This is a genomic window from Micromonospora chalcea, from assembly GCF_028768405.1.
Lineage (GTDB): Bacteria > Actinomycetota > Actinomycetes > Mycobacteriales > Micromonosporaceae > Micromonospora > Micromonospora chalcea.
The window spans coordinates 5,501,754-5,558,056 of record NZ_CP118233.1 but is presented as its reverse complement, the minus strand read 5'-3'; the positions used below and the strand labels follow the sequence as shown (position 1 = coordinate 5,558,056).

General features: G+C 72.2%; 53 protein-coding genes, 1 tRNA gene and 1 pseudogene (2 of these 55 cut by a window edge). 20 read left to right on the top strand and 35 right to left on the bottom strand.

Annotated elements, in window-relative coordinates:
• The 7 genes from PVK74_RS25130 to PVK74_RS25100 all read right to left on the bottom strand — a co-directional run.
• Positions 1–791, bottom strand: the 5' end (the start) of a protein-coding gene (locus PVK74_RS25130) for an ABC transporter ATP-binding protein (RefSeq protein WP_043326773.1). It extends 865 nt beyond the left edge of the window; 791 of the gene's 1,656 nt are visible here — the first part of the coding sequence; the start codon lies at positions 789–791; its stop codon lies off the left edge, out of view.
• Positions 792–913: 122 nt separating this feature from the next.
• Complete coding sequence (locus tag PVK74_RS25125; RefSeq protein WP_274479317.1) at positions 914–1,984, bottom strand: BMP family lipoprotein; 1,071 nt, start codon at positions 1,982–1,984, stop codon at positions 914–916.
• A gap of 277 nt (positions 1,985–2,261) precedes the next feature.
• Positions 2,262–2,603 (bottom strand): hypothetical protein, encoded by a 342-nt coding sequence (locus PVK74_RS25120; RefSeq protein ID WP_030501184.1) that lies wholly within the window; start codon positions 2,601–2,603, stop codon positions 2,262–2,264.
• 162 nt (positions 2,604–2,765) lie between these two features.
• Complete coding sequence (locus tag PVK74_RS25115; RefSeq protein ID WP_274477380.1) at positions 2,766–4,577, bottom strand: glycoside hydrolase family 13 protein; 1,812 nt, start codon at positions 4,575–4,577, stop codon at positions 2,766–2,768.
• Between the two features lie 142 nt (positions 4,578–4,719).
• The gene (locus PVK74_RS25110; protein ID WP_274477379.1) at positions 4,720–5,619 is read right to left on the bottom strand and encodes a sugar ABC transporter permease; all 900 of its coding nucleotides are present in this window, start codon (positions 5,617–5,619) and stop codon (positions 4,720–4,722) included.
• Entirely contained in the window at positions 5,616–7,259 is a 1,644-nt protein-coding gene (locus PVK74_RS25105) for an ABC transporter permease subunit (protein WP_274477378.1), read from the bottom strand. Before PVK74_RS25105 ends, PVK74_RS25110 begins: the two co-directional genes overlap by 4 nt.
• Positions 7,259–8,512 carry a sugar ABC transporter substrate-binding protein gene (locus PVK74_RS25100; RefSeq protein WP_030501180.1) on the bottom strand — a complete coding sequence of 418 codons (1,254 nt, stop codon included), beginning with the start codon at positions 8,510–8,512 and terminating at the stop codon, positions 7,259–7,261. Before PVK74_RS25100 ends, PVK74_RS25105 begins: the two co-directional genes overlap by 1 nt.
• Before the next feature lie 199 nt (positions 8,513–8,711).
• Between PVK74_RS25100 and PVK74_RS25095 the strand changes: the two genes are divergently transcribed.
• The 3 genes from PVK74_RS25095 to PVK74_RS25085 all read left to right on the top strand — a co-directional run bounded on the left by PVK74_RS25095 (position 8,712) and on the right by PVK74_RS25085 (position 12,248).
• A complete protein-coding gene (locus tag PVK74_RS25095) occupies positions 8,712–9,791 on the top strand; it encodes a LacI family DNA-binding transcriptional regulator (RefSeq protein ID WP_274477377.1) in 1,080 nt (359 codons plus the stop codon).
• 297 nt (positions 9,792–10,088) lie between these two features.
• Complete coding sequence (locus tag PVK74_RS25090) at positions 10,089–11,723, top strand: glycoside hydrolase family 13 protein (RefSeq protein WP_064447615.1); 1,635 nt, start codon at positions 10,089–10,091, stop codon at positions 11,721–11,723.
• A gap of 162 nt (positions 11,724–11,885) precedes the next feature.
• Positions 11,886–12,248, top strand: coding sequence for a VOC family protein (locus PVK74_RS25085; RefSeq protein ID WP_043326789.1), 363 nt, complete (start codon positions 11,886–11,888; stop codon positions 12,246–12,248).
• Positions 12,249–12,254: 6 nt separating this feature from the next.
• Here PVK74_RS25085 and PVK74_RS25080 read toward each other — a convergent pair whose 3' ends face one another.
• From PVK74_RS25080 to PVK74_RS25055, 6 genes are all read right to left on the bottom strand, one after another.
• Complete coding sequence (locus PVK74_RS25080) at positions 12,255–12,698, bottom strand: hypothetical protein (RefSeq protein ID WP_043326791.1); 444 nt, start codon at positions 12,696–12,698, stop codon at positions 12,255–12,257.
• A 73-nt stretch (positions 12,699–12,771) separates the two neighbouring features.
• Positions 12,772–13,146, bottom strand: coding sequence for a GntR family transcriptional regulator (locus tag PVK74_RS25075; protein WP_043326793.1), 375 nt, complete (start codon positions 13,144–13,146; stop codon positions 12,772–12,774).
• Positions 13,143–14,084 carry a YhjD/YihY/BrkB family envelope integrity protein gene (locus tag PVK74_RS25070; RefSeq protein ID WP_043326794.1) on the bottom strand — a complete coding sequence of 314 codons (942 nt, stop codon included), beginning with the start codon at positions 14,082–14,084 and terminating at the stop codon, positions 13,143–13,145. Before PVK74_RS25070 ends, PVK74_RS25075 begins: the two co-directional genes overlap by 4 nt.
• Positions 14,085–14,140: 56 nt before the next feature.
• Positions 14,141–14,728 carry a 2'-5' RNA ligase family protein gene (locus tag PVK74_RS25065; protein ID WP_043326796.1) on the bottom strand — a complete coding sequence of 196 codons (588 nt, stop codon included), beginning with the start codon at positions 14,726–14,728 and terminating at the stop codon, positions 14,141–14,143.
• Between the two features lie 17 nt (positions 14,729–14,745).
• Positions 14,746–15,771 carry a tryptophan--tRNA ligase gene (trpS, locus tag PVK74_RS25060; protein ID WP_043326798.1) on the bottom strand — a complete coding sequence of 342 codons (1,026 nt, stop codon included), beginning with the start codon at positions 15,769–15,771 and terminating at the stop codon, positions 14,746–14,748.
• A gap of 33 nt (positions 15,772–15,804) precedes the next feature.
• Positions 15,805–16,821, bottom strand: coding sequence for a hemolysin family protein (locus PVK74_RS25055; RefSeq protein WP_247677257.1), 1,017 nt, complete (start codon positions 16,819–16,821; stop codon positions 15,805–15,807).
• Between the two features lie 177 nt (positions 16,822–16,998).
• Between PVK74_RS25055 and galE the strand changes: the two genes are divergently transcribed.
• Both galE and galK read left to right on the top strand, forming a co-directional pair.
• Complete coding sequence (galE, locus tag PVK74_RS25050) at positions 16,999–17,985, top strand: UDP-glucose 4-epimerase GalE (protein ID WP_187693952.1); 987 nt, start codon at positions 16,999–17,001, stop codon at positions 17,983–17,985.
• Positions 17,982–19,136 carry a galactokinase gene (gene galK, locus PVK74_RS25045; RefSeq protein ID WP_274477372.1) on the top strand — a complete coding sequence of 385 codons (1,155 nt, stop codon included), beginning with the start codon at positions 17,982–17,984 and terminating at the stop codon, positions 19,134–19,136. The genes galE and galK overlap by 4 nt, the downstream gene beginning before the upstream one ends.
• A 100-nt stretch (positions 19,137–19,236) precedes the next feature.
• Here galK and PVK74_RS25040 read toward each other — a convergent pair whose 3' ends face one another.
• From PVK74_RS25040 to PVK74_RS25000, 9 genes and pseudogenes are all read right to left on the bottom strand, one after another.
• The gene (locus tag PVK74_RS25040) at positions 19,237–20,538 is read right to left on the bottom strand and encodes a sulfate adenylyltransferase subunit 1 (protein ID WP_030501168.1); all 1,302 of its coding nucleotides are present in this window, start codon (positions 20,536–20,538) and stop codon (positions 19,237–19,239) included.
• Complete coding sequence (gene cysD, locus PVK74_RS25035; RefSeq protein ID WP_030501167.1) at positions 20,538–21,449, bottom strand: sulfate adenylyltransferase subunit CysD; 912 nt, start codon at positions 21,447–21,449, stop codon at positions 20,538–20,540. Before cysD ends, PVK74_RS25040 begins: the two co-directional genes overlap by 1 nt.
• Before the next feature lie 79 nt (positions 21,450–21,528).
• Entirely contained in the window at positions 21,529–22,362 is an 834-nt protein-coding gene (locus PVK74_RS25030; RefSeq protein ID WP_069087186.1) for an inositol monophosphatase family protein, read from the bottom strand.
• A 39-nt stretch (positions 22,363–22,401) separates the two neighbouring features.
• A complete protein-coding gene (gene pth / locus PVK74_RS25025; RefSeq protein WP_030501165.1) occupies positions 22,402–22,992 on the bottom strand; it encodes an aminoacyl-tRNA hydrolase in 591 nt (196 codons plus the stop codon).
• A 100-nt stretch (positions 22,993–23,092) separates the two neighbouring features.
• Entirely contained in the window at positions 23,093–23,788 is a 696-nt protein-coding gene (locus PVK74_RS25020) for a 50S ribosomal protein L25/general stress protein Ctc (RefSeq protein ID WP_013283957.1), read from the bottom strand.
• Positions 23,789–24,072: 284 nt separating this feature from the next.
• A complete protein-coding gene (locus PVK74_RS25015; protein WP_030501163.1) occupies positions 24,073–25,053 on the bottom strand; it encodes a ribose-phosphate diphosphokinase in 981 nt (326 codons plus the stop codon).
• Between the two features lie 56 nt (positions 25,054–25,109).
• A pseudogene (gene glmU / locus PVK74_RS25010) lies at positions 25,110–26,675 on the bottom strand (bifunctional UDP-N-acetylglucosamine diphosphorylase/glucosamine-1-phosphate N-acetyltransferase GlmU); the annotation flags it as partial.
• 76 nt (positions 26,676–26,751) lie between these two features.
• Positions 26,752–26,823: transfer RNA gene (locus PVK74_RS25005), tRNA-Gln, on the bottom strand.
• A gap of 15 nt (positions 26,824–26,838) precedes the next feature.
• A complete protein-coding gene (locus PVK74_RS25000; RefSeq protein WP_274477370.1) occupies positions 26,839–27,699 on the bottom strand; it encodes a helix-turn-helix domain-containing protein in 861 nt (286 codons plus the stop codon).
• 78 nt (positions 27,700–27,777) lie between these two features.
• On the opposite strand from PVK74_RS25000, the gene PVK74_RS24995 reads away from it, so the two are divergent.
• Positions 27,778–28,446 (top strand): TetR/AcrR family transcriptional regulator, encoded by a 669-nt coding sequence (locus PVK74_RS24995; protein ID WP_043326808.1) that lies wholly within the window; start codon positions 27,778–27,780, stop codon positions 28,444–28,446.
• Between the two features lie 24 nt (positions 28,447–28,470).
• Here the strand turns inward: PVK74_RS24995 and PVK74_RS24990 are convergent, their stop codons facing one another.
• From PVK74_RS24990 to PVK74_RS24965, 6 genes are all read right to left on the bottom strand, one after another.
• Positions 28,471–28,938, bottom strand: a complete 468-nt coding sequence (locus PVK74_RS24990) for a DUF4383 domain-containing protein (protein ID WP_043326810.1) — start codon at positions 28,936–28,938, stop codon at positions 28,471–28,473.
• A 117-nt stretch (positions 28,939–29,055) separates the two neighbouring features.
• Entirely contained in the window at positions 29,056–29,511 is a 456-nt protein-coding gene (locus PVK74_RS24985; protein ID WP_043326811.1) for a DUF4383 domain-containing protein, read from the bottom strand.
• A 97-nt stretch (positions 29,512–29,608) separates the two neighbouring features.
• On the bottom strand, positions 29,609–31,408 hold the full coding sequence (locus PVK74_RS24980; RefSeq protein WP_187693859.1) for an ABC-F family ATP-binding cassette domain-containing protein: 1,800 nt from the start codon (positions 31,406–31,408) through the stop codon (positions 29,609–29,611).
• Positions 31,409–31,471: 63 nt separating this feature from the next.
• Entirely contained in the window at positions 31,472–32,425 is a 954-nt protein-coding gene (locus PVK74_RS24975) for a 4-(cytidine 5'-diphospho)-2-C-methyl-D-erythritol kinase (RefSeq protein ID WP_043326815.1), read from the bottom strand.
• 84 nt (positions 32,426–32,509) lie between these two features.
• A complete protein-coding gene (rsmA, locus tag PVK74_RS24970; RefSeq protein WP_030501155.1) occupies positions 32,510–33,379 on the bottom strand; it encodes a 16S rRNA (adenine(1518)-N(6)/adenine(1519)-N(6))-dimethyltransferase RsmA in 870 nt (289 codons plus the stop codon).
• A 79-nt stretch (positions 33,380–33,458) separates the two neighbouring features.
• Positions 33,459–34,364, bottom strand: coding sequence for a TatD family hydrolase (locus PVK74_RS24965; RefSeq protein WP_274477367.1), 906 nt, complete (start codon positions 34,362–34,364; stop codon positions 33,459–33,461).
• A gap of 81 nt (positions 34,365–34,445) precedes the next feature.
• Here PVK74_RS24965 and PVK74_RS24960 point away from each other — a divergent pair, with 81 nt between their 5' ends.
• Together PVK74_RS24960 and PVK74_RS24955 are read left to right on the top strand one after the other, a co-directional pair.
• Complete coding sequence (locus PVK74_RS24960) at positions 34,446–35,690, top strand: hypothetical protein (protein WP_274477366.1); 1,245 nt, start codon at positions 34,446–34,448, stop codon at positions 35,688–35,690.
• A 61-nt stretch (positions 35,691–35,751) separates the two neighbouring features.
• Entirely contained in the window at positions 35,752–36,603 is an 852-nt protein-coding gene (locus PVK74_RS24955) for an alpha/beta fold hydrolase (protein WP_043326820.1), read from the top strand.
• Positions 36,604–36,660: 57 nt separating this feature from the next.
• Here the strand turns inward: PVK74_RS24955 and metG are convergent, their stop codons facing one another.
• Positions 36,661–38,463: a methionine--tRNA ligase gene (metG, locus tag PVK74_RS24950; protein ID WP_043330658.1), complete on the bottom strand. Its 1,803-nt coding sequence runs from the start codon at positions 38,461–38,463 to the stop codon at positions 36,661–36,663.
• A 127-nt stretch (positions 38,464–38,590) separates the two neighbouring features.
• Between metG and PVK74_RS24945 the strand changes: the two genes are divergently transcribed.
• Complete coding sequence (locus tag PVK74_RS24945; RefSeq protein ID WP_223201245.1) at positions 38,591–39,418, top strand: hypothetical protein; 828 nt, start codon at positions 38,591–38,593, stop codon at positions 39,416–39,418.
• A 60-nt stretch (positions 39,419–39,478) separates the two neighbouring features.
• On the opposite strand, the gene rsmI is transcribed toward PVK74_RS24945, so the two are convergent.
• Positions 39,479–40,318 carry a 16S rRNA (cytidine(1402)-2'-O)-methyltransferase gene (gene rsmI / locus PVK74_RS24940; protein ID WP_420800507.1) on the bottom strand — a complete coding sequence of 280 codons (840 nt, stop codon included), beginning with the start codon at positions 40,316–40,318 and terminating at the stop codon, positions 39,479–39,481.
• 92 nt (positions 40,319–40,410) lie between these two features.
• Here rsmI and PVK74_RS24935 point away from each other — a divergent pair, with 92 nt between their 5' ends.
• The 3 genes from PVK74_RS24935 to PVK74_RS24925 all read left to right on the top strand — a co-directional run bounded on the left by PVK74_RS24935 (position 40,411) and on the right by PVK74_RS24925 (position 44,448).
• Positions 40,411–42,090 carry a dolichyl-phosphate-mannose--protein mannosyltransferase gene (locus tag PVK74_RS24935; RefSeq protein WP_064447606.1) on the top strand — a complete coding sequence of 560 codons (1,680 nt, stop codon included), beginning with the start codon at positions 40,411–40,413 and terminating at the stop codon, positions 42,088–42,090.
• 286 nt (positions 42,091–42,376) lie between these two features.
• Complete coding sequence (locus tag PVK74_RS24930) at positions 42,377–43,672, top strand: VWA domain-containing protein (RefSeq protein ID WP_274477363.1); 1,296 nt, start codon at positions 42,377–42,379, stop codon at positions 43,670–43,672.
• 2 nt (positions 43,673–43,674) lie between these two features.
• A complete protein-coding gene (locus PVK74_RS24925) occupies positions 43,675–44,448 on the top strand; it encodes a hypothetical protein (RefSeq protein WP_043326828.1) in 774 nt (257 codons plus the stop codon).
• Between the two features lie 51 nt (positions 44,449–44,499).
• On the opposite strand, the gene PVK74_RS24920 is transcribed toward PVK74_RS24925, so the two are convergent.
• Positions 44,500–44,769, bottom strand: a complete 270-nt coding sequence (locus tag PVK74_RS24920) for a hypothetical protein (protein ID WP_043326829.1) — start codon at positions 44,767–44,769, stop codon at positions 44,500–44,502.
• A gap of 129 nt (positions 44,770–44,898) precedes the next feature.
• On the opposite strand from PVK74_RS24920, the gene PVK74_RS24915 reads away from it, so the two are divergent.
• From PVK74_RS24915 to PVK74_RS24900, 4 genes are all read left to right on the top strand, one after another.
• Positions 44,899–45,555, top strand: coding sequence for a 4'-phosphopantetheinyl transferase family protein (locus PVK74_RS24915; protein ID WP_274477362.1), 657 nt, complete (start codon positions 44,899–44,901; stop codon positions 45,553–45,555).
• 75 nt (positions 45,556–45,630) lie between these two features.
• The gene (locus tag PVK74_RS24910) at positions 45,631–46,863 is read left to right on the top strand and encodes a DUF4352 domain-containing protein (RefSeq protein WP_274477360.1); all 1,233 of its coding nucleotides are present in this window, start codon (positions 45,631–45,633) and stop codon (positions 46,861–46,863) included.
• Between the two features lie 128 nt (positions 46,864–46,991).
• Positions 46,992–47,711, top strand: coding sequence for a VOC family protein (locus PVK74_RS24905; protein ID WP_187694534.1), 720 nt, complete (start codon positions 46,992–46,994; stop codon positions 47,709–47,711).
• Positions 47,712–47,827: 116 nt separating this feature from the next.
• Positions 47,828–48,019, top strand: a complete 192-nt coding sequence (locus PVK74_RS24900; RefSeq protein WP_187694533.1) for a general stress protein CsbD — start codon at positions 47,828–47,830, stop codon at positions 48,017–48,019.
• 236 nt (positions 48,020–48,255) lie between these two features.
• On the opposite strand, the gene PVK74_RS24895 is transcribed toward PVK74_RS24900, so the two are convergent.
• Positions 48,256–48,633 (bottom strand): hypothetical protein, encoded by a 378-nt coding sequence (locus tag PVK74_RS24895; RefSeq protein ID WP_166455821.1) that lies wholly within the window; start codon positions 48,631–48,633, stop codon positions 48,256–48,258.
• A gap of 181 nt (positions 48,634–48,814) precedes the next feature.
• Between PVK74_RS24895 and PVK74_RS24890 the strand changes: the two genes are divergently transcribed.
• Positions 48,815–49,279 (top strand): hypothetical protein, encoded by a 465-nt coding sequence (locus PVK74_RS24890; RefSeq protein ID WP_187694532.1) that lies wholly within the window; start codon positions 48,815–48,817, stop codon positions 49,277–49,279.
• Positions 49,280–49,285: 6 nt separating this feature from the next.
• Here the strand turns inward: PVK74_RS24890 and PVK74_RS24885 are convergent, their stop codons facing one another.
• Entirely contained in the window at positions 49,286–50,155 is an 870-nt protein-coding gene (locus tag PVK74_RS24885) for an alpha/beta fold hydrolase (RefSeq protein WP_187694531.1), read from the bottom strand.
• Positions 50,156–50,265: 110 nt separating this feature from the next.
• Positions 50,266–52,374, bottom strand: coding sequence for a cellulase family glycosylhydrolase (locus tag PVK74_RS24880; protein WP_274477359.1), 2,109 nt, complete (start codon positions 52,372–52,374; stop codon positions 50,266–50,268).
• A gap of 289 nt (positions 52,375–52,663) precedes the next feature.
• On the opposite strand from PVK74_RS24880, the gene PVK74_RS24875 reads away from it, so the two are divergent.
• Positions 52,664–53,122 carry a lamin tail domain-containing protein gene (locus tag PVK74_RS24875; RefSeq protein WP_051611237.1) on the top strand — a complete coding sequence of 153 codons (459 nt, stop codon included), beginning with the start codon at positions 52,664–52,666 and terminating at the stop codon, positions 53,120–53,122.
• A 54-nt stretch (positions 53,123–53,176) separates the two neighbouring features.
• Here the strand turns inward: PVK74_RS24875 and PVK74_RS24870 are convergent, their stop codons facing one another.
• Positions 53,177–54,184 carry a saccharopine dehydrogenase NADP-binding domain-containing protein gene (locus PVK74_RS24870; protein WP_274477358.1) on the bottom strand — a complete coding sequence of 336 codons (1,008 nt, stop codon included), beginning with the start codon at positions 54,182–54,184 and terminating at the stop codon, positions 53,177–53,179.
• A gap of 94 nt (positions 54,185–54,278) precedes the next feature.
• Here PVK74_RS24870 and PVK74_RS24865 point away from each other — a divergent pair, with 94 nt between their 5' ends.
• Both PVK74_RS24865 and rox read left to right on the top strand, forming a co-directional pair.
• Entirely contained in the window at positions 54,279–55,217 is a 939-nt protein-coding gene (locus tag PVK74_RS24865; RefSeq protein WP_274477357.1) for a helix-turn-helix domain-containing protein, read from the top strand.
• A gap of 72 nt (positions 55,218–55,289) precedes the next feature.
• Positions 55,290–56,303, top strand: partial view of a rifampin monooxygenase gene (rox, locus tag PVK74_RS24860; protein WP_274477356.1) — the 5' portion only. It continues 420 nt past the right edge of the window; 1,014 of the gene's 1,434 nt are visible here — the first part of the coding sequence; it begins with the start codon at positions 55,290–55,292; its stop codon lies beyond the right edge, outside the window.

Genomic DNA, 56,303 nt, shown 5'->3' with positions numbered 1-56,303 from the left:
AGCGCGGCCAGTTCGTCCCGGCTGGCGCTCGGCTCGGCGGTGCCGACCGTCTTCCCGCGCCGGATCACGGTGATCCGGTCGGCGATGGCCTTCACCTCGCCCAGCTTGTGGGTGATGAACACGATCGACTTGCCGGCGGCCTTGAGCGACCGCATGACCGCGAGCAGCTCCTCGGTCTCCTGCGGGGTGAGCACGGCGGTCGGCTCGTCGAGGATCAGCAGGTCGACGTCGCGGGTGAGGGCCTTGACGATCTCCACCCGCTGCTGGATGCCGACCGGCAGGTCCTCGATCACCGCGTCCGGGTCGACCCGCAGGTTGTACCGCTCGGACACCTCGGCGACCTCGCGGCGGGCCCGTCGCCGGTCGAGGATGCCGGCGAACGGCCCCCGGACCTGCTCGGCGCCGAGCATCACGTTCTCCGCCACGGTGAAGACCGGCACCAGCATGAAGTGCTGGTGCACCATGCCGATCCCGGCGGCGATCGCGTCCGACGGGCCCTTCAGCTTCAGCGGCTTGCCGTCGACCAGGATCTCGCCCTCGTCCGGCTGGTAGAGGCCGTAGAGCACGTTCATCAGGGTCGACTTGCCGGCACCGTTCTCGCCGAGCAGGGCGTGGATCTCTCCAGGCTCCACCGTCAGGTCGATGTGGTCGTTGGCGACCAGATCACCGAACCGTTTGGTGATGCCGCGCAGTTCGAGTCTCAGCGCAACCTCCTGGAGTGCGAGCGATGGTGCAGCGTAGCGACCTGCCGCGCCGCCACCACGCCGGGTGGGGATGTCGGGGGGAGTCAAGCTGATCGGCCGCCCCGGCGCTCGGGGTACCTTCCCCGTTGCGCCGGGACGGCCGGATCGTCAAACCTGGTGGCCGCCGGCCCCCGCTGCCGATGATCGCACCGCGGCGGCCGGCGGGACCGTCACTTGGTCGGCTGGGCCTTCGAGGTGACGGTGATGGTGCCGGCGGCGATGTCCGCCTTGATCTTGTCGACCTCGGCCTTCAGGTCCGCCGGGACCTTGCTGTCGAAGTCGTGGTACGGGGCGATCGAGACGCCGTTGTTGGCGAGCGTGCCCACGAAGCCCGGCGTGGCCTGGAGTTTCTCGCCACTGGCGGCCTTCAGCGCGGCCTCCTTGACGGCGTCCGGGATGTTCTTGACGACGGTGGTCAGGATCGCCGAGCAGTCCGGGGTGCTCTCGCAGCCGTCGATGTCCACCCAGACGACCGAGTACTTGCCGCCCGAGGCCTTGGCCGCGGAGGTGGTGCCGAGACCGGCGCCACCGGCGACCGGCATCACGATGTCGGCACCCTGCGCGACGAGCGCGTCGGAGACCTTCTTGCCCTCGTCCTGCTTCTCGAACGAGTTGGCGAAGGAGCCCTTCTGGGTGGCCTTGTCCCAGCCCAGCACCTGGACGTTCTTGCTCTTGGCCTTGTTGAAGTACGCCACGCCGTCGGCGAAGCCGTCCATGAAGATGGTGACCGGCGGGATCGGCAGGCCGCCGTAGGTGCCGACCTTGCCGGACTTGCTCATCCCGGCGGCCAGGTAGCCGGCCTGGAACCCGGCCTGCGCGGTGTCGAACTGCATCGGGTAGACGTTCGACACACCCGGGTTGGCGTCGACGATCGCGAACTGCTGGTTCGGGTTCTTCTCAGCCGCCGCCTTGGTGGCGTCCGACATCAGGCCACCGACGGCCAGGATGAAGTCGCACTTCTGGTTGACGAACCCGGTCAGGTTGACCTCGTAGTCCGCCTCAGCCTTCGACTGGACGTACTTGATGTCGATCTTGTCGTTCTGCTTCTGCGCCTCCTGCAGGCCCTTCCAGGCCGAGGCGTTGAACGACTTGTCGTCGACGCCGCCGACGTCGGTCACCATGCAGGCGCTGAACTTCTTGCCACCGTCGCCGCCGGCATTGTTGTCGTCGTCCGGAGCCTCACCACACGCGGCAGCGCCCAGCACGAGTCCACCCGCCACGATGGCGGAGGCGATCCGCATCCCACGCACAGAGCGCAAGACGTCTCCTTCCCCTTGCACACCGCGTTGTGCGCGGTGTGCAGCCCTTGCGCCGGCCTGCGATGTGCCGCCGGCGTCCCACGTTACGGACGGGAGCGTACGCCCGCGCCCACCCACCGGCCGACAATCGTGCACGACTGTTGAGCGTCCGTTACCCCGGTGTAACCCTTGGGTGGGGCACGTCACTACTTCGGGCGGTAGGGCGTGCGCGGTGGTGTCGCGAACGTCCGTTTCCCGAGCTTCCCCGACTCGCGGCGAACTAACGCCAGAACACCGCGACGGCCGCGTTGACCAGCGTCAACCCGACGATCGCGAGGAAGTGGCCACGGTTGACGGTCTCCCGCTTACGGGAGAAGAAGACCATGACGAAGATGAGCAGCGCGAGCACCAACTTGGTAACAAGTTTCGCCGGGGCCGGCTCGTCCCCGTCCCGCAGCGGGGCGGACAGCCCGATGCCGGTGAGGACCTGGATGATCGCGCCCCAGAGCATGGCCGCGTTGATGCGCAGCTTGCCGGAGACGTACTGGGCGATCCCGCCGCCGAGCAGCAGCGCGAAACCGATCAGATGGACGTAGAGAAGAATCAGTCGAAGAGCTTCCACGCCGCCCATCCTCCCCCATCAACGACGCTTTGTAGTAATGACCTGGCCGACCTGCCGTCATACCGTGACCCCTCCCCCGCGATCTTGCGGTTACCGCCCCGGCACAACGGGACGAAAGGCGCGGCACACGGGCCGAAACCGCAAGATCGCGAGGGTCCAGGGTCAGCGGAGGCGCCAGACCTGGAACGTGGGGCCGTCGGCGGGGAGAGTTACCGTGCCCTCGGCGTCCTGGTGGAGGGCGGGGGCGTCGCCGTAGACGTTGTCGGCGGCGCCCACGCCGGCCAGGCGGACCGGGGTGCCTGCGGCGCGCCTCGCCAGCACCAGCACCGTCGACGTGGGCGCCTCGCGCAGGAAGACGAGCGTGTCCGCGTCCGCGTGCACCCAGCGCAGGCCGCCGTGCCGCAGTGCCGGCTCGTCGCGGCGCAGCGTCAGCAACGACCGGTACGCCTCGAACGTGCGCCGGTCCCAGCTCTCCGGTCGGTGCCACGGCATCGGGGTACGCGAGCCCTCCCCGTTGGTGCCGGTCAGGCCCAGCTCGTCCCCGGCGAACACCACGGGCGTGCCGGGCATGGTAGCGAGCAGTCCGGCCGCCACCTCCTGCCGGGCCGCGTCGCCGACCACGGTGCGGATCCGGGCCGAGTCGTGCGAGCCGAGCAGCTGCCACGAGTGCGTGTACGACCGCCAGGACACCAGCGACCGGTACGTGTTCATGGTGGCGAGCACCGCGTCCGCGTCGCGCCGCCGCACCCCGCCCGGGGTGCCGAGGAAGTTCGGCACCGGGTCGTCGCCGTGCCGCAGCCAGGACCAGACCGGGTCGGTGAAGCCGACATAGTTCATCGTCCCGTGCCAGCCGTCGCGGTCCAGGTCACCGGTGTGGTCGTGGCCGTGCTCGGCGAGCAGCAGCCCGTCCGGCCGGGTTTCGGCGACCACCTCGCGCAGCAGCCGCGCCACCTCGTGGGTGTACGCGTCAGCGCCCCGCCGCCCGGTCATGTTCGCCACGTCGACCCGCCAGCCGTCCAGCCCGTACGGCGGGCGCAGCCAGCGGCGCAACAGCGAGTCCTCGGCGGTGGCGAACCGGCGGCGCAGCTCGGCGCTGCCCCAGTTCAGCTTCGGCAGCGACTTCACCCCGTTCCACGACTCGTAGTCCGAGCCGGGCAGGTCGAAGTAGTACAGCTCGCGTTCCGGGGCGTTGACGTCGGAGACGGCGGCGGTGAACCAGTCGTGGGCGTCGCCGGTGTGGTTGCTGGTGATGTCGCCGAGCAGACGCCAGCCCCGGGCGTGCACCGCGTCGGCGAGCCGGGCCAGCGCCGCGTCGCCGCCGAGCAGCGGGTCGACGGTGTCGAAGCTCGACGCGTCGTACCTGTGGTTGGAGCGCGCCGGGAACACCGGCGTCAGGTAGACGGTGTTGACGCCGAGCCGGTCCAGGTGGTCCAGGTGTTCGGTGACGCCGTCGAGGTCGCCGCCGTAGAACTGGCGGGGCGTCTCCGGGCCGCGGCCGATGACCGGGGTGTCCCAGTCGCACGGAATCGCCCAGTCCGGCGTGGTCCGGCCGTCGGCGGCGGCCGAGCGGGCGAACCGGTCCGGGAAGATCTGGTAGATCACCGCGTCGCGGGCCCAGGCCGGCGGCGGGGCGTAGCTGACCAGCTTGAAGTCGCCGTTGTCCGGCACGTCGTGGCCGGCCAGCCCGGCCGCGTTGAGCCAGCGGGTGCCGCTTTCGCCGTCGAGCAGGAAGCGGTAGTTGCTGACCGGGTTGCGGACCTCGACGTCGGCCCGCCACCACACGTCGCCGTTCTCGGTGCGGTCGATCCGCGCCTCGGCGAAGCGCGGCTCGCCGTCGCCGGTGGTGCGCACGTGCACCTGGGAGACGCCGGTTCCGGCCGGTACCCGGACGAAGACCGGCACGGTCTGCCCGAGCGCGGGCTCCTGCTCCGGGACGTAGGTTGCGGAGCCGTCGTGGTGCGGCTGAAGGGACATGGTGCTGCCTTTCGCGTCGTACCGACAGGGAGAGGGGGCGGGCACCCGCCGCGGTCGGTTCACCCGACCGCGGCGGTCCGCCCGAGAACCGCTCCGGTGTACGCCGACACGACGCCCTTGCCGCAGCGTGAGCCGAGGAGGCTCAGCCCTTGACCGCTCCGGAGGTGAGTCCGGAGACGATGTAGCGCTGGAGCAGCTGGAACACCAGCACCGTCGGGATCGCGGTGAGCAGCGTGCCCGCCGCGAACATCCCGAAGTTGTTGTTGCGCTCGCCCGCGACCAGGCCGAACATGCCGACCGCGAGGGTCTTCGACTCGGGTTCGGTAAGGAACACGTTGGCGATGATGAACTCGTTGATCGACCCGATGAACGCGAGCAGGCCGGTCACCGCCAGGATCGGCGCCACCAGCGGCAGCATGATCCGGAAGAAGACCTGCACGTGCGACGCGCCGTCCATGGTCGCCGACTCGTCCAGCTCCTTCGGCAGCGTGTCGAAGAAGCCCTTCATCAGCCAGGTGTTCGCGCCGAGTGCGCCACCCATGTAGAGCAGGAACAGGCCCCACGGGGTGTTGAACCCGATCGACGGGTAGAGATCGGTGAGCGTGGTGAAGATCAGGAAGATCGCCACGATCGCCAGGAACTGCGGGAACATCTGGATCAGCAGCAGCGCGAGCAGGCCGACCCGGCGTCCGGCGAAGCGCATCCGGGAGAACGCGTACGCCGCGAGCGACGACAGGAAGATCGACGCGAAGCTGGCCACGCCCGCCAGCAGCAGCGAGTTGAGGAACCAGTGGCCGAACGCGGTCCGGTCGAACAGGTTCGTGAAGTTCTCCAGCGACGCGCCGGTCGGCAGCAGCTCGGTGGAGGAGAGCGTGCCGAGCGGGTTGAGCGCCGCCGAGATCACGAACAGGATCGGGAAGAGGCTGAACGCCACCGCCAGCACTCCGACCATGTGCCGCCAGCCCACCTGTGCGAACCAGCGGCCGCGCGAGCGGCGGGCCGGCCGGCGGGTGGTCGTGGGCGTCTCCGCGATGGTGGTCACGAGTACACCTCCTCCTGCTTGCGGGTCCGCCGGAAGCTGATCGCCGACACCGTCGCCACGATCGCGAAGATGAAGATCGAGACGGTGGCGGCCAGGCCGAACTCGGCGCCCTGTGCGCCGAACGCGAGCCGGTACGTGTAGGTGATCAGCAGGTCGGTGGCGCCGTTCGTCGGGTTGTCCGGCGCGAACGGGCCGCCCTCGGTGGTGAACAGGATCGCGTTGACGTTGTTGAAGTTGTACGCGAACGACGCGATCAGCAGCGGCGAGAGCGCCACCAGCAGCAGCGGCAGGGTGACCGACCGGAACGACTGCCAGGGTGACGCGCCGTCGACAGAGGTCGCCTCGGTCAGCTCCCGCGGGATGGCCTGCAACGCGCCGGTGGCCACCAGGAACATGTACGGGTAGCCGAGCCAGAGCTGCACCAGCAGCACCGCGATCCGGGCCGACCAGTTGCCGCCGAACCAATCGACGTCCAGCCCGAACAGGTTGTTGAGCAGGCCGAAGTCGGTGTTGAACATGTCCCGCCAGATCAGCAGCATCGCGAACGACGGCATGGCGTACGGCAGGATCAGCAGCACCCGGTAGAAGTTGGTGCCGCGCATCCGGGGTGAGTGCAGCGCGAGCGCAATGGCCATGCCGAGCAGGAACGTCAGGCCGGTGGACCCGATCGCGAACGCGAAGTTCCAGGCCAGCGTGCCGAAGAACGGACCGGAGATGTTCGGGTCGGTGAGCACGGTGCTGAAGTTCTTCAGCCCGACGTTGACCTTCCAGCCCTGGGCGAGACGCTCGCCGTCGGCGGCGACGAAGGAGCCGGACTCCCCGTCGGCGGTCCACGTCTTGCCGGTCTCGCTGTCCTTGACGCAGTCGCACGCGGCGTCGTACGCCCGGATCGCCTTGCCCTCGTAGGCCCGAGTGAGGCCGTTGGAGCGGATGGCGCCCTCGTCGGTGGGCACGATGAGCGCGGTGACGGCGTCGCTGCGGCTGCTGGCCTGCCCGATGTTCAGCAGGGTGTAGCCGTCCGCGGCGGTGATCTTGCCGCTGAGGCTGCTCACCTCGACGTCGGCGGCGTCCAGCTTGCGCAGCCCGTCCGCGTCGCCGGCGAAGACGTCCTTGGTCTTCGGGTCGCTGAGCAGGAAGACCAGGGAGCCGGTCGCCGGGTCGCCCTTCGTGGCGATGGTGAGGTTGTACTCGGTCGAGCCGGGGACCTGCTTCACCGAGGAGGTCTGCACGGCGACGATCGCGTCGTCCTTGCTGCCGCGGTGGCCGTCGCCGAAGTTCGTGAACGCGGTGCTCGCGGTGTAGAGCACCGGGAAGACCTGGAACGCGATCAGGAAGAGCGTGCCGGGGACCAGGTACTTGGCCGGGATGTGCCGGCGGCTCAGGTAGAGGTAGAACAGGCCGGCGGTGGTGACCGCCAGGACGCCCAGCGCGATCCAGTGTTCGGCCTCGATGAGCGGGAAGGCCGCCCAGATCGCGATCCCGGCCACCAGGCCGAGCAGGACCACCTTGACGACGAGGCCGGTCGCGGTGATCGGCGCGTGTTGCCGCGCGGTACGGGACGTGCGCGGGAGCCCACGGCGTACGGGCTCCCGGCCCGGGGCCTGCGGTGCAGACCCCGGGCCGGACAGCGGCGCGCTCATTACTTGATCTGACCCTGGATGGTCTTGCCGGCGGCCGTGATCGTCTTGGCCGGGTCGGCGCCGCCGATGATGGCGGCCTCCGCCTTGCCGAACGGATCCCAGATCGCGGCCATGGCCGGGATCGCCGGGAGCACCTGGCCGTTCTTGCCGGCCTCGGAGAACTTGGCCAGGTCCGCGTCCTCGCCCTTGACCTGGTCGAAGGCGGCGGTCAGCGCCGGCGGGCGCGGCTCGGCCTTGTACAGCGCGACGGCCAGCTCGGGCTTGGTCACGTAGTTGGTGACGAACTCCTGGGCCAGGGCCTTGTTCTTGCCCTTGGCAGCCACGTAGAACGCCTGGACGCCCACGAACGGCTGGGCCTCCTTGCCACCGGCGAAGCCGGGGACCGCGGAGATGTCGTACTTGATGCCGGCCTTCTTGGCGTCGGCCACGGCCCACGGGCCGGAGACCAGGAAGGCGCACTTCTTGCCGGTGAAGGTGGAGATGGCGTTCTCCGGGGTGATGGAACGCTTCAGCGCGCCGTCGCCCTTCTCACCGAGCTTCGCGATCTTCTGGAAGGCAGCGATCGACTCCGGCTTGCCCACGCCCAGGTCCTTGGGGTCGTAGTCGCCGTTCGCCGCGGTGCCGAACAGGTAGCCGCCGCCCGAGGTGTAGAGCGGGTAGATGTGGTACGCGTCGCCGTTCTGGCCGGACTGGAGGCACAGGATCTCGCTGGCCTTCTTCTCGGCCTTGAGCTTCTTGCCGGCGGCGACCAGGTCCTCGATCGTCTTCGGCGCCTCGGGGGCCAGCTCGGTGTTGCGGATCAGCGCGATGTTCTCGGTGGCGTAGGGCACGCCGTAGAGCTGGCCGTTGAACGTGACGGCCTTGACGGCGGTCTCGTTGAAGCCGGCCTTCTGCTCGGCCGGGAGCTGCACCGGGTCGATGGCGCCGTTCTGGACCAGGTTGCCGATCCAGTCGTGCGCGCCGACCACGACGTCCGGGCCGCTGCCCTGCTGCGAGGCGGTGACGAAGTTGGTCTGCAGGTCCTTGGAGACGGCCTGGACCTCGACGGTCACGCCGTTCTCCTTGCCGAACTCCTCGGCGAACGGCTTGAGGGCGGCCGTGCGCTTGTCGTCGGCCCAGATGACCAGCTTGCCGCCGGTCGCCTTGGCGGACTCGCCGGCGGCCGGCTTGTCGTCGCTGCCGCTGTCACCACAGCCGGAGGCGGCGAGCGCCAGGCCGAGGACGGCGACCACACCCGCGGTACGGATGCGCATCGGTACTCCTGTCGTCATGGCGGCCCGCCGGGGGAAGGGCGGCCCACCAGTGGAAACCTCTGAAATTTCTTGCTGACCGACGCAGGGGTGCTGCGCCGCTGCTCTCGCATGTTGCGGGGACGTTAGCAAGAGGTTGCAGAGAATGGAAGGGCTTGCAGAAGTGTACGCAAGACTTTGCCGTTGGGCTAAAGTGCCGCACATGCGCGCTCGACTGTCCGACATCGCCCAACAGGCCGAAGTCAGCGAGGCCACGGTGTCGCGGGTGCTCAACGACCGCCCCGGCGTGGCCCCCGAGACCCGGCAGGCCGTCCTCACCGCCCTCGATGTGCTCGGCTACGAACGCCCGGCCCGGCTGCGCAAGCGCAGCGCCGGGCTGGTCGGCCTGGTCGTGCCGGAGCTGGACAACCCGATCTTCCCGGCGTTCGCCCAGATCATCGAGTCCGCGCTCGCCCCGACCGGCTACACCCCGGTGCTCTGCACGCAGACCCCGGGCGGCGTCCGCGAGGACGAGTACGTGGAGATGCTGCTGGACCGGCAGGTCTCCGGCATCGTGTTCGTCTCCGGCCTGCACGCCGACACCGCCGCGGACCACGACCGCTACCGCACGCTGCTGGCCCGGCCGCTGCCGATCGTCATGATCAACGGTTACGCGCCGGGCATCCCCGCGCCGTTCGTCTCCTGCGACGACCGGGAGTCGGCCGAACTCGCCGTCGCTCACCTGGTGGCGCTCGGGCACCGCCGGATCGGCCTGATCACCGGCCCGGACCGGTTCGTGCCGGTGCAGCGCAAGGTCGCCGGCTACAAGGCCGCGATGGGGCGCCTCACCGACATCACCACCGACGAGCTGACGGAGCTGACCGAGCTGTCGCTGTTCGGCGTCGAGGGCGGCGAGGCGGCCGCCGGCCGGCTCATCGAACGCGGCGTAACAGGACTGGTCTGCGGCTCGGACCTGATGGCGCTCGGCGCGATCCGGGCCGCCCGCCAGCGCGGCCTGTCGGTGCCCGGCGACGTCTCCGTGGTCGGGTACGACGACTCCCCGCTGATGGCGTTCACCGACCCGCCGCTGACCACCGTGCGCCAGCCGGTGGCCGCCATGGCGGTGGCAGCGGTGCGGGCCCTGGTCGACGAGATCAACGGCCACCCCTCCCCGAACTCCGAGTACCTCTTCCGGCCCGAGCTGGTGGTCCGCGGCTCGACCGCGGTGACCCGCCCCGCCGACCCCCCGAAGCGCCAGCGCCCCGCCAGCCCGTCCTCCCCTTCCCTCCCCATCCCCGCCTGACGCCCCGCACTCCCCTCCCTCCCTCCCCCCTCCCTCCCCCTTCCCTCCAGCCCCGGCTCAGGGCGCGGCGATCATGAAGTTGGCGGGGACAAAGCGGGCAGAGACTGCCGTCAACCTCATGATCGACCGGATCGGCGGCAGTGGGGGTGGTGGGCGTCCCGGGATGCGGGAGACGGGGGCAGGGTCGGCGCGGGTGATGGCTGTCATTTCTTGCGCAAGGAATGCTTGACTCTTGCAGGGCTGTGGCGGCATTCTGCTCTGACACCCTGCGCCACCACAGAACGGGAATCGACAGCGATGACCTCCGCCACCACCCCCACGCCACGGACCGCCGACGACGACTGGTGGCGGTCCGCGGTCGTCTACCAGGTGTACGTCCGCAGCTTCGCCGACGCGAACGCCGACGGGGTCGGTGACCTCCAGGGCATCCGGCAGCGCCTTCCCTACCTGCGCGACCTCGGCGTGGACGCGCTCTGGCTGACGCCGTTCTACACCTCGCCGCAGGTCGACGCCGGCTACGACGTGGCCGACTACCGCGACGTCGACCCGCTGTTCGGCAACCTGACCGACTTCGACGAGATGATCACCGACGCGCACGCGCTCGGCCTGCGGATCATCGTCGACATGGTGCCCAACCACACCTCCAGCGCGCACCCGTGGTTCGCCGCCGCGCTCGCCGCCGGCCCCGGTTCGCCGGAGCGTGAGCGCTACCTGTTCGCCGACGGCAAGGGCGAGCAGGGCGAGCTGCCCCCGAACGACTGGGAGAGCATCTTCGGCGGCCCGGCCTGGACGCGCGTGGTCGACGGCCAGTGGTACCTGCACCTGTTCGACCCGGCCCAGCCCGACCTGAACTGGCGTCACCCCGAGGTACGGGCCGAGTTCGAGGACGTCCTGCGCTTCTGGCTGGACCGGGGCGTGGACGGCTTCCGGATCGACGTGGCCCACGGAATGATCAAGGCCGAGGGCCTGCCGGACGTCGGTTTCAACTCGATGACCACCGGCCGGCGCCAGTCCGAGCTGCTGGGCAAGGGCCGGCTGCCGTACTTCGACCAGGACGAGGTGCACGACATCTACCGCGCCTGGCGGCCGATCCTGGACAGCTACCCGGGCGGCCGGATGGCGGTGGCCGAGGCGTGGGCCGAGACCCCGCAGCGACTGGCCCGTTACATCGGCCCGGACGAGCTGCACCAGGCGTTCAGCTTCGACTTCCTCGACGCCACCTGGTCGGCCGACTCGTTCCGCAAGGTGATCGACACGGCGCTGGCCGAGTCCACGATCGTGGGCGCGCCGACCACCTGGGTGCTGTCCAACCACGACCGGCAGCGGCACGTCACCCGGTACGGCGACGGCGAGGTCGGCCTGCGCCGCGCCCGCGCCGCCGCGCTGCTGATGTTCGCGCTGCCCGGCTGCGCGTACGTCTACCAGGGCGAGGAACTGGGCCTGCCGGAGGTGCTGGACCTCCCCGACGAGCTGCGCCAGGACCCGGCGTTCCGGCGTACCGGGGAGAGCCGCGACGGCTGCCGGGTGCCGATCCCGTGGGGCGGCGACCTGCCCCCGTACGGCTTCGGGCCCGACGGCAGCGAGCTGAGCTGGCTGCCGGCGCCGGCGACCTGGCGGGAGCTGTCGGTGGCCGCCCAGGCCGGTGCGCCCGGCTCGACGCTGGAGCTGTACCGGACCGCGCTGCGGATCCGGCACGAGCACCCGGCGCTCGCCGGGGTCGGCGGCATCACCTGGCTGGAGACCGAGCCCGGCGTACTCGCGTTCCGCCGCGCCGCCGCGGACGTCGAGCTGACCTGTGTGGTCAACATCAGCGGCGCCGACGTGACGGTGAGCGGCCACGGCCGCCCGCTCGTCGCGAGCGCCGACCTCACCGAGCGGGGCGACGGGCACGTCCTGCCGGTGGACGCGGCTGCGTGGTTCGAACGGCGCTGAGCCGGGTAACCCGCCAACGACCTGGCCGTCCGTTGTGCTCCGCGCCGACGGGCGGCTGGGCTGCCGACCCCTTGTGGTGGGGGGTGAGGTGGTCCCGGCCCCTCGGGAGTCCGCTCCCGGGGGGCCGGTGTCCATCCCGGCAGCCCGGGGTACCACCGGGGGATGACCGCACGCGTGGCGCAGTACACCCTCGATGTCAGCGACCTGGACCGGATGGCCCGGTTCTGGTCCGCCGCCCTCGGCTACACCGTCTCGCAGGGCGACGACGGCAACGCGAAGCTCTACCCGCCGCCCGGCCGGCCCGGCCCGACCGTCTGGTTGCAGGGCAGCGGCACCCCGAAGCGCGGCAAGAACCGGCTCCACCTGGACCTGGTCGCCGACGAGGGGCAGACGGCGGAGGTCGAGCGACTGATCGGGCTCGGCGCCCGGCGCGCCGACGTCGGGCAGACCGGCGCGGAGGGCTTCGTGGTGCTCGTCGACCCGGAGGACAACGAGTTCTGCGTGCTCGACGGGCCGCCGCGCTGAGCGTCCTCAGCCGCCCTTGGCGGTGAGCAGCGCGGCGATCCGGGCGAACCCGGCCCGGATCTCCTCCCGGTCGGGCGCCTTCGCCGGCTCGGGCTCCGGCTCGCGCTCGGCGGCCCGTTCCAGCTCCTCGTCGATGACGTCCTCGAAGTCGCCGTACAGGTCAGCCTGGTCGATCTCGGCCGCCTCGTCCTCGGCGGCGATCTGCGCGGCGGCGATCTCACCCCGGATCTCCTCCGGCGTGAGCGCGGGCAGCAGCGGCTCCACCACCGCCATCAACTGCTCCTCGGCCACCACCGCCTCGGCCAGCGCCAGCGCGTGCGCCCGCTCGTACGGGCCGCAGACCACCGGCTCCCACTCGTCGTCCGCGCCGAGCGGGCCGAACGTGATGATCCACGGCAGGCCGAGCATCGGCGAGTCGTCCGGCAGGTCGAGTGTCACGAGTGCGCCCACCGGCCCATCATCGTCGGACGGGATCCGCCCGGGGAACGCATCGGCTCGACTCTCCCCGCTCAGGGGACCACGCTCAGCCACGCGTGCCGGCGTCCAGCGCCGCGCGGACCAGGGCGACCGCCCGCTCCGGCGGGACGCCCAGGCGGCGCGCCTCGGCGGCGTACCCGGCGGCGGCCTGCTGCAACCGGTCGACGGCGTCGTCCCGCCCCGGCGCGACCACCGTGCCGTGCCGGCCGCGCGTCTGGACCAGCCCGGCGGCCTCCAGCTCCCGGTAGGCCCGCGCCACCGTGTTCACCGCCAGCCCCAGGTCCGCCGCGAGCTGCCGGACCGCGGGCAGCCGGGTCCCCACCGGCAGCCGCCCGTCGCCGATCCGCGCCGCGAACTGCGCGCGCACCTGCTCGTACGGCGGCACCGCCGACGCCGCGTCGATCCGGATCCGCGCGCTCATCCCGCCCCTCCCGGCGTTCCCGGTTCGGTTTCCTCGTCGAGCACGTCCGCCTCCACGTCCACCTCCCGGGCGCCGCCCTCGGCCAGGTCCACCACCCGGCCGTACGGGCTGGTGGCGGCGAGCGCCGCGCCGAAGAGCACCAACTGGTTGAGCAGGTAGAGGTAGAGCAGCAGGCCCACGGCGGTGGCGACCACCGTGTACGCCGGGTTCCGCTCGGTGCGTACCACGTAGTAGCGCCCCACCGTGTTGAGCAGGGTGATGCCGATCGCGACGGCGAGCACCGCCGGTCGCAGCCGGCGCCGGCTCATCCGCAGCCGGGGCACTGCGAGCAGCAGCGCGGCGGCCAGCACGGCGTTGACGAGCACGCTCAGCACCGCGCTGACCGTGGTCAGGCCCACCGAGCCGGTGCTGCGCAGCAGGAAACGCAGCAGCGACTCCAGCGCGTCCACGGCGGCGACCGAGACGAACAGCAGCACGAAGACCGCGACCAGCACGCCCAGGTCGACCAGCCGCCGCATCACCAGGTTGCCGGGCTGCTGGTTGAAGCCGTACATCAGCCGCTGCGAGGAGCGGATCGCCTCCACCCAGCCGATGCCGGTGAACACCAGGATGACCAGGCCGACCACGCCGACGGTGTTGCTGCTCTCGGCGATCTGCGCCGGGTCGAGAAAGGGCAGGTTCTCTTCGAGGAAGTGGGCGGCCGCGCGGCTGACCTCCTCGTTGTCGCGCAGCACCGCGCCGAACACCCAGTACGCGACGAGCGCGAGCGCGAACACGGCGAAGAAGCCGTAGTACGCGATGGCGGCGGCGAGCCGCCCGGCGAGCAGGTCGGCGTAGAGCGTCCCGGCCCGCCACACGTGGTCGAAGACCGACGACCGGCCCCGGGCCGCGTCGATGCGGCGCCCGACCGCCGCCTCGATCCGGCCGAAGACGTTCACCCCGTCATCCTCGCTGATCTCCGCCCGTGGCGGAGGAGCCCCGGCCGGTCGAATGTTCAGCTCGCCCCGCCGAGCCGGAAGTCGCGCCGGGGCTGCCACCGGGTAGCCCCGCTGTGCGAGAACAGCGTGAACGCCTCCACCTGGAACAGCGCGGAGAAGTCGGCCAGATCCTCGTACGCCTTGTCGAGCACCTCGGGTGGCACGTCCTGCGCCACTGTGACGTGCGGGTGGTACGGGAAACGCAGCTCGCGGCGCAGCTCGGGAGCGGAGTTGATGGCGGCGGCCAGCAGTTCGCACTCGCTGATCCCGGCCGCCACCGCCACGAAGACCACCTGGGTGACCGGACGGAACGTGCCGGTGCCGCGCAGGTGCAGCGTGAACGGCAGGTGCGCGGCGGCGACCCGGTCCAGGTGCTCCTCGACGGCGGGCAGCGCGCGTACCGGAATCTCGGTGGGCCCGAGCAGGGTGACGTGCGCGGGGACGGCCGCCGGGTCGCCGGCCTCGACCCGGCGGCGGGTGAGCATCCCGCCCCACGGCTCGGGGATGTCGACGGCGATCCCGATCTGGATCGTGTCCGCGCCGCCCGGCGCCGCGTCATTGCCCGCCACGTCGCGCGCCACCCCTCCGGCCTCCGGCTGCGTCACCCGTCCCGCCCGGGCCGCTACTCGAACCGCACCGGCGGGAAGAAACCGACCCGCTCGTACGCCGCACGCAGCGTCGCGTCGGCCACCACGCGGGCCTTCTCCGCGCCCCGCGCGAGCAGCTTGTCCAGTTGGGCCGGGTCGTTCAGGTAGCCGTTCGTGCGTTCCTGGATCGGGGTGACGAACTCGCGCACCACCTCGGCCAGGTCCTTCTTGAGGTCGCCGTAGCCCTTGCCGTCGTACGCGGCCACCAGGTCGTCGATGGACCGGCCGGACAGCGCCGAGTAGATGGTGAGCAGGTTGCTGATGCCCGGCTTGCCCTCGGCGTCGAAGACGATCTCGCGGCCGGTGTCGGTGACCGCCGAGCGGATCTTCTTGGCCGAGCGGGCCGGGTCCTCCAGCAGGTCGATGATGCCGGCCGGGGAGGACGACGACTTCGACATCTTCGCCGTCGGGTCCTGCAGGTCGGTGATCTTCGCGGTGTCCTTCACGATGTGCGGCGCGGGCACCGTGAAGGTGCGCCCGAACAGCGAGTTGAACCGCTGCGCCAGGTCGCGGGACAGCTCCAGGTGCTGCCGCTGGTCCTCGCCGACCGGCACCGCGTTCGCCTGGTAGAGCAGGATGTCGGCGGCCTGCAGGATCGGGTACGTGAACAGGCCGACGCTGGCCCGCTCGCTGCCCTGCTTCTGCGACTTGTCCTTGAACTGGGTCATCCGGCCGGCCTCGCCGAACCCGGTGATGCAGCCGAGCACCCAGGCCAGCTGCGGGTGCTCGGGCACCTGCGACTGGACGAACAGCGTGCTGCGCTCCGGGTCGAGGCCGAGCGCGAACAGCTGCGCGGCGGCCACCCGGCTGCGGTGCTTGAGCACCTTGGGGTCGTGCCCGGCGGTGATCGCGTGCAGGTCGACCACGCAGTAGTAGGCGTCGTGGCTGTCCTGCAACGCCACCCAGTGCCGCAGCGCGCCCAGGTAGTTGCCGAGGTGGAACGAGTCGGCCGTCGGCTGGATGCCGGAGAAGACGCGCGGGCGGGCGGGTACGTCGGACATGGCGGCAATTCTGTCAGCAAGCCCCGGCGTCCGTCATGACGGGCCGGTGGATCGGGCGGGTACGGGCGGAAGCGGACCGTTCACCTCACGCCGGGGCTCGGGCAGCCGCGCGGCGGAGACCGCCAGGCGGGACACCCGCCGGCCGTCGAGCGCCAGCACCCGCAGCAGCCAGCCGGCCGGATCGGCGGGGACCGATCCGCCGTCCGGGTCGAGCGCCACCGGCACCTCGTCCCCGGCCACCGGCAGCCGGCCCAGCGCGGCCATCACGAACCCGCCCACCGTCTCGTACGGGCCGGCGGGCAGCGGCACCCCGGTACGTTCGGCGAAGTCGGTCAGGTTGAGCCGGCCGTCCACGACGGCGGGCAGCCCGGTGGATTCCGGCTCGGGCGGGCCGTGCTCCTCGTCGCGGATCTCCCCGACCAGTTCCTCGACCAGGTCCTCGCAGGTGACGATGCCGGCGGTGCCGCCGTACTCGTCGATGACCACGGCCAGGTGGTGGCCCTCCCGGCGCATCTCGGTCAGCGCCGCGAGCACGCGCTTGCTGTCCGGCAGGCGTTTCACCTCGCGGGTCAGCTCGCCGACCACCAGCGGCCGGTCCGGTTCCGGGCGCAGCAGCACGTCCCGCAGGTGCACCATGCCGACCACGTCGTCGTGGGTGCCGTCGACCACCGGGTAGCGGGTGTGCGGGTCGTCCCGGACCAGTCGCCGCGCCTGGGCCAGCGGCAGCGCCGCGCTGAGGAAGACCACCTCGGTGCGGGGCACCATGACCTCGCGGACGAGCCGGGCGCCGGCCAGCAGCACCTCGTCGATGATCCGGCGCTCGTCGGCGTCGAGCAGCGTGTTCGCCGCGACCAGGTCCCGCAGCTCGGCCTCGCTGATCCGCTCCCGGCCGGCGACCGGGCTGGCGCCGAGCAGGTCGGTCACCAGGCGGGTGGCGCCGTCGGCGGCCCGCACCACGAGGCGGGCCACGGTGCGGGCCAGCGGGCCGGGTTCGCGTCGGAGCCGCCCCGGCGGACGCCGCCGGGGCCCGGGACCACCACCCTCCCGCATGAGAAGGATGGTAGACAGCGGCCACCGTACGCTCGGGTCAATGTTCGGATCTGTTCAGTCATGAAGGATTGTGATGGAATGGAGGCGGGCTCAACTCGACAGCCGCGACACCGCCCCCGGCCGTAGGGTGATCGCGGGAAGGCCGCGGGACGCGGCCCAGGCAGGAGGACGACCGACGTGAAACTGCTCGTCACCGGCGGCGCCGGCTACATCGGCAGCGTGGTGACCCGGATGCTGCTCGACCACGGCCACCAGGTGACCGTGCTGGACGACCTGCGCACCGGTCACCGGGAAGCCCTCGCCCCCGAGGCGACCCACGTCGACCTGCCGGTGCACGAGGCCGCCCGGGTGCTCACCCCCGACGCCGGGTACGACGGCGTGCTGCACTTCGCCGCCCTCATCGCCGCCGGCGAGTCGATGATCCGGCCCGAGCTGTACTGGCACACCAACACCGTCGGCTCGATCGCGCTCATCGACGCGGTCCGCGCCGCCCGGGTGCCCCGGATGGTCTTCTCCTCCACCGCCGCCGTCTACGGCAACCCCACCGAACTGCCCATCCCGGAAACGGCCGTCAAGGCCCCCACCAGCACCTACGGCGCGACCAAGCTGGCCGTCGACATGGCGCTCACCTCCGAGGCGATCGCGCACGACCTGGCCGCCGTCTCGCTGCGCTACTTCAACGTCGCCGGGGCGTACCTGCGCGACGGGCTGGCCATCGGCGAACGGCACGCCCCGGAGACGCACCTCATCCCGATCGCGCTCGACGTGGCCGCCGGGCGGCGGGAGAAGCTCCAGCTCTTCGGCGACGACTACCCCACTGTCGACGGCACCTGCGTACGCGACTACATCCACGTGGAGGACCTGGCCCGCGCCCACCTGCTCGCGCTCGACGCGGCCACCCCGGGCCGGCACCGCATCTACAACCTGGGCAACGGCAACGGCTTCACCAACCGGCAGGTCGTCGACGTGGTCCGCGAGGTCACCGGCCACCCGGTGCCGGTCGAGGTCGCCCCACGCCGCGAGGGCGACCCGGCCGAACTGGTCGCGTCCTCCGCGCTCGCCCGCGACGAGCTGGGCTGGACGCCGGCCAAGCCCACCCTGCACGACATGGTCGGCGACGCCTGGGCGTTCTACCGGGCCCACGTCGCGGGGCAGCCCTCATGACCGTTGCCGACCGCGCCGCCGCCGGCTTCCGGCAGCGGTACGGCACCGAGCCGGCCGGCCGCTGGGCGGCACCCGGACGGGTCAACCTGATCGGCGAGCACACCGACTACAACGACGGCTTCGTGCTGCCCTTCGCGCTGCCACTGCGTACCGTGGTCGCCGCCGCGCCCGCCCCCGACGGACGCTGGACGGTCTGGTCGGAGCTGGACGACGAGCCGGTCGAGTTCGGCGCGGCGGAGGCCGACGAGCCCGGCGGCGTCGACGGCTGGGCCGCCTACGTGGCCGGGGTGGTGTGGGCGCTGCGCGCCGCCGGCCACGACGTGCCGGGCGCGCGGCTCGCCGTCGCCTCCGACGTGCCGGTCGGCTCCGGGCTCTCCTCGTCGGCCGCGATCGAGTCGGCGGTGCTGGCCGCGCTGGTCGACCTCGGCGGCCTCGACCTGCCCGCGCAGGCGTGGCCCCGGCTGGCCCAGCGGGCCGAGAACGACTACGTCGGCGCGCCCACCGGGATCATGGACCAGTCCGCCGTGATCCGCGGCCGGGCCGGGCACGCCCTGTTCCTCGACTGCCGCACCGAGGAGGTCGAGCAGATCCCGTTCGACCTGGACGCCGCCGGGCTGGCCGTGCTGGTGATCGACAGCCGGGCGCCGCACCGGCACGCGGACGGCGAGTACGCCGCCCGGCGCCGCAGTTGCGAGCGGGCCGCCGCGACGCTCGGGGTGACCGCGCTGCGCGACGTCGACGTGGCCGACCTCGACGCCGCGCTGGCCCGCCTCGACGACGACGAGACCCGCCGCCGGGTCCGGCACGTCGTCACCGAGAACCAGCGGGTGCTCGACACCGTCGCGCTGCTGCGCACCGGCCGGGTGCGCGACACCGGTCCGCTGCTGACCGCCTCGCACGCCTCCATGCGCGACGACTTCGAGATCACCGTGCCGGAGATCGACACCGCGGTCGAGGCGGCGCTGTCCGCCGGGGCGTACGGCGCGCGGATGACCGGCGGCGGTTTCGGCGGCTGCGTGCTCGCCCTGATCGACGCCGAGGCCGCCGACCCGGTGGCCGCCGCCGTCACCGAGGCGTACGCGAAGCGCGGCTTCACCGCCCCCGGCACCCTCACGGTGCTCCCGGCCGACGGCGTCACCCGCCTGGGCTGAGGGTGTAAGGAAGGGCCCCTTATTAACGCCTGCGGTAGAGGAAGGGCCCCTTGTTAACAGCGCGCTGTTAACAAGGGGCCCTTCCTTACGAAGCAGGGGGTCAGCCGGCCTCGACGATCATGCCGGCGCCGACCGTACGGTTGGTGGCCTCGTCGATGATCACGAAGCCGCCGGTGGTGCGGTTGCGGCGGTACTCGTCGGCCAGCAGCGGCACCGTGGTGCGCAGCCGGACCCGGCCGATCTCGTTGAGCTTCAACTCGCCCACCGTCTCGTCCCGGTGCAGCGAGTTGATGTCCAGCCGGTAGTGCAGGCCACGCACGATCGCCCGCGCCGAGCGGGTGGTGTGCTTGATCGCGTACCTGCCGCCGACCTGCAACGGGCGGGTCTCGTCCATCCAGCAGACCATCGCCTCAATGTCCTGCACGGCCATCGGGGCGTTGTTCGGCCGGCAGATCATGTCGCCGCGGGAGATGTCCAGCTCGTCGGTCAGCCGGACCGTCACCGACATCGGCGGGAACGCCTCGTCCACCGGGCCGTCGGCGGTCTCCACCGCCGCGATCCGGCTGGTGAAGCCGGACGGCAGCACCATGATCTCGTCGCCCGGCTTGAGCACACCGGAGGCCACCTGCCCGGCGTAGCCCCGGTAGTCGGTGACGGTGGTGGACTGCGGCCGGATCACGTACTGCACCGGGAACCGCACGTCGACCAGGTTGCGGTCGGAGGCGATGTGCACCCGCTCCAGGTGGTGCAGCAGCGACGGGCCCTCGTACCACGGCATGTTCTCCGAGCGGGTGACGATGTTGTCGCCCTTGAGCGCGGAGACCGGCACCACAGTCAGGTCCGGCACGTCGAGCTTCGCCGCGAACGCGGTGAACTCGTCGGCGATCCGCTCGTAGACCTCCTGCGACCAGTCCACCAGGTCCATCTTGTTCACACAGAGAACCAGGTGCGGCACCCGCAGCAGCGAGCAGAGGAACGCGTGCCGGCGGGACTGCTCCACCAGGCCCTTACGCGCGTCCACCAGGATCAGCGCCAGGTCGGCGGTGGAGGCGCCGGTGACCATGTTCCGGGTGTACTGGATGTGCCCGGGGGTGTCGGCGATGATGAACTTGCGCCGCGGCGTGGCGAAGTAGCGGTACGCCACGTCGATGGTGATGCCCTGCTCCCGCTCGGCGCGCAGGCCGTCGGTGAGCAGCGCCAGGTTGGTGTACTCGTCGCCACGCGCCGCGCTGACCGCCTCGACGGCGGCGAGCTGGTCGGTGAACAGCGACTTGGTGTCGTAGAGCAGACGGCCGATGAGCGTCGACTTGCCGTCGTCGACGCTGCCCGCGGTGGCGAACCGCAGCAGGTCCATCGGCCGCGCGGTGTCGCTCTCGGCCGGCGCCAGGGTCTCGACGCTCATCAGAAGTAGCCCTCTCGCTTGCGGTCCTCCATGGCGGCCTCGCTGACCCGGTCGTCACCACGGGTCGCGCCGCGCTCGGTGATCCGCGTGGCGGCCACCTCCTCGATCACCTTCTCCACCGTGTCGGCGTCCGACCGGACCGCCGCGGTGCAGGAGGCGTCACCCACGGTCCGGTACCGCACCTGGGCCTTGAACGGCTGCTCACCGGCGCGGGCCCGGAAGAACTCGTTCACCGCGTAGAGCATGCCGTCGCGCTCGATCACCTCGCGCTCGTGCGCGTAGTAGATCGACGGCAGCGGAATCCGCTCCCGCGCGATGTAGTGCCACACGTCCAGCTCGGTCCAGTTCGACAGCGGGAACACCCGGATCGACTCGCCCGGGTGGTGCCGGCCGTTGTACAGCGCCCACAGCTCCGGACGCTGGTTCTTCGGGTCCCACTGGCCGAACTCGTCGCGGAAGCTGAACACCCGCTCCTTGGCCCGCGCCTTCTCCTCGTCGCGCCGGGCGCCGCCGAACAGCGCGTCGAAGCGGTGCTTCTCCACCGCCTCCAGCAGCACCGGCGTCTGGATCCGGTTGCGCATGCCGTCGGCGGACTCGCGGACCAGGCCCTTGTTCAGCGCCTCCGGCACGCTCGCCACGATCAGCTGCAGGCCCAGCTCGGCCACCCGCTGGTCGCGGTAGTCGAGCACCTCGGGGAAGTTGTGCCCGGTGTCCACGTGCATCACCGGGAAGGGGATGTTGGCCGGCGCGAACGCCTTCTGGGCCAACCGGAGCATCACGATCGAGTCCTTGCCGCCGGAGAAGAGCAGCACCGGCCGCTCCATCTCGGCGACCACCTCGCGCATCACGAAGATGCTCTCCGCCTCAAGGGCGTCGAGGTGCGACACCTGGTACGCGGCGGGGGACGTCATGACACGAACTCGATTCGCACGGATCCGTACATCGGATTCCAGACCTTTCAGGTCGGACTCGTGAAGAAGAACGCTCAGGTTACCCGGAATGCCGCTGCAACGCTGCAAGCAACCGACTCGCGAGATCCTTGCGGCAGACCAGCAGATCCGGTAGACGCGGGTCGGCCCCGTTGTATTTCAGCGCAGAACCGTCGATCCGGGAAGCATGCAGACCGGTGGCCGTCGCCACAGCGACCGGAGCGGCCGAATCCCACTCGTACTGACCGCCCGCGTGGATGTACGCGTCGACCTCACCGGTGACCACGGCGGCGATCTTCGCGCCCGCCGAGCCCATCGGGACCAGATGAGCGCCGACGTCCTCTGCCAGATCGGTCAGGAAAACCGGCGGACGGCTACGACTGGCCGCCAACCGGATGACCCGGCGGCCGCCGCCCACGGCCGCCTCCACTGTCATCGGCGGATACGCCGGCGGATGGTCCGTGCCGAGCACCCGGTGCTGGGCCGGCAGGCCCACCGCGCCCGCCACCAGACCGTGCGGCGTCGACGCGTGACGCGACCAGAGCGCCACGTGCACCGCCCAGTCCGAGCGCCCCTCCTCCGCGTACTCCCGGGTGCCGTCCAGCGGATCGATGATCCAGACCCGGTCCGCGTTCAGGCGCGACAACGCCGCGTCCGTCACCTCCGCCGTCCAGGCCAGCCGCGAACCCTCGTCCTCCTCCGACAGCACCGCGTCCGCCGGCCGCCACTTCGCCAGCTCGGTGCGGATCAGATCGTGCGAGACCTTGTCCCCGGCCGACCGGAGCGCGCCCGCGTCGGCGAACCCCATCTCCGTCCGCAACGCCGTCAGCGCCTGACCGGCCCGCGACGCCAGCCACCGGGCGAAGCCGCCGTCGATCATCGGAGGACTGCCCATGATGCTCCCGTCGCCCGCCCTTCGGTCCCCGGCCACTGCTCAGCCCCCGTGGTACAGGTTCTGCGTCGGCTCCACGCCCTTGAGAACCACCGACTCCACCACGTCCGCCGCGCGGTCCACCAGGAACTCCAACTCCTTGCGCTCCGACGGGGAGAAATCCGAGAGTACGTAGTCAGCCGGGTCCTGCCGCCCCGGCGGCCGGCCGATGCCGAACCGCACCCGCACGTAGTCCTTCGTGCCGAGCGACTTCGACATCGAACGCAGACCGTTGTGGCCGCCCTCGCCGCCGCCGCACTTCACCCGCACCTGCCCGTACGGGATGTCCAGCTCGTCGTGCACCGCGATCACGTGCGCCGGCGGGATCTTGTGGAACTGCGCCAGCCCGGCCACCGGGCCGCCGGAGAGGTTCATGTACGTCAACGGCTTGAGCAGCACCAGCTTCGGCCCGCCGAACCCCAGCCGCCCCTCCGCGGCCTCGGCCATCGCGCGCTTGTGCCGCCCGAACTTCGCGCCCACCCGGGCCGCCAGCAGGTCGGCCACCATGAACCCGACGTTGTGCCGGTTGTTCGCGTACTCCCGGCCGGGGTTGCCCAGGCCGACCACCAGCCACGGCCCCGCCTCGTCCGTCACCCGACGCCCCTTCCCGCTCGCTTCCCCGACCAGCCGTCCCGATACGCCGACAGGCGCCCCCGGGAACCGGGGACGCCTGTCGCACAGCCTTGCGGACCGGTCAGGCCTCGGTCTTCGCCTCGGCCGGGGCCTCCTCGCCCTCGGCGGCCGGAGCGCCCTCGGCACCCTCGGCGGTCTCCTCGCCGACCTCGGCCTCGGCCTCCTCGGTGGCCTCCTCGACCTCGGGGAGGGTGGCCTCGAGCTGCTCGGCGGTCGGAGCGGCGGTCACCGAGGCGACAGCGGTCTCCTCGTCGGTGGCCAGCTCGACGCCGGCCGGCAGCTCGACGTCGGCGGCGGTGATCGTGGTGCCCGGCTCGGCGCCCTCGATCGACGCCTCCAGGTGGTCCGGCACCTTGGTCGCGTCGGCGGTCACCGACAGCGTGTCGTGGTCGTGCACGATCAGCGTGTCCTTGGCGGCCTCACCGGTCAGCTGGACCGGGACCTCGACGGTGACCTTCTCGCCCCGGCGGACCAGCAGCAGGTCCACGTGCTCGAAGGTGTCCTTGATCGGGTCACGCTGGATCGCCTTCGGCAGCGCCAGCACCTGGGTGCCGTCGCTGACCTCGATCGCGAAGAGCTGGTTCGCGCCGCCCTTACGGATCGCGGCGGCGAACTCCCGCGCCGGAAGCGCGATGTGCTTGGGCTTCTCGCCGTGGCCGTACAGCACGGCGGGCACCTTGCCGGCCCGGCGGGTACGACGGGCACCACCCTTGCCGAACTCGGTACGGGGCTCGGCGCTGATCTTTACCTCGGACACGGGGAAACTCCTGATGCTTCGCTGCGGCGGCTTGTCGTCTGGCGGTGCTGGGGCGAGGGGCTCGCTGGGGCTAGGGTCATGAACGACCGCCCGGAGCACCGCGTCGATGACGGCGCCTCCGTGCGGTGCTTGTCAGCAGCCCGCCGGGCACCCTCGCCGTGGCAACCGCACCAGTCTACCCGAGGGAATTCCCGGCTCTCCGGCAGTCCCCCATATCACCGCGCCGCCGGTTCCGCAGGGCATCGGCCCGGCCGCCGGAACACCGGCGACCGGACCGGCACTCCTCAGCTCAGGCCACCGAACAGGGTGGTCACCGAACCGTCGTCGAAGACCTCCCGGATCGCCCGCGCCAGCAGCGGGGCGATCGACAGCACGGTCAGCTTGTCCAACTGCTTCTCCGACGGCAGCGGCAGCGTGTTCGTCACCACGACCTCGCTGATCGGGCTGTTCTTCAGCCGCTCCGTCGCCGGGTCGGACAGCAGCGCGTGGGTCGAGGCGACCACGATCTCCGCCGCGCCCTGCTCCTTGAGGATGTCCGCCGCCTTGGTGATCGTGCCGCCGGTGTCGATCATGTCGTCCACGATCAGGCACACCCGGCCCTCGACCTCACCGACCACCCGGTTCGCCACGACCTGGTTCGGCTTGAGCGGATCGCGGGTCTTGTGGATGAACGCCAGCGGGCAGCCGCCCAGCCGGTCGGTCCAGCGCTCCGCCACACGTACCCGGCCCGAGTCCGGCGCCACCACCGTCATCGGGCGGCCCGCGTACTTGTGCTCCACGTACTCGGCCAGCACGTCCATGGCGAACAGGTGGTCCACCGGGCCGTCGAAGAAGCCCTGGATCTGCGCGGTGTGCAGGTCGACGGTCAGGATGCGGTTCGCGCCCGCCGTCTTGAGCAGGTCGGCGATCAGCCGCGCCGAGATCGGCTCCCGGCCGCGGTGCTTCTTGTCCTGCCGCGCGTACGGGTAGAACGGCAGCACCACGGTGATCCGCTTGGCCGAACCGCGCTTCAGCGCGTCGACCATGATCAGGGTCTCCATGACCCAGGTGTTCACGCCGTGCGTCACGGACTGCACCACGAAGGCGTCCGAACCACGAACCGAGTCCTTGTACCGGACGAAGATCTCGCCGTTGGCGAAGTCGTACGCGTCGGCCGGCGTCGGCGCGACGCCGAGCACCTCACCGATCTCCTTGGCCAGCTCCGGAAAACCCCTCCCGGAGAAGAGCATCAGGCTCTTGCGGTTTTCGGCGACGATGCTGCCCATGGGCCCGTCTGCTCCCGTATGTCGGTGGTGCCCGGCGGCGGTGAGGCCGGGGAGTGTTCGGTTGCAGTATGCCCCCGGTTCAGCGATCCACCCACGGCCCGCCGATCCCCGTGGAGTCAGTCACCTTCCCTTGCGGCTGCGCCCGACTCCGGCGCATCCTCACCGGCCCGCCGCGCCGCCTCCGCGGCCTCCGTGCCGGCCCGCTTGCGCAGCACCCAGCCCTCCACGTTGCGCTGCTGGCCCCGCGCCACCGCCATCGCGCCCGGCGGCACGTCCCCGGTGATCACCGAACCCGCAGCCGTGTACGCGCCGTCGCCGACCCGCACCGGCGCCACGAACATGTTGTCCGCTCCGGTACGCGCGTGGCTGCCGATGGTGGTGTGGTGCTTGCGTACCCCGTCGTAGTTGACGAAGACGGTGGCCGCGCCGATGTTGCTGTGGTCGCCGATCGTCGCGTCCCCCACGTACGACAGGTGCGGCACCTTCGAGCCCTCACCGATCGACGTCTTCTTGGTCTCCACGAACGTGCCGACCTTCGCCTTGCGGCCCAGCCGCGACTCCGGCCGCAGGTACGCGTACGGCCCCACGCTGGCCTCCGGCCCCACCTCGGCGCCGAGCGCGTGGGAGCGCACCACGCTCGCGCCCGCGCCCACCACCGTGTCCACGAGCGTGGTGTCCGGGCCGACGAGCGCGCCCGCGCCGACCACCGTGGCGCCCTGGAGCTGCGTGTTCTGGTCGATCACCGCGTCCCGTTCCACGGTCACCGTCACGTCGATCCACGTCGTGTGCGGGTCGAGGATGCTGACCCCGGTACGCATCCAGCCCTCGTTCACCCGGTCCCGCAGCAGCCGCCGCAGCGCGGACAGCTCCACCCGGTCGTTGCAGCCGAGCGTCTCCACGTGGTCGGCGGCGCAGTGCACCGCCACCGGTTCCCCGGCGTCGCGCAGCAGCGCGAAGACGTCGGTCAGGTACTCCTCGCCCTGGTCGTTGTCGGTGGAGAGCTTGCCCAGCGCCTCCCGCAGGCGGGCCGCGTCGAACGCGTAGATGCCCGCGTTGATCTCCCGCAGCGCGCGCTGCTGGGGCGAGGCGTCCCGCTCCTCCACGATCTGCTCCAGGTGCCCCTGCACGTCCCGCACGATCCGGCCCAGGCCGGTCGGGTCCGGCACCTCGGCCGCCAGCACCGTCGCCGCCGCGGCGGCTTCCTCGTGCGCCTCGACGAGCGCCCGAACCGTCTCCGGCCGCAGCAGCGGCACATCCCCGTTGATCACCACGACGGTGCCGGTCGCGTCCGGCACCGCGTCCAGCGCGATGCGGACCGCGTGCCCGGTGCCGAGCTGGCGCTCCTGGAGCACCGGCGTCGCCGCCGGGGCCACGTCGGTCAGATGCGCCCGGACCTGGTCGGCGCCGTGGCCGACCACCACCACGGTGCGGTCCGCGCGCAGCGGCCCGGCCGCGGCGAGGACGTGACCGAGCAGGGTACGGCCGAGCAGTGGGTGCAGCACCTTGGGCAGGGACGACTTCATCCGCTTGCCCTCACCGGCGGCGAGCACGACAACGGTGCGGAGGTGGGGCTGGGACACGACGTGGCTCTCCCGTCGGGACGGCGACAGTCTCGCGGTCATGCTAACCACGCGGCTCGCCACAATTCGCATCCGGCCACACAAACGTCGTTCGCCCGGGAGCGATCCGACGAATGAGCTGGGGTGCCTGGATTCGAACCAGGAGCTCAAGGCTCCAAAGGCCTGCGGGTTGCCGTTACCCCACACCCCATTGCCATGTCAAGACCTACGGGTCAGCGACTTTTCCTTGCGCCTCGTCCGTGATCCGGAACAGCTCGGCGATCATACCTTCGATCCGCCAGTAGAGCTCGCGACTGCGGGGCACCGTGATCACGAGGCATCCGTGATAGGTCTCGCCTGTGTTCCGCCGCGGCGTGGTCGGGTTGTGCCGCTTGAGCACCGTGCGGCGAAACCGCTCGGCGGGCAGTCGCAGCCGCCGCACCCACCAACGCACAGCCGCCTCCGCGTCCGCTGACTCGTGGATGCTCACCCGGTAGGTCGGCACGGTCCGGTCCACGCCGCACACTTCGAGGAAGCGGAGGAAGAGGGCCAGCAATCCCGGATCGGTGTTGACGAACTGGACCGTCACCGGTCGACGCCAGGGCTTCGACTTGGCGCCCTCGCACCAGTAGATCGCGGCGCCCAACATCAGCAGATCCCGCTCACCGAGCCCGCCGACCACCCCGGCGGACCTGGCGTGTTCCGCGGCCTGCGCGGCGTCCCGCGACTCCCGGTACGCGCTCCAGCGCGCCTCCGTCATCGCTCGTGAATGGGCACGTCGCCGCTCGGCCGTCGCGTCGTCCGGGTTCAACGGCAGGTGCCGCACCCACTGGTACGCGGTCGACTTCGCCACGCCGAGCTGCTCCGCGATCTGGTTGACGGATCGGCCGGCCGCCCGCAGCCGCAGCGCCTCGGCGCGGTCGTCGTCACGGGCACGGGGCCGGCGGGTCCACTCCGGCGGCGGGACGCCGCGCAGCAGCGCGTACACCCGATCGCGGCCGATGCCGAGGCGGGCCCGGATGTCGGCGACGGAGAGCTGCTCCTGGACGCGCAGGCGGCGCGCCTCGGCGGCGAGTGGGTCGACCATGGACAGAACTTAGAACGTACGTACGACAACGAGGCGTCCGGTCGGACCGCGTACGCCTCGCCTGGCAGGATGGGGCGGGTGACCGACGTTCCCGGCAGTGACCGCGCCCGGCGGCGGCCCGCGCCGGCGGCGAAGCCGTCCCGGGTGCGGATGTCCGCGACGCAGCGGCGCGAGCAGTTGATCTCGATCGCCCGGCAGATCTTCGCCGAGCGCGGCTTCGACGCGACCTCGATCGAAGAGGTGGCGGCGCGCGCCAAGGTGTCCAAGCCGGTGGTCTACGAGCACTTCGGCGGCAAGGAAGGGCTCTACGCGGTGGTGGTGGACCGGGAGGTCCGGGCCCTGCTGGACCGGATCACCACGGCGCTGACCGCGGGCAATCCGCGGGAGCTGCTGGAGCAGGCCGCGTTGACGCTGCTGACCTACATCGAGGAGGAGACCAGCGGGTTCCGGGTGCTGGTCCGGGAGTCGCCGCTGATGTCGGCGACCGGCAATTTCAGCAGCGTGATGAACGACGTGGCACACCAGGTGGAGCACATCCTGGCGGGCGAGTTCTCCATCCGGGGGTACGACCCGAAGCTCGCCGAGCTCTACTCCCAGGCGCTCGTCGGCATGGTGGCGTTGACCGGGCGCTGGTGGCTGGAGGTGCGCAAGCCGCGCAAGGAGACGGTGGCGGCGCACCTGGTGAACCTGGCCTGGAACGGGTTGTCGCACCTGGAGTCGAAGCCCGGGCCGATCCCCCGGGGCTGACGCCGCGTCAGCGCAACAGCCGCGTCAGCGCTCGCCGATCGGGTGGTAGCGGCGCTGCCGTTCCTCCTCGGCGTGCTCGGCGGTGCCGACCTTGTCGTACAGGCCGGTGGCGAGCAGGATCAGCCCGAACAGCAGCGACACGATGACCGTGGACATCGAGAAGTTGAGGAAGTTCGCCGAGGTCTGCAGCACCGACATCATCAGGATGCCGGTGACCAGGAAGACCACGCCGGCGGTGAGGTTCATGTAGTGGCCGAGATTGGTGCGGCGGGACGCGCCGACCAGCAGGACCGCGCCGAAGACGACCGAGACCAGCGAGAAGGCCAGGTTGGTGCGCAGGCCCAGCGCCCAGTTGCTGCCCCGGCCGAACAGCCCTTCGCCCCAGGTCAGGAAGACGCCGTAGACGCCGAAGACGAGGATGTAGAGGCCGATGAGCCCGGACAGCACCCGGTAGAGGGGCCGCGCGGGGTGGTTCACCGGGAAGTGCGCCATGGTGCCCTCCAGTCGTGCGACTGATTCGGGGCAATTGTCGCCTGGGTTGTCCGTTCGCGTCCGGAAAACACCGAAGGCCCGGCGCGCGGCGCGCCGGGCCTTCGTACGAGGAGGGGATCAGAGCACCAGGCGGGCCTTCTGCCATGCCTCGTGCTCCTCGTCGGAGCCGACCTTGCTGTACATGCCGGCCATCAGGAGCACCAGCGCCAGGGTCAGGACCACGACGTCGGTCATGATCGAGAAGTTGAAGATGTTGACGTCGGTCTGCAGGAACGCCAGCGAGCCCAGGCCGATCACCATCAGGGTGTAGGCCAGCCACTGGTTGATCGCCACGTCGAGGTTGCGGCCGATCGCGGTGCCGACCAGGATCACGACGCCGACGAGCACCGACACCAGCGAGAACGCCATGTTGGTGCCCTGGCCGAGAACCTTGGTGTCGTCCTGGGCGAAGAAATCGCCACCGGCGCTGGCGATGACGCCGAGGCCGCCGAAGACGACGAAGTACAGACCAACGATCCCGCCGATCGCCCGGTAGATCGGCCGCGCGGGGTGGTTGACGGGGGTGTGGGCCATCTCTGCGTCTCCAAAAGACCGTTCGGACGAGGGTTCCACCGGTGATTGTCCCGTACGCCGGTCAGTGACGCCGCACACCCCCCACCCCGGCGGCAGGTCAGCCGCCCGGCAGCTCCTCGGCCAGGGCCAGCCAGGTCTCCTCGGTGCGGTCCCGCTCGGCCCGTACCTCCTTGAGCTGTGCGTCCAGCTCGGCGACCCGGGTGTAGTCGGTGGCGTTCGCGGCGAGCTGCTCGTGCAGGGCCGCCTCCTTCTGTTCCAGCTTGGCGATCTGCCGTTCCAGCCGGTTGAGTTCCTTCTTCGCGGTGCGTACCTCGGCGGCGGACATGCCCTCGCGGGCCGGCGCCGTGGTGGCCGGGGTGAGGTCGGCGGGCGCCGGGCCGCCGGCCGCGGCGGCGCGCGCCAGGTACTCGTCGACGCCGCCGGGCAAGTGCACCAGCCGGCCGTCGCCGAACATGCCGTACGCGACGTCGGTGACCCGCTCGATCAGGTAGCGGTCGTGGCTGGCCACCACGATCGTGCCGGGCCAGGAGTCGAGCAGGTCCTCCAGCGCGGCGAGCGTGTCGGTGTCCAGGTCGTTGGTGGGCTCGTCGAGCAGGAGCACGTTGGGTTCCCCGGCGAGCAGGCGCAGCATCTGCAGGCGGCGGCGTTCCCCGCCGGACAGGTCGCTCACCGGGGTCCAGAGCCGCCGGTCGTCGAAGCCGAAGATCTCGGCGAGCTGGGCGGCGCTGATCTCCCGGTCGCCGAACTGCACGCGCCGGGCCACCTCTTCGACGGCTTCCAGCACGCGCAGGTGGCCGGGGAGTTCGGCGAGTTCCTGGGAGAGGAACGCGGGCCGGACGGTCTGCCCGGCGGCGAAGCGCCCGCCGTCGGGGCCGGTCACCCCGGCGAGCATCCGCAGCAGGGTGGTCTTGCCGGCGCCGTTGCGCCCGAGGATGGCCACCCGGTCGCCGGGCCCGACCTGCCAGGTGGTGTCGTGCAGGATCTCCTTCGGGCCGGCGTGCAGCCGCACGTGTTCGAGGTCGTACACCTGCTTGCCGAGCCGGGCGGTGGCGAGCCGTTGCAGCGACATGGTGTCGCGGGGTTCCGGGACGTCGGCGATGAGCGCGTTCGCCGCGTCGATGCGGAACTTGGGCTTGGAGGTGCGCGCCGGGGCACCGCGGCGCAGCCAGGCGATCTCCTTGCGGAGCAGGTTCTGCCGGCGGGCCTCGGTGGCGGCGGCCACGCGCTGCCGTTCGACGCGGGCGAGCGTCCACGCGGCGAAGCCGCCCTCGTACGCCCGGACGGTCTGGTCGGCGACCTCCCAGGTGGTGGTGCAGACGGCGTCGAGGAACCAGCGGTCGTGGGTGACCACGACGAGCGCGCCCTTGCGGGTGACGAGGTGGCGGGCCAGCCAGTCGACGCCACCGACGTCGAGGTGGTTGGTGGGCTCGTCGAGGACGAGCAGGTCGGCGTCGCGGACCAGCAGCGCGGCGAGCGCGACCCGGCGGCGTTCCCCGCCGGACATCGGGCCGACCGGCGTGTCCAGGCCGAGGTGGGGCATGCCGAGGCCGTCGAGGATGGCGCGCACGCCCGCGTCGCCGGCCCACTCGTGCTCGGCGCCCATGCTCTCGCCGAGCCAGGCGGTGCCGAGCACGACGTCCCGCACGGTGAGGTCGGGGGCCAGGTCCAGGCGCTGCGGCAGCCAGGCGACGCGCAGGTCGCGGCGGTGGGTGACGCGGCCGTCGTCGGGTTCCTCGGTGCGGGTGAGCAGCCGCAGCAGCGTCGACTTGCCGGCGCCGTTGAGGCCCACCACGCCGACCCGGTCGGCGTCGTCGAGGCCGAGCGAGACGTCGGTGAGCAGCGGCCCGGCGGCGCCGTACCCCTTGGACACCCGGTCCAGGTTGACGATGTTGGCCATTCCCCACCTTTCACGACTCAGGCGTCCCGGGGCCCGGAACGCCTGAGTCAAGGGTACGGGGCGTCAGACCACGCGGGCGCCGGCGACCGGTCCGTGCGCGACGCGGGCCTCCCGGCACACCCCGGCGGCGGTCAGCTCGGCGGCGATCCGCCCCGCGTCGGACTCGCCGGCGGCGAGGAAGACGCAGGTGGGTCCGGAGCCGGAGACGATGCCGGCGAGCGCGCCGGCGGCCTCGCCGGCCTTGAGCGTCTCGGCCAGCGACGGGCGCATGGTCAGCGCGGCGGCCTGGAGGTCGTTGCCGAGCGTGGCGGCGAGGACCCGCGGGTCGCGTTGGCGCAGCGCGGCGAGCAGCGCGTCGGTGCTGCCCAGCGGCGTCCCGGCGGCCCCGGCGTCGCGTAGCCGGTCCAGTTCCCGGTAGGCGGCCGGGGTGGACAGGCCGCCGTCGGCGATCGCCACCACCCAGTGCCAGGAGGTGGGGCGGGCGAGCACCGGGCTGACCGTCTCGCCGCGGCCGGTGCCGAGCGCGGTGCCGCCGTGGATGAGGAACGGCACGTCGGAGCCGAGGTCGGCGGCGATGCCGGCCAGTTCGTCGCGGGACAGCCCGGTGCCCCAGAGCGTGTCGCAGGCGACGAGCGCGGCGGCGGCGTCGGCGCTGCCGCCGGCGAGCCCGCCCGCGAGCGGGATCTGCTTGCGCAGGTGCAGCCGGGCGTGCGGGGCGACGCCCGCGTAGCCGGCGAGCGCGTGCGCGGCGCGCAGCGCCAGGTTGGTGTCGTCCAGCGCCAGCTCCCCGGCGCCCTCGCCCTCCATGGTGAGGGTGAGGGTGTCGCCGCGCCGGGCGGTCAGCTCGTCGTAGATGGAGATCGCGTGGTAGACGGTGTTCAGCTCGTGGTAGCCGTCACGGCGCAGCGGTCCCACCCCGAGATGCAGGTTGACCTTGGCGGGCACCCGCACCTTGACCGGGCCGCTGGCCCCGCGCCGCTGCCCGTCCTCGTCCTCCGGTCGCCATGCCTCGGTCACCGGGTGCGCTCCCCTGGACGCGGGCGGATGTCGAACGGCTTCTGCACGGTCAGCTCCTCGGCGGGGTCGGGCAACGGCGCCAGCCTACTGCTCGGCGGCGGAGCCGTCGGGGGCCGACGCGGCGATGGCGGCGAACTGCTCCACGGTGAGCGATTCGCCGCGTGCGGACGGGTCCACGCCGGCCGCGGCGAGCGCCGCGGCGGCCCGGTCCGCGCCGCCGGCCCAGCCGGCCAGGGCGGCGCGCAGCGTCTTGCGGCGCTGCGCGAACGCGGCGTCGACGACGGCGAAGACGGCCTTCCGGGGTACGTCCGGCCGGGGCGGTTCGCGCCTGGTGAACGCGACCAGACCGGAGTCGACGTTCGGCACCGGCCAGAACACGTTCGGCGGGACCTTGCCGGCGGCCCGGGAGCGGGCGTACCAGGCGAGTTTGACCGACGGGATGCCGTACACCTTGGAGCCGGGACCGGCGACGAGCCGGTCGGCGACCTCCTTCTGCACCATCACCAGGCCGTGCCGCAGTGTGGGCAGCTCGGCGAGCAGGTGCAGCACGACCGGCACGGCGACGTTGTAGGGCAGGTTCGCCACCAGCGCGGTCGGCGCCGGGTCGGCCAGGTCGGCGGCGGTGACCCGCAGCGCGTCGGCCGGGTGGACGGTGAGCCGCCCGGCGGCCTCGCCGGCGAAGCGTGCGGCGGTCTCCGGCAGCGCGGCGGCGAGCGCCGGGTCGAGTTCCACGGCGTGCACGTGCGCGGCGACCGGGAGCAGGGCGAGCGTGAGCGAGCCGAGGCCGGGGCCGACCTCCAGTGCCACGTCGTCCGGGGTCAGCCCGGCGGTGGTGACGATGCGGCGCACCGTGTTCGGGTCGTGCACGAAGTTCTGGCCGAGCTTCTTTGTCGGCGTGACGCCGAGGCGCGCGGCGAGTTCCCGGATCTCCGCCGGGCCGAGGAGTCCGGTCACGCCCCGTAGCGTAAGCGCCCCCGCCCGAGGGGAAGGAAGGGCCCCTTCTTAACGCCTCGCGATATGGAGGGGCCCCTTCTTAACGCCACGGGCCGAACGCGCGCTCACCGTTGGTGGAGATGGCGGCGCAGAGGGTGTCCAGGTCGGCGCCGGTGGTCTCGGCGAGGAAGCGGACGGTCAGCGGGATCAGGTACGAGGCGTTGGGCCGTCCCCGGTGCGGCATCGGGGTGAGGTACGGCGCGTCGGTCTCCACCAGCATCTGCTCGGGCGGGGTGACGGCGGCGGCCTCGCGCAGCGCGGCGGCGCTGCCGAACGTGACGGTGCCGGCGAAGCTGAGCAGGAAGCCGCGCCGGACGCACTCGCGGGCGAAGTCGGCGTCGCCGGAGAAGCAGTGCATGACCACGGTGTCCGGGGCGCCCTCGTCGTCGACGACGCGCAGCACGTCGACGTGCGCGTCGCGGTCGTGGATGACCAGCGCCTTGCCGTGCCGCTTCGCGATGGCGATGTGTGCCCGGAAGCTCTCCTCCTGCGCGGCCCGCCCCTCCTCGCCGGTACGGAAGAAGTCCATCCCGGTCTCGCCGACGCCCCGGACCCGGTCCCGGCCGGCGAGCGTCTCGATCTCGCGCAGCGCCTCGTCCAGGTCGGCCAGCCGGGGCGCCTCGTTCGGGTGCAGCGCGACGGTGGCGAGCACCGCTGCGTACCGGTCGGCGACGTCGGCGCCCCACCGGGACGAGTCGACGTCCACGCCGACCTGCACGAGCCGGTCCACGCCGGCCCGGGCGGCGACGGCGATCGCGGCGGCCACCGGGTCGTCGCCGGAGGCGCCGCCCGGGGGTGTGCCGAACTCGCCGACGGTGATGTCGAGGTGGGTGTGGCTGTCCGGCACGGGTACGGGCAGCGGCTCGGGTGCGGGCGGGAACTCCCCGGCCCGGCGGGCGGCGCGCTGCTTGCGGGTCTCGGTCTGCTCGGTCATCGCGGCCAGCATCACACACCGGCGCGGGCCGGCGTTCCCGGACCGCCACCGGCCGTTCACACGCCCCACATCTGGCGGGCTTAGCGTCCCGGAGTGACAGTCACCGACCATGCCGGTGGGCCCGCCTCCGACCGGGCCGGGTTGCGCGTGACGTACGCCGGCCGGGTGCACCCGGCCGAGGAGATCGCCCGGGGCGCGGCGTACGAGCTGTTCAGCGCCGACGAGGCGCCCGGGTTCGAGTGGTGTCCCCGGCCCGGGGGCGGCTATCCGTGGCGCCGGTTCGTGCACGCGACCGAGGTGGACGCGGTGCACGGGGGCCCCGGGACGGCCGACGAGACGGACGCGCCGCTGCTGATGCCGGTGCACCGGGACCGGGGTTGGGCGTACGTACACCGGCTCAGCCAGCAGCCGGGGGCGGCGGGTGACCCGACGTTGGCCGCGGTGCGGGCCTCGGCGGTGATCCGGCCGGGCACCCGGATGGTGAAGGTGCTCTCCGCCCGGCAGCTCGCCGGCTACGTGCGGGGGTGGCTGCCGCACGGCTTCTGCTACCGGGAGCACGACGTGGCGCACCTGCGGACACCGGCCGGGATGGCGGTGCTGCGGGGCGACTCCGAGGGCGGTGACGTGGCGTACGCGCTGCGCTGGCGGGCCGCCGACCCGGCCGACTACGACGTGCCGGTGGGCGAGGCGCACCGGGGGCTCATGGCGTTGCCGCCCCGGGACCGGCTCGGGCCGCCGGTGCTGGGCACCGGGTTCGTGCCGAGCAGCGCGCAGCTCGTGCCGGAGTTCGTCACCCGGGAGTTCGCCGACCTGCCGATGCCGGCGAACGCCACGCTGCTGGCCTATCCGGCCGAGGGGGTGGAGGTGGTGCTCTACACCTACCAGGCGGAGCAGCGGGGCTGGCTGCGCCTGGCGGGTCCGCAGTGGCGGCACCTGCTCGCCGCGGTGCCCGGCCTGGCCGCCGATCAGGAGTACGTGCCGACCGGCGAGGCGCCGCGCTCGACCCGGCTCGTCGGCACGTACGCGGGTTCGGAGTACGAGGCGGTGGCCGACCAGCCGGGCGGGTTCCGGGTGCTGGCGATGACCCGGGCGGCCCGCTACCCGGTGGACACGGCGGCCCGGCGGCTGCGCACGGCGACCTGGCGCGGGACGCCGTGCCTGGTGCTGCGGGAGGAGGGTGGCTGGCTGCGGTTGCGGCTGCGCCGCCCGGATCCGGACGCGGTGGCCGCGACCGGCGCGCAGTGTCTGGAACGCGGCGTGTACGAGGTCTGGGCGCCGGGCGGCGAGCTGACCGACGACCGGGTGGTGGACCTGCCCTATCCGGCCCGGCACGCATAGACGGGGGCAGGTCGGGAAGCCGTTGGGGTCCGAGAAGCCCGCGCTGAGGGGGAATCCCGACATGCCTTTCGTCACCGTCGGTACGGAGAACTCCGCACCCATCGACCTGTACTACGAGGATCACGGTTCCGGTCAGCCGATCGTGCTGATCCACGGTTTCCCGTTCAACGGGGCGACCTGGGAGAAGATGAGCGGTCCGCTGCTGAACGCCGGGTACCGGGTGATCACGTACGACCGGCGTGGGTTCGGCAACTCCGCGCAGCCGGCCATGGGCTACGACTACGACACGTTCGCCGCCGACCTGGACGTGTTGATGACCGAGCTGGACCTGCGCAACGCGATCCTGGTCGGGCACTCCATGGGCACCGGTGAGGTGACCCGCTACCTGGGCGCGTACGGGTCGGACCGGGTGGACCGGGCGGTCCTGCTGGCCCCGTTGGCGCCGTACCTGCTGAAGACGCCCGACGACCCGGAGGGCGTCGACAAGAGCATGTTCGAGGGGTTCCAGAAGGCGATCATCCAGGACCGGTTCGCCTACCTGACCCAGTTCTGCGACGCGTTCTTCAACGCCAGCGAGAACCGGGGGAAGCTGGTCAGCGACGAGGCGTACCACGCGCACTGGCAGATCGGCGCGCAGGCGTCGGCCAAGGGCACCCACGACTCGGTGGACGCCTGGCAGACCGACTTCCGCGGTGACCTGCCGAACATCGACGTGCCGGTGCTGATCATCCAGGGCGACAAGGACAACGTGCTGCCGTTCCCGGTGACGGGCCAGCGGCTGGTGAACATGCTGTCCGACGCCAAGCTGGTCACGTTGAAGGGTGCGCCGCACGGCACGCCGTGGACCCATCCCACCGAGGTCAACAAGGCCATCATGGAGTTCATCGGCAAGCCGAGCATGGCGACCGCCTGACCCGGCGGACGATCGCGGCCCCGGGGAGATCCCCGGGGCCGCGGTTCGCGCGCGTGCTCAGCCGGCCAGCCGGGCCAGCTCCTCCTCGACGATGGACGGGTCGAGCTTGCGGAACACCGGCTTCGGCGCCGCGAGCGGCCGGCCCACCTCCAGGGGTACGGACTCCCAGCGCGCCCCGACCGTGTAGTCACCGGTCAGCACCGGGTACGACGGCCCGCCGTCGAGGTCGTCGACCTCCTCGATCACCGGCATCGGGGCGTGCGTGCCGGTGCCGCCGAGCAGCTCGTGGATCTTCTGGGCGGAGTGCGGCAGGAACGGGGTGAGCAGCGTGTTGGCGTCGCTGACCACCTGGAGCGCGACGTGCAGGATGGTGCCCATGCGGGGCTTGTCGTCCTCGCCCTTGAGCTTCCAGGGCGCCTGCTCGGAGAGGTACTTGTTGGCCTCGGCGACGACCTTCATGGCCTCGCCGATGGCCTGCTTCTGCCGGTGCCGGGCGATCAGGTCGCCGACGGTGGCGAAGCCCGCCTTCGCGGTGTCCAGCAGCGCCTGGTCGGCCTCGGTGAGCCCGGCCGGGTCGACCGGCGGGACGGCGCCGAAGTTCTTCGCCGCCATCGACACCGACCGGTTGACCAGGTTGCCCCAGCCGGCGACCAGTTCGTCGTTGTTGCGGCGCAGGAACTCGGCCCAGGTGAAGTCGGTGTCGTTGCTCTCCGGGCCGGCCACCGCGATGAAGTAGCGCAGCGCGTCGGCGTCGTAGCGCTCCAGGAAGTCCCGGACGTAGATGACCACCTTGCGGGAGGAGGAGAACTTCCGCCCCTCCATGGTGAGGTATTCGCTGGAGACGACCTCGGTGGGCAGGTTGAGCCGGCCCAGCTCGCCCGGCTCGCCGTCGCGGGCCCCCTCACCGGAGTAGCCGCCGAGCAGCGCCGGCCAGATCACCGAGTGGAAGACGATGTTGTCCTTGCCCATGAAGTAGTAGGAGCGGGCGTCCTTCCCTTCCCCGTCCGCCGACCACCACTTGCGCCAGGCCTCCGGGTCGCCGGTGCGGCGGGCCCACTCGATGGACGCGGACAGGTAGCCGATGACCGCGTCGAACCAGACGTAGATCCGCTTGTCCGGCCGGTCGCGCCAGTCGTCCAGCGGGATCGGCACGCCCCACTCCAGGTCGCGGGTGATGGCCCGGGGCTGGAGGTCGTCGAGCAGGTTGCGGGAGAACCGCAGCACGTTGGGGCGCCAGCCCTCGCGGTTGTCCAGCCACTGCCGCAGCGCGTCGGCCAGGGCGGGCAGGTCGAGGAAGAAGTGCTCGGTCTCGACGAACTCCGGCGTCTCCCCGTTGATCTTCGACTTGGGGTCGATCAGGTCGATCGGGTCGAGCTGGTTGCCGCAGTTGTCGCACTGGTCGCCGCGCGCGCTGTCGTAGCCGCAGATCGGGCAGGTGCCCTCGATGTAGCGGTCGGGCAGCGTCCGGCCGGTGGACGGGGAGATCGCGCCGGTGGTGACCTTCGGGACGATGTAGCCGTTGCGGTACAGGCCGGTGAACAGCTCCTGCACCACAGCGTAGTGGTTGCGCGTGGTGGTGCGGGTGAACAGGTCGTACGACAGGCCCAGCGCCCGCAGGTCCTCGGCGATCACCCGGTTGTAGCGGTCGGCCAGTTCGCGCGGGGTGACTCCCTCGGCGTCGGCCTGCACCTGGATCGGGGTGCCGTGTTCGTCGGTGCCGGAGACCATGAGCACGTCGTGGCCGGCCATCCGCATGTACCGGGCGAAGACGTCGGAGGGAACGCCGAATCCGGATACGTGGCCGATGTGGCGCGGGCCGTTGGCGTAGGGCCAGGCGACCGCGGCGAGAACGTGACTCATGAGCAGCAAGCCTAGTGATTGCGGTGGGCGGGCCGCGAACCAATGGGCGGCAGGCGCCGGCCGTACGTCCGATTTGTCGCCGACACGCGGCGTGAGCTTCACCGCAAGCCGGGCGTACCGGTGTGAAATGAACATCGTGACCAACAGACCAGCGGCGCCGGAGCCGTCGGCGGCCACCACCCGGCGGGCGCGACCCGCCCCGGCGGGCGCGCCCGTCGCGCCGCAGCCCCGGCTCGACCCGGCGGACCCGCCGGTCGAGGTGGAGCCGACCACCGGCGCGCCGGTGGACGCGGTGCCGAGCCGGGTGCCGGTGCGGCAGCCCCGCTGGCAGCGCAGGGCCGCGCAGGCGGGCGGCTGGGCGCCGATCGAGGAGGTGCACTGGGACGGCACGCCGCTGCGCGACGAGCCGCACCCGCTCCCCGCCCGGCCACCGGGCCGGCGGGCGCCGGCCCGCCCGGTCCTCCCGCCGACCCCGCCCGTCGGCCTCGCCGTGCTGCTGGCGTTGAGCCTGCTCGCCGCGTTCTTCGCCTGGGTGAGCGCGGGGCCGTTCTGGCTGGCCGCGGGGCATTCGACAGGCGGCACCGTGATGATCACCGAGTGCGCGGGCGGCGGGCTCACCCAACGTTGCCGGGGGATCTTCCTGGCCGACGGCGACCGGTTCCAGGCCCACGGCGTACGGGTCAGTGGCGTACCGGCCGGGCGGACCGCCACCGGCACCCTGCTGCCGGCCCGGATGACCGGGCCGGACGGGTCGACCGCCTACACGGACACCGGCCCCGGACAGCACCTGCGCTGGCTGCTCGGGCTGGCGCTGGTGGCCGGGTGCGCCGCCGGGATCGCCCGGTGGACCGGCGCGACCCGGCTCGCGGACGAGCGGCAGCGGCGCTGGGCGGTCGGCCTGGGGCTGGCCGGGCCGGCGCTGATCACCGTCGGGTTCCTGGCCGCCGCCTGGTGAGGTGAGGTGTTAAGAGGGGGCCCTTCCTCTACCGCAGGCGTTAAGAAGGGGCCCTTCCTTTCAGCTGTGCACCACCGCGTACACCTCGCGCCGTCGCAGCCCGTACGCGGTGGCGACCTCGGTGATCGCGTCGCGCCGGGACAGCCCGGCCGCCTCGCGCTCGGCCACCGCGGCGCGCAGCGTGTCGTCGTCGGGCCGGACCGCGGGCGTGGCCGGCGCGCCCGCCACGACGAGCGTGATCTCACCCCGGGGATCGCCGTCGGCGGCCCACTCGGCCAGCTCGCCGAGCGGACGGCGGACCACCTCCTCGTACGTCTTGGTCAGCTCGCGGCAGAGCGCGGCGGGCCGGTCGGCGCCGAACGCCTCGGCCAGGTCGGCCAGCGCGCCGGCGATGCGGTGCGGCGCCTCGAAGAACACCAGCGTGCGGTCCTCGGCGGCGAGCGTCCGCAGGCGGGAGCGGCGGGCGCCGGGGGTACGGGGCAGGAAGCCCTCGAAGCAGAACCTGTCGCAGGGCAGCCCGGACAGCGCCAGCGCGGTGGTGACGGCGCTCGGCCCGGGCGCGGCGGTGACCGGCACGCCCGCGTCCAGGGCGGCCCGGACCAGCCGGTATCCGGGGTCGGAGACGCTCGGCATGCCTCCGTCGGTGACCAGCGCGACCGTGTAGCCGGCGACGAGCACCTCGGCCAGCTCCGGGGTGCGCCGCTCCTCGTTGCCCTCGAAGTAGGAGACGATCCGGCCGGGCACCGTCACGTCGAGGTCGCGGGCGAGCCGGGTGAGCCGCCGGGTGTCCTCGGCGGCGACCACGTCGGCGACGGCCAGCACCTCCCGGAACCGGGCGGACGCGTCGGCCGGGTTGCCCAGCGGCGCGCCGAGCAACACCAGCCGTCCGACCTCGGACATTTCCCCCACGGCGCGTGCTCCCTCATCGATGGTCGTACCAATTTCGGAGACGATGGACGCCACCGGGCACCCTCGCAGCCTACGATCGCCGGGTGACGAGTGCGTCGACAGCACAGAGCGCGAACCCGGACCCTTCCACCGCCGAGCGCGGCGACGGCAACGGGGGCGGGCTGCCCGCCGCCGTGCGGCGCCGGCTCGCCACCGTCGACGACCGCATCGGTCGGGGGCAGGCGTGGCTGGCCACAGCCGTGGTGGTGGCGATCGCGGCGATCCTGCGCTTCGTGGGGCTCAGTTTCCCGCCCGGCAAGGTCTTCGACGAGACCTACTACGCCAAGGACGCGTACGGGCTGATCGACCGCGGCGTCGAGTGGAACTACAAGGACAACGGCCCCTCGTACGTGGTGCATCCGCCGCTGGGCAAGTGGATGATCGGGATCGGCGAGTGGGCCTTCGGCTACCAGGACGCGGACAGCGGCGTCTCGGTGCCGGGCCACCTGATCACGACGTCGCCGGAGTTCGGCTGGCGGTTCGGCGCGGCGGTGGCCGGCACACTGTCGGTGCTGCTGCTGGTCCGCATCGGCCGGCGGATGTTCCGGTCCACGGTGCTGGGCTGCGCGGCGGGCCTGCTGCTCGCGCTCGACGGGTTCCACCTGGTGCTGTCCCGCACGGCCATCCTCGACATCTTCCTGCTGCTGTTCGTGCTGGCCGCGTTCGGCGCGCTGGTGCTCGACCGGGACGCCCGGCGACGGCGCTGGACGCGGGCCCTGGAGGCCGGGCTCGACCCGACCCGGCCGGGGCGGGCCGGGCGGCCTCCGTCCGGTTGGCGGAACTGGCCGTGGTGGCGGCTGGCGGCCGGGGTGCTGCTCGGCTGCGCCTGCTCGGTCAAGTGGAGCGCGATCTACTTCGTGCCGGCGTTCGCGCTGCTGGTGCTGTTCTGGGAGGTGGGCGTCCGCCGTTCGGCCGGGGTTCGCCGCCCGTGGCGTGACGCGGTGCTGGACGAGCTGCCCTGGCTGCTCGCGGCCGGCGTGCTGATGGTGGTCACCTACGTCGCGACCTGGTCGGGCTGGCTGCTCAGCGACGAGGGCTACTACCGCCTGGCCGAGCGCTACCCGAACAACCCGGAGCTGAGCGACACCCCGTTCATCGGGGCGCTGAACAACCTGTGGGAATACCACAAGGCCTCGTACGGCTTCCACACCCAGCTCGACGACCCGCACAAGTACCAGTCCTGGCCGTGGCAGTGGCTGCTGCTCGGCCGCCCGGTGGCGTTCCACTGGTCCGGGGACGGCAGTTGTGGCGCGCCGAGCTGCGCGTCGGAGGTGCTGCTGCTGGGCACGCCGCTGCTGTGGTGGTCGTTCCTGCCGGCGATCGCCGCGACCGCCTGGCTCGGCCTGGCCCGGCGGGACTGGCGGGCGGGCGCGATCCTGCTCAGCATCGCCGCCGGCCTGCTGCCGTGGTTCTGGTTCGCGCTCGACGGCCGGACGATGTTCTCCTTCTACGCCGCGCCCGCGGTGCCGTTCCTGGTGCTGGCGGTGGTCTATGTGCTCGGCGCGATCACCACTCCGGCGCCGGTAACCGCGACGACCGCTACGGCCGCGCCACCCGATCCGCAGCAGCTGCGGGATCGGCGGATGGTGGGCGGGATCATCGCGGGCGCCTATGTGTTGCTGGTGGCGCTCTGTTTCGCGTACTTCTACCCGATCTTCGTGGGCCGGGTGCTGCCGTACGCGGAGTGGTCGGCGCGGATGTGGCTGGACGGCCGCTGGATCTAGAGGCGCGGGCGCCGGCACAAAGAAGCGCGCCCCGATCGCCTGCCACGGGGGAAGCGGGCGATTGGGGCGCGCAAGACAGAGCTTAACCACACTCCGGCACGGGCACAACGGGTGCGGGCCGGTCAGATTTGCGACGGGCACGCCACTGCCGAAAGGTTCACCTCCGGCATCTAACAGTGGGTCATCCTGCGGGAACATAACGGGTTCGATCTCCGGCGCCAGGCAGGAGCGGAGGGACGCCGGACCCGGATGATCTTCCAAAGTGGATCTCACTACACTTCGCCCGGTGATCAACAAGAGACGATCGACGATTGTCCTCTTCGGACTGCTGACGGCCGCCGCGCTGATCGGACCGAGCCCCGCCGGGGCCGACGACGAGACCTCCGAGCCCGTCGCCGAGCCACCCAAGGTGGAGCTGGTCCTCGACGTCAGTGGCTCGATGCGGGCCCGGGACATCGACGGGCGCAGCCGGATCTCCGTCGCGCAGCAGGCGTTCAACGAGGTGGTCGACGCCCTGCCGGACGAGACACAGCTCGGCATCCGGGTGCTCGGCGCCACCTACCAGGGCAAGGACAAGAAGCAGGGCTGCCTGGACACCCAGCAGATCGTGCCGGTCGGCCCGGTGGACCGTACCCAGGCCAAGGCCGCCGTCGCCGGGCTGCGACCGACCGGTTTCACACCGGTCGGGCTGGCGCTGCGCTCCGCCGCGCAGGACCTGGGCACCGGCAGCACCGCCCGCCGGATCGTGCTGATCACCGACGGTGAGGACACCTGCGCCCCGCCCGACCCGTGCGAGGTGGCGCGCGAGCTGGCCGCCCAGGGCACCCGGCTCGTCGTGGACACGCTCGGCCTCGCCCCGGACGAGAAGGTACGCAAGCAGTTGCTCTGCATCGCCGGCGCGACCGGCGGCACCTACACGGCGGCGCAGAGCGCCGACGAGCTGACCGGCCGGATCAAGCAGCTCGTCGACCGGGCCCGGGACACGTACACGGCCACCCCGGCGGTGGTCGGCGGCGGCGCGGCGTGCCAGGGCGCGCCGCTGCTCGCTCCCGGCGTCTACAGCGACCGGGAGGCGTTCTCCGAGCACCGTTGGTACCGGGTGCCGGTGCGGCCCGGCCAGGAGCTGCGCGCCTCGGTGAGCGTCGCGCTGGACCGGCCGGTCAACCCGGACTACGGCGTGCTGCTGCGCGCCACCGCGCCGGACGGGCGGGAACTGGTCCGCGGCGTCGACGCCGGAAGCGGGCGCACCGACGTGGTCTCCGCCGGACTGCGCTGGTCGGCCGCCGAGGAGGAGGACGACGACGGCCCGGGCCCGGAGCCGAGTCCCGGCGCGGAGCAGGCCGTGCGAACCGTCTGCCTGGTGGTCAGCAACTCCTTCGCGGCCAAGCCCGGCACGCAGACCCAGCCGGGTATGCCGGTGGAGCTCACGGTCGACGTGGTCGCCGCCTCCCCCGCCCCGGACGGGCCGGACCTCGGCCGCGGCTGGGTGCTGCTGCTCCTGCTCACGCTGGCCGGACTGCTCACCGGGCTGGTCGCCGGACTGCTCACCCGCTGGTGGGTGCACACGTGGAGGGTGAACTGAGCATGCGTACGCTGATCCGCGCCGCGGCGGCGACCACCGCCGTCGGTCTCGCGCTCACCCCGGCGGCGGCCCTGGCCGCGCCCAGTCCGTCACCGGGCGCGACCACTGTGACCAAGGCCGGCACCTCGTTCCTCACCGCCACCACCGTCACCGCCGGGCAGCCGGTGCAGGTGGGCGCGTCGACCGGCGACCACCTGTACTGGTCGTTCCGGGCCGACGCCGGGCAGGTGCACGAGATCACCGCCACCGTCACGTTCCCGAAGCGACGCACCGGCGCGTCCACCTGGACCGTCGACGTCTTCGACGGGCTGCGCCGCCGGCAGGCGTGCACGGCCGGCGCGCAGACGCCGACAGCGGACGCGGCGGCCACGAGCGTGGCGCTCGGCTGCACGCTGCGCCGGGTACGGCCGTGGGCCGAGCCGTGGTCGGGCGACCCGCTGCCCGGCACCTACTACGTCCGGCTCTCCGTCACCGACCTGCCCGAGCCCGACCTCGGCCTGCCGGTCGAGGTGGAGATGCTCGTCGGCGCCACCGACGAGGGCGGCGCGTCCGGCGACGACGGCGAGCTGGCCGCGCCGCTGGTGCCGAACACGAGGGCCGGCACGGTGCTGGCCGCCGAGCCGACCCCCGAGCCGGTGGCCGAGGAGGAGACCGACCTGACCGGCTGGCTCCCCGACGCGGGCTCGCGCTGGGTGTGGACCGGCGTGGGCGGCGTGCTCGCCGCCGTGGCCGGCGTGGTGGGCTTCGCGCTCACCCGGCGGCCCCGCCGCGGCTGAAGGACCACTCCCGGTGGCCGTCGTGAACCCGACACGACGGCCACCGGGAGCTCAGATCGTCCTCGAGCCGCGCGGCACCCAGCCGATGAACCGGTCCTGGAGCGCGGTGACCGGCACGGAGCGCAGATCCTGCGTGGCCGCGGCCAGGCAGGAGCCGAGATAGACGCTCAACGACGCCCGATCCACCTGGTACTCGCTCAGCAGGTGGTGACGTTTCGTGGCGCAGGGCCATTCGTCACCGCACGAGCCGCAGGTCCAGTCGGGGGTCACCGGCACGTGCTCGCCGTCCCGCCTCCCCGGTGCCTCCGCGCCACGCGTCATCCGCCGCTCCTTCCCTGTTCGGAATCGTGGTCGTGATGGGCCGGTTGCCTCCCCGCAACACACCTTCAGCGCCACCGCACGCCCCAGCGTTACGGTACGTTCACCGCGTGCCTCCGTCATCCGTCGCACGTGCGTGATCTGCTGCCGGCCGTGGTCGCCGTGTCGGTGGCCGGCCCGGCCGACTGGTCCGGCGAGCTGCTCCCGGCCGAACGAGCCGCCCTGGGCGAGCGCGCGGTGCTCCACCGCCGCCGCGACTTCACCGCCGGCCGGGTCTGCGCCCGCCGGGCACTCGCCACGCTCGGCCTGACCGGCACGCCGGTGCCGGCCGGCGCGGACCGGGCCCCGGTCTGGCCGCCCGGCGTCGTCGGCGCGATCACCCACACCCGGGACTACTGCGCGGCCGCCGCCGCCCGCGCCGCCGACGTGCGCGCCGTCGGCATCGACGCCGAGCGGCACCGCCCGCTCTCCCCCGGGGTACGGCGGAAGGTGTGCCGCCCCGACGAGGAGGCGGACCTGGCCCGGCTGCCGGCCGGGATGCCCTGGCCGACCGTGTTGTTCAGCGCCAAGGAGACCGTCTACAAGGTCTGGCACCCGCTCGTCGGGACCTGGCTGGGCTTCGCCGACGCGCGCGTCACGCTCGACCCGAAGGCGGGCACGTTCCACGCCGAGATCGAGCCGGCCCGGCTCGCCGCCGCTCCGGTGGCCGATCCGCCGTCGCGCGTGACCGGACGGTTCGCGGTGGACGACGATCTGGTCCGCACCGCCGCCGTCCTGCCACATCGATGACGCCCTGTCGGCCGGGTTGACCCCGGCTTGTACCGTCGTTCCGACTGAAATCCCGAAGGCGCCCCAAGGAGTACGGTGAGCCACCCTCAGCCTCCGTCCGGGTCACCGGACCCGAACCAGCAGCCGCCGGAACCGCCGACGCAGGCGTTCCCCACCGCGCCGATGCCGCCGAGCGACCCCTACGAGCCGCCGCCCGCCCCGGACGCGCCGACGGCCCCGATCTCGGGCGCGCCCTACCCGCCGCCTCCGGGCACGCCGCAGCCGCCGGTGTCGGGAGCGCCGTATCCGCCGGTGTCGGGAGCGCCGTATCCGCCGGCCTCCGGGGCGCCGTACCCGCCGCAGCCGGGGCCGGGTGAGCAGTACCCGCCGCCCGCTCCCACCCAGGCGTTCCCGCCGGCGCCGCCGACCTCGGGCGCGCCGTACCCGCCGCCCGGCAGTGAGTATCAGCCCCCGGGCGCGGCGTATCAGCCCCCGGGCGGTGAGTACCAGCAGCCGGGCGCGGCGTATCAGCCGCCGGGAGGCGAGTACCAGCAGCCGGGCACCGCGTACCCGCCCCCGGGCGGTGAGTACCAGCCGCCGGGCGCGGCGTATCAGCAGCCGGGGGGCTACCCGCCGCCGGGCGGTGGGCAGCCGTACCCGCCCACCGGCGCGCCGTATCAGCCGGGAGCGCCGTTCGGACCGCCGGCCAAGAAGTCGAACAAGAACGTCTGGATCACGATCGGCATCGTCGCGGCGCTCCTGCTGCTGCTCTGCTGCGGTGGCGGCATCTTCGCCGTCTACAGCGGCGTGAACAAGGCCCAGGAGGCGGTTGACTCGCTGCCCACGCCGGGCGTCACCTACGGCGTCCCGGACGAGCAGACCCCGACCGGCGGCCCCACCGGCACGCCGCAGCCGGGCACCACCGACGACAAGACCTTCAACATGCCGGCCGGCGACAAGCTGATCGTCAACGACACCGACGGCACCATCGAGATCACCGTCGGCAACTTCCGGACCCGGAACTCCGCCTGCAACGAGATCATGCCCGGCCCGAAGAAGGGCATGTTCCTGATCGCCGACGTGACCGCCGAGATCACCAAGGGCACCGGTTCGATCAACCCGTTCTACTTCTCCTGGGTGGCCGAGGACGGCACCGAGGAGAACGGCATCGGCGGCGCCTTCTCGGGGTGCGGCAAACTGATGACCTCGGGCAACAACCTGCCCGCCGGCTCCAAGCGCAGCGGTCAGCTCATCTTCGACGTCAAGGACCAGAACGGCGTCGTCGAGTACAAGCACCGCTTCCGTACCGCCGGGTCCTGGAAGCCCTGACCCGCGCCTGACCCCGCACCGGGGCCGGTCCGTCTCGGACCGGCCCCGGTGCCCGTTCGGACAATGCCCGTCGGCCGTTCGGGCCTTTCCATGTGCGCGTGGGCGCTCCCGGTGGCCAGGCTCGGAGCATGGCGAACGAGACGACCATCCCGCTGCTGCCCTGCCGCTCACTTGACGACGTGGCGCCCTTCTACCAGGCGCTCGGCTTCGAGGTGACGCACCGGCAGGAGCGCCCCAACCCGTACCTGGCCCTGCGCCGGGAGGACCTCAACCTGCACTTCTTCGGGATGCCCGGGTTCGACCCCGCCGACTCGTACGGCTCCTGCCTGGTGGTGGTCGACGACCTGACCGTCCTGCACCGCGCCTTCGCCGACGGCATGCGCGCCACGTACGGCAAGGTGCTGGTCGCCGGTGTACCCCGGATGACCCGGCCCCGGCCCCGCCGCAACCAGGACGGGCATTCCGGGTTCAGCATCGTCGACCCGGGCGGCAACTGGATCCGGTTCGTGGCCCGGGCCTCGACGCCGGACGCCGACGACGACCGGGGCGGGCTCGCCCGCACGCTGCGCAACGCCGTGGTGCAGGGCGACTCGCGCGGCGACGCCGGTCAGGCCGCGCGCATCCTCGACGGCGCGCTGGCCCGGCCCGACGCGGCCGACGACCCCGCCGTCCTGGTGGAGGCGCTGGTCTACCGGGCCGAGATGGCGCTGCAACTCGGGGAGCCGGAGGCCGCCCGGGAACGGGTACGGCAGGCCCGGTCGGTCCCACTGGACGACGAGTCGCGCGTCCGGCTGGGCGACACGCTGCGGCACGCCGAGGACATGATCCCGGCCCTGCCGACCGCATGACCGCCGGCCGGATGCGGGCTGACGCCGATCCGGTGGCGGCGGTTTGCCGTGCGGGTCAGCGGGGACGCGACGTGACAGGCGGCGAGGGCCGCCACGCGACGATCCGGGGAGGCGGCATGAGCGTCGAACGGGCGAACAACGACCTGGAGAACCTGGCCGGTCCGGCCCGGGCCCGTCTGGGTGACCTGAACCAGGACGAACACGCCGAGGCCGACCGGGTGCGGGAACTGGACGAGGTCCGCGGCAAGCGCCCCGGCGAGCACATCCAGGAGGACGCCCGCGACGCCGACGACAACTTCACCGCCTAGCTCCCCGTACCGCAGATCTTGGAAGCAAACGGCTGCCATAGGGGCCGAAATCTTCCAAGATCTCTCGGCGTCCGGTCATCCACGATGATCGGCTTGTGTGTCTCGACGGATCGGCGGCACGGGTCGCCGAGCGTCGATGCGAAACGCGCCAGTTGACCAATCGCAATCATTGATGACGCAAGCAGACTGAGTTGCGTGACCAAGCCATCACCGCAGAGATCATGGCCGATACCGAATCAGTCCTGGTGGCGCCGGCTTTCCGGCGGCACGAAAGCCGTGCTCGTGTCCGGCGGCGTGCTGGTGCTGTGCTGCTGCGGCGGCGGGATCGCCGCCGTCGGCGGCGCGACGGACGAGAAGCCCGCGTCGATCAGCGCCGCCTCGACCGCGACCGCGCGCAGCGCCGATCCGCCCCCTGCCGCCCACTCGTCCGGCTCGCCCTCGAACGTCGCCGCACCGACCGACTCGCCGTCCGCTCCGCCGACGACGCGGGCCGCCGAGCCGTCGCCGCAGACCGCGACCGCGCGTCCGGCGCCCCGGCCGAAGCCGAAGCGGACCACGCCCAAGCCGACACCGAAGCGGACCACGAGCGCGCCCCGGACCACCAAGCCGTCCACCGGCACCGTCCAGGGCGCCGTCCACCCTGGCGCTTTCTGCTCGCCGGTCGGCGCGACCGGCCGTACCGCCAAGGGCACGCTGATGCGGTGCACGCGCAAGGCCGGCGAGGACCGGGCCCGGTGGCGCGCCGCGTGATCCGCATCGGCGGGCGGTGTCGGGGGTGGTTCCTATCCTGTGGCGATGGTTCTCACTGACGTCACCGGGTCCTGGGCCGGCACCAGCGGTTTCCGTCTGATGCCCGCCGATCCGCTCGCCGAGTCGCCGGCCACCGCCATTGTCGCGACCGCCGCCGGTGGCCACCTGACCACCGTGTCGTACTCGTGGGCCCATCCGGACGACGGGCCGCAGGACGGTCTGCTGGTGCTCGCCGCCGGCGAGGAGCCGGGCTCGCTCGTCGCCTGGTGGGGCGACTCGTGGCACCAGCAGCCGACGCCGATGACGCTGACCGGCACGGCGGGCGGCGCGGCGGCGGTCGAGCTGAGCGCCGGGTACGGCGGCGGATGGGAGTGGCGGATCACGGTGGACACCGCCGACCCGGCCACCCTGCGGCTGCGGATGGAGAACGTGGTTCCCGCCGACCAGGCGGGGGCCGACATGCCGGCCGGCCCCTACCCGGTCATGGTCACCGACGTGCGCCGCGCCTGAGTCCGGTCAGGCGGCGCCGTCGAGGATCTCCCGCAGCCGGCGCGCGAACGCCTCCGGCTGCCCGGCGTGGCCCATCTCCTCACCCAGGAATCCGCCGTGGTGGCTGGGAAAGACCGCGGCCTTGCCGCCGAGCAGCTCGGCCGCGGCCACCGACGTGCGTCCGGTGAAGGTGTCCGCCGACTCCTCGCCCACCGCGACGACGACCCGGGTACGCGCCGCGCGCAGCGCGTCCACGTCCGGCCGGAAGCGGGTGACCGCCGCGGCGCGGTCGGAGAGCAGCGGGTCGTCCCGGCTGCCGTCGTCCTCGGTCGGCATGCCGAACGCGGCGGGGTCGGGCAGCGGCTGGGCGAAGTACTCGTCGGTGAACTCGCCCCGCCACGACGTCATGGCGATGAACGCCGCCATACCCGCGCCCCAGCCGCTCTTCTGGTACGCCTCCTGGCAGGCGGCCATGGCTCGCCGGGCGGCGTCGGCGTCGGGAAGCACCTGGACCAGCGGCGGCTCGTGCGCCACGAGCGTGGCCACCGCGTCCGGGTACGCGGCCACCAGGGCGAGCGCGGTCACCGCGCCGCCGCTGCTGGCGAACATGTCCACCGGTCCCGTGCCGAGGGCGTCGATGATGTCGCGTACGTCCCGGGCCTGGACCTCGGGCACGTCGTCGCCGCGGCCGTCCTTGCGGACGCTGCGCCCGAGCCCGCGCGGGTCGTACGTGACGACGGTCCGGTCCGGGAAGTACGAGGCCAGCGTGGCGAAGCCGTCGGCGCACATGGGCTGGCCGATCATGAACAGCGGGCGGTGTCCGGCGTCGGCGGCGCTCGGCGTGCGAATGTCGTAGACGAGGTCGACCTCGGGCGTCTGCAGAGTAAGCGTGTTCATGCCTCTGTCGACCGTCGCCGGCCCGGGAACTCATCGGTCCGGCGGGGAACTCCGCCGGGACCGGCTCGCGGCGGTGTCGACGCCCACCGCCGCGAGCCGTGCCGTCGCCGTCAGCTCACCGTGCCGGTGACGGTGCTGCCGGACTTCGTCACGTAGTAGGTCAGCTTCGTGCCGCTCCAGAAGTGGAACGTCAGGGTGACCCGCTGACCGTCGTTGACCTCGGCGAAGAACTCCGGCTTCAGCGCGATCGTGTTGCCGGTGTAGTTCGGCGCGAACGTCACGTCGAACTCCTTGTACGAGGTCCAGTTGTGCGGGCCGGCGTTGCTGCCGTCCGCGTACTTGGCCTCCATGGTGGCGAGCTGGTCGCCGCGGAACTGCGCCGGGAGCGTGAACGCGGCGGTGGTGCCGGTCGCGTTGGAGAGCACCGGCGGGTCGTACGTGATGATGCTGATCCGCCACGGCACGCCCGCGGAGAAGCGTGCCTGGAGGTTGGCGTTCACGCCGTACGCGCGGGAGCCGACCAGCCGGGTGAGCGCCGACGCGGTGAGCGTCAGCGTGCTGCCGGAGACCGTGTAGTCGGTGCCGTTGACCAGGTCGGTGGTGCCCTGGCGCAGCCCCTGGAACGTGGTGCCGTTCAGGTTGAGCGTCAGGCTCTTGGCGGTGATCGTGCCGGTGCGCGGCACGTACACCTGGTCGCTGGACGCGGTGCCGGAGCGGGTGGTCCAGCTCGACTTGATCTGCGCGAACAGCTCGGGGTCCTTCCACACGAACGACGTGCGGTCGAAGTGCTGGCCGTTGTCCCAGAGCTGGGTGGTCAGCTTGCGGCTGCGCGCGTAGTGGCCGAGGAACTCGAAGAACTTCAGCTTCTCGCCCTGCTCGATGGTGCCGGTGTGCCGGTCGAAGCCGAGCAGCCCGTACTCGCCGATGATCACCGGGATGTTGCGGGTGACGAAGGCGTTGTAGACGCGGTCGAACTGGTCGGTCAGGTCCTGCTGGACCGTCGCGTCGAACTTGGTGCCGCCGGCGACGTTCACGCTGAACGGCCAGTACCCGTAGAAGTGCACGGTGGCGATCAGGTTCGGGTCGTTGAGCGTGTTGAACGTGCTGACCAGCTCGTCCACCCGGGCCTGCTCGGCGGAGGTGTGCAGGGTCGGCAGGACGAGCAACCGGGTGGCGTTGTTCCCGCCGGACTGGCGGACGATGCGGTGGAACGACGTGTTCAGCTCGTTGAGCAGCGTGGCGTTCTGCGCGTCGCCGGAGCTGCCGGTGAACTGCGGCTCGTTGACGCTCTCGAAGGTCAGCTTCGGCGAGGAGTCCTTGAACGCGGCGGCGATCTGGGTCCAGAGCGCGTTGTAGCGGTTCAGCACGTTTGTGCGGTCGGTGGGCATCGTGTTGATCCACTGCCACGAGTCGTGGTGGATGTTGAGCACCACGTAGAAGCCGTCGGCGAGCGCCCAGCCGACCACCTCGCGTACGCGGTTGAGCCAGGCGGAGTCGATCGTGTAGTTCGGCGCGGCGCCGTGGTGGTTGCTCCAGGTCACCGGGATGCGGATGCTGTTGAAGCCCTGCGCCCGGACGTTGTCCAGCAACGCCTCGGTGACCCGCGGGTTGCCCCAGGCGGTCTCGTCCGCGCCGACCGCGTCGAAGGAGTTGCCGAGGTTCCAGCCGGGCTGCATGGCGGCGACGGCGGCCATGGCGTTGCCGGCCGGCGGCGGGGTGGTGGGCGGCGGCGTGGTCGGGGGCGGCGTCGTGGTCGGCGGTGGCGTCGTGGTCGGCGGCGGGGTGGTTCCGCCGACGCCGCCGGTGCAGGCCACGCCGTTGAGCGTGAACGCGGTGGGCGCGGTGTTCGCGCCGGTCCAGGAGCCGTTGAAGCCGAACGAGACGGTGCCGTTCGTGGCGATCGCGCCGTTGTAACCGACGTTCGTGGCGGTGACGTCGGCGCCGGAGGAGGTGACCGTGGCGCTCCACGCCTGGGTGACCCGCTGGCCGGACGGGAACGTCCAGCGCAGGTTCCAGCCGTTGACCGGGTCACCCAGGTTCGTCACGTCGACGTTCGCGGTGAAGCCGCCGGGCCACTGGCTGGCGGTCGTGTAGGTGACGCGGCAGCCGGCCGCCGCCTGGGCGTTCGTCGCCAGCAGTGCGGTGCCGGCCACGAGTGTGGCGGCGGTCGCCGCGACCAGGCCGACCCGCAATCGGGCGGTACGGAAAGAGCGGAACATGGTGGTTCCTTCGTGGTGGGGTGGGCGCGTGGACGGGGAGGGCGGGGCGCGCACCCGCCCAGCGCGAGAATAAGTTTGGATTCCAAACATTGTCAATCGGCGCATGTGGATGCGTAACCGTTCCGGCGTCCCGGCCTCACCCCACCGACCGGGCCGGTTCGACGACCGGCCACACCGGACCCGCCAGCCGGTCCGAAACCCGCCGGACACGCCTCGTGGGAACAATTTCGGCCGGGAATCCTCGCTACGCTCTCGCCCGCCAACACCGCTCTGACCTCAAGGGGACATCGTGCGCAGAAGGCTTCTCGGCATCGCGTCGGCGATCACCATCGCCCTCGCCGGCACGTTCGCCGCCGCCGCTCCGGCCCAGGCCGCCACGCCGCCTTTCATGATCACCAAGGTGTACTACGACTCCCCCGGCAAGGACACCCGCTCGAACGCGAGCCTGAACGCCGAGTACGTCCAGCTGACCAACAAGCGCAAGACGGTCCAGAACCTCAAGGGCTACTACGTGCGCGACAAGGCCGGCCACGTCTACTCGTTCACCGGCGACTTCAAGGTGGCCGCCGGGAACAGCATCGTCATCCACACCGGCAAGGGCACCAACAAGGGCACCCACCGCTACTGGGGCCGCGCCGCGTACGTCTGGAACAACGACGGCGACACCGCCTACCTGCGCAACCCCTCCGGCAGCCTGGTCGACAGCTGCAGCTGGGGCAAGGGCGGACGCGGCTACACCAGCTGCTGACCACCCGCGAAACGGCCGGCCCACCCGATCCGGGGGGCCGGCCGTCTCCGTCCGTCACGCCGCGAGCGATCGCACGGTGAGGTGGTCCGACAGCGCGCGCAGGAAGTCCGGCGCGTCGAAGATCCGGCCGGCCGAGGCGACACCCTTGGCCCGGGCACGCCCGGTGAGCAAACGGTGCACCGCCTCGACCGCGAGCGGCGCGCTGATCGCATAGATGTCCCGCCCGTGCGCGACCACCCGCCGCCGGACGTCACCGGCACGCACGACCACGTCGACGGCGAACGTCTGCGCGGACCGGCCCCGCTCGTCCACAGCGGCCGGAGCGTCCCCCGCCGCCAGGTCGCGGGCCGCGTCGGCGGTCATGTACGTGCACACCTCCGGGATGTCCAGGTGGCTCGGCACGGTCACCACGTCGGCCATGGTGAACTCGCCCAGCACCGGCCGGACACCCAGCGGCGCCGGGAACTCCCAGTCCCGCCGGGGCAGGTCGCCGTCGGCGTACACCAGGCGCCCGCCGGTGAAGCGGACCCGCCGGCCGTCGCGGCGCTCGCGCGAGACGACGCCGGAGGCGACCGTCCCGGCCGTCGGGTGCCAGCTGCTCAGCCCGTACGCGACGTGCGCCTCGTCGGCCGCCGTCCAGTCCCCCGTCGCGGCGGTGACCAGCAGGTCGCCGAGTCCGCCGAAGAACGCCATGGCGGGCACCACGGCGACTCCCGCGGCCTCGGCACGCTCCGCGTAGTGGGCGAACGTGTCCCGGTTCGCCTCGATCTCGGCCGCCACGTCGACGTAGGGGACTCCGGCCCGCAACGCGGCCTCGATCAACGGGCCGGCGGTCGAGGCGAACGGCCCGGCGCAGTTGACCACAGCCGCCGCCCCGGCCAGCGCCCGGTCCAGCGAGCCCGGGTCGTCGACCGACGCCACCCGCTGCGCCACCGCCGGGAATGCGGCCGCGAGCCTCCCGGCGTCGCGTCCCACCGGCAGCGGCTCGTAGCCCCGCTCGCGCAGCTCCGCCACCACGAACCGTCCGGTGTGCCCGTACGCCCCGAACACCGCCACCTGCATGACGTTCCCCCTCGAAGATCGATTGGATTGATCCTCGCCGGGATCCGACGACCGGGACAGTGGCGCAAACGCCAATGCCCGTACAGTTTCGGACATGACCCTGATCGCGCTCGCCGCCACCGACGGGATGCTGCACTTCGAGCTGGCGGCGGCCTGCGAGATCTTCGTGCGCGACCCGACCGGCCTGGCCGACCCCTGGTACGACCTGGTGGTCTGCGGTCCCGGCCCGGTCGGCGTCGGCCGGTTCGCGGTCACGCCCGACCACGGGCTGGACCACCTCGCCCGCGCCCACACGGTGATCGTCCCGGCGATCGAGGACACCGACGCCGAGCCGCCGTCCGACCTGGTCGACGCGGTCCGCGCCGCGCACGAGGCAGGCGCCCGGATGGTCTCGTTCTGCACCGGCGCGTTCGTGCTCGCCGCCGCCGGCATCCTCGACGGGCTGCGCGCCACCACCCACTGGGCGCACACCGAGGCGCTCGCTGCCCGCTACCCGCGCGTCCAGGTCGACCCGGACGTGCTCTACGTGGACAACGGCGACGTGCTCGCCTCCGCCGGCAAGGCCGCCGCCATCGACCTGTGCCTGCACCTGATCCGCCGCGACCACGGCTCCACAGTCGCCAACGCCGTCGCCCGCCGCCTGGTGGTGCCGCCGCACCGCGCGGGCGGCCAGGCCCAGTACGTCACCACCCCGGTCCCGGCCCGCGAGGACCACCCGCTCGCCGCACTGCTCCCCTGGGCGCTGGCGCGGCTGGACCGCCCGCTGACGGTCACCGACCTCGCCCGCCAGGCCACCATGAGCACCCGCAACCTGGTCCGGCACTTCACCGCCGCGACCGGCGCCACCCCGTCGCAGTGGCTGGCCACGCAGCGCATCCGACGGGCGCAGGAGCTGCTGGAGAACACCGACGACAGCATCGACGCCGTCGCCGAGGCATCAGGCATGGGTACGGCGACGACGCTGCGCCGGCACTTCCACCGCACAGTTGGCGTGCCGCCGGACACCTACCGCCGGACGTTCCGCCGAGGCTGACCGGCACAACGGCTATGGTCGGTTCGTGCCGCCCGAGGGGACGGTCGCCCGACAATCGGCACGGGGGAAGCTGTGTTCGACGTGATCGTGGTCGGCGGCGGGCCGACCGGCATGATGCTGGCGAGCGAGTTGCGCCTCCAGGGCGTCGGCGTGCTCGTGCTGGAGCGGGACCCCGAACCGCCGCCGTACGTGCGCTCGCTCGGACTGCACGTCCGCAGCATCGAGGTGATGGACCAGCGAGGGCTGCTGGAACGGTTCCTCGACAACGGCGGCAAGCACCCGATCCGGGGCTTCTTCGCCGGCATCGACAAGCCCGCCCCCGCCGACCTGGACACCGCCCACCCGTACGTGCTCGGCATCCCGCAGACGCTCACCGACCGGCTGCTCGCCGACCACGCGGCCGAGGTCGGGGCCGAGATCCGGCGCGGCAGTGCGGTGACCGGGCTGGAGCAGGACGACGACGGCGTGACCGTCCACCTCGACTCCGCGAGCGCGCCGTCGCTGCGGGCGCGGTTCGTCGTCGGCTGCGACGGTGGGCGCAGCACCGTCCGGAAGCTGCTCGGCGTCGGATTCCCCGGCGAGCCGTCGACAGTCGACACGCTGCTGGGCGAGATGGAGGTGACCGCCTCCCCGGACGAGATCACCACGATCATGACCGAGGTACGCCGCACCGAGAAGCGGTTCGGGCTCGGCCCGTCGGGCACGCCCGGCGTGTTCCGGGTGGTCGTGCCGGCGGCCGACGTGACCTCGGCACCGCCGACGCTGGAGGACTTCAAACGGCAACTGACCGCGTACGCCGGCACCGACTTCGGCGTGCACTCGCCCCGCTGGCTGTCCCGCTTCGGCGACGCGACCCGGCTGGACGAGCGCTACCGGGTCGGGCGGGTGTTCCTGGCCGGCGACGCCGCGCACGTCCACCCGCCGCTGGGCGGGCAGGGGCTCAACCTGGGCATCCAGGACGCGTTCAACCTGGGCTGGAAGCTGGCAGCGGCGGTGCACGGGTGGGCGCCGGACGATCTGCTCGACACCTACGAGTCCGAGCGGCGCCCGGTGGCCGCCGACGTGCTGACGAACACGCGCGCGCAG

Bases quoted from the DNA above. Each gene is read 5' to 3' on its own strand.
- PVK74_RS25125 (WP_274479317.1), bottom strand. From the start codon at position 1,984: ATGCGGATCGCCTCCGCCATCGTGGCGGGTGGACTCGTGCTGGGCGCT.
- PVK74_RS25115 (WP_274477380.1), bottom strand. From the start codon at position 4,577: ATGTCCCTTCAGCCGCACCACGACGGCTCCGCAACCTACGTCCCGGAG.
- PVK74_RS25105 (WP_274477378.1), bottom strand. From the start codon at position 7,259: ATGAGCGCGCCGCTGTCCGGCCCGGGGTCTGCACCGCAGGCCCCGGGC.
- PVK74_RS25100 (WP_030501180.1), bottom strand. From the start codon at position 8,512: ATGCGCATCCGTACCGCGGGTGTGGTCGCCGTCCTCGGCCTGGCGCTC.
- PVK74_RS25095 (WP_274477377.1), top strand. From the start codon at position 8,712: ATGCGCGCTCGACTGTCCGACATCGCCCAACAGGCCGAAGTCAGCGAG.
- PVK74_RS25090 (WP_064447615.1), top strand. From the start codon at position 10,089: ATGACCTCCGCCACCACCCCCACGCCACGGACCGCCGACGACGACTGG.
- PVK74_RS25085 (WP_043326789.1), top strand. From the start codon at position 11,886: ATGACCGCACGCGTGGCGCAGTACACCCTCGATGTCAGCGACCTGGAC.
- PVK74_RS25075 (WP_043326793.1), bottom strand. From the start codon at position 13,146: ATGAGCGCGCGGATCCGGATCGACGCGGCGTCGGCGGTGCCGCCGTAC.
- trpS (WP_043326798.1), bottom strand. From the start codon at position 15,771: ATGTCCGACGTACCCGCCCGCCCGCGCGTCTTCTCCGGCATCCAGCCG.
- PVK74_RS25055 (WP_247677257.1), bottom strand. From the start codon at position 16,821: ATGCGGGAGGGTGGTGGTCCCGGGCCCCGGCGGCGTCCGCCGGGGCGG.
- galK (WP_274477372.1), top strand. From the start codon at position 17,982: ATGACCGTTGCCGACCGCGCCGCCGCCGGCTTCCGGCAGCGGTACGGC.
- PVK74_RS25040 (WP_030501168.1), bottom strand. From the start codon at position 20,538: ATGAGCGTCGAGACCCTGGCGCCGGCCGAGAGCGACACCGCGCGGCCG.
- cysD (WP_030501167.1), bottom strand. From the start codon at position 21,449: ATGACGTCCCCCGCCGCGTACCAGGTGTCGCACCTCGACGCCCTTGAG.
- PVK74_RS25030 (WP_069087186.1), bottom strand. From the start codon at position 22,362: ATGGGCAGTCCTCCGATGATCGACGGCGGCTTCGCCCGGTGGCTGGCG.
- PVK74_RS25015 (WP_030501163.1), bottom strand. From the start codon at position 25,053: ATGGGCAGCATCGTCGCCGAAAACCGCAAGAGCCTGATGCTCTTCTCC.
- PVK74_RS25000 (WP_274477370.1), bottom strand. From the start codon at position 27,699: ATGGTCGACCCACTCGCCGCCGAGGCGCGCCGCCTGCGCGTCCAGGAG.
- PVK74_RS24990 (WP_043326810.1), bottom strand. From the start codon at position 28,938: ATGGCGCACTTCCCGGTGAACCACCCCGCGCGGCCCCTCTACCGGGTG.
- PVK74_RS24985 (WP_043326811.1), bottom strand. From the start codon at position 29,511: ATGGCCCACACCCCCGTCAACCACCCCGCGCGGCCGATCTACCGGGCG.
- PVK74_RS24980 (WP_187693859.1), bottom strand. From the start codon at position 31,408: ATGGCCAACATCGTCAACCTGGACCGGGTGTCCAAGGGGTACGGCGCC.
- PVK74_RS24965 (WP_274477367.1), bottom strand. From the start codon at position 34,364: ATGCTGGCCGCGATGACCGAGCAGACCGAGACCCGCAAGCAGCGCGCC.
- PVK74_RS24955 (WP_043326820.1), top strand. From the start codon at position 35,752: ATGCCTTTCGTCACCGTCGGTACGGAGAACTCCGCACCCATCGACCTG.
- metG (WP_043330658.1), bottom strand. From the start codon at position 38,463: ATGAGTCACGTTCTCGCCGCGGTCGCCTGGCCCTACGCCAACGGCCCG.
- PVK74_RS24945 (WP_223201245.1), top strand. From the start codon at position 38,591: ATGAACATCGTGACCAACAGACCAGCGGCGCCGGAGCCGTCGGCGGCC.
- rsmI (WP_420800507.1), bottom strand. From the start codon at position 40,318: ATGTCCGAGGTCGGACGGCTGGTGTTGCTCGGCGCGCCGCTGGGCAAC.
- PVK74_RS24925 (WP_043326828.1), top strand. From the start codon at position 43,675: ATGCGTACGCTGATCCGCGCCGCGGCGGCGACCACCGCCGTCGGTCTC.
- PVK74_RS24920 (WP_043326829.1), bottom strand. From the start codon at position 44,769: ATGACGCGTGGCGCGGAGGCACCGGGGAGGCGGGACGGCGAGCACGTG.
- PVK74_RS24905 (WP_187694534.1), top strand. From the start codon at position 46,992: ATGGCGAACGAGACGACCATCCCGCTGCTGCCCTGCCGCTCACTTGAC.
- PVK74_RS24900 (WP_187694533.1), top strand. From the start codon at position 47,828: ATGAGCGTCGAACGGGCGAACAACGACCTGGAGAACCTGGCCGGTCCG.
- PVK74_RS24890 (WP_187694532.1), top strand. From the start codon at position 48,815: ATGGTTCTCACTGACGTCACCGGGTCCTGGGCCGGCACCAGCGGTTTC.
- PVK74_RS24885 (WP_187694531.1), bottom strand. From the start codon at position 50,155: ATGAACACGCTTACTCTGCAGACGCCCGAGGTCGACCTCGTCTACGAC.
- PVK74_RS24880 (WP_274477359.1), bottom strand. From the start codon at position 52,374: ATGTTCCGCTCTTTCCGTACCGCCCGATTGCGGGTCGGCCTGGTCGCG.
- PVK74_RS24870 (WP_274477358.1), bottom strand. From the start codon at position 54,184: ATGCAGGTGGCGGTGTTCGGGGCGTACGGGCACACCGGACGGTTCGTG.
- PVK74_RS24865 (WP_274477357.1), top strand. From the start codon at position 54,279: ATGACCCTGATCGCGCTCGCCGCCACCGACGGGATGCTGCACTTCGAG.